This is a genomic window from Mesorhizobium sp. B2-4-17 (genome assembly GCF_006441275.1).
Taxonomy (GTDB): Bacteria; Pseudomonadota; Alphaproteobacteria; order Rhizobiales; family Rhizobiaceae; genus Mesorhizobium.
Window position 1 is genome coordinate 57672 of record NZ_VFUX01000007.1, and the last position, 56451, is coordinate 114122.

General features: G+C 64.0%; 52 protein-coding genes, 1 tRNA gene and 3 pseudogenes (2 of these 56 running past the window's edge). 18 read left to right on the forward strand and 38 right to left on the reverse strand.

Features of this window, described 5'->3' with window-relative positions:
• The 4 genes from FJ548_RS07560 to FJ548_RS07575 form a co-directional block, all read right to left on the reverse strand.
• Positions 1-58 carry the beginning of a 2-dehydro-3-deoxygalactonokinase gene (locus FJ548_RS07560; protein WP_140777547.1) on the reverse strand. Its footprint begins 878 nt before the window's first position, so the window shows 58 of its 936 coding nt (coding positions 1-58); the start codon lies at positions 56-58; its stop codon lies beyond the left edge, outside the window.
• Positions 55-822, reverse strand: coding sequence for an SDR family oxidoreductase (locus tag FJ548_RS07565; protein WP_140777548.1), 768 nt, complete (start codon positions 820-822; stop codon positions 55-57). Before FJ548_RS07565 ends, FJ548_RS07560 begins: the two co-directional genes overlap by 4 nt.
• A 255-nt stretch (positions 823-1077) precedes the next feature.
• Positions 1078-2427 (reverse strand): EAL domain-containing protein, encoded by a 1350-nt coding sequence (locus FJ548_RS07570; RefSeq protein WP_140612604.1) that lies wholly within the window; start codon positions 2425-2427, stop codon positions 1078-1080.
• Between the two features lie 209 nt (positions 2428-2636).
• A complete protein-coding gene (locus FJ548_RS07575; RefSeq protein ID WP_140777549.1) occupies positions 2637-4430 on the reverse strand; it encodes a GtrA family protein in 1794 nt (597 codons plus the stop codon).
• 160 nt (positions 4431-4590) lie between these two features.
• On the opposite strand from FJ548_RS07575, the gene FJ548_RS07580 reads away from it, so the two are divergent.
• Together FJ548_RS07580 and FJ548_RS07585 are read left to right on the forward strand one after the other, a co-directional pair.
• Entirely contained in the window at positions 4591-5592 is a 1002-nt protein-coding gene (locus tag FJ548_RS07580) for a glycosyltransferase (protein ID WP_140612608.1), read from the forward strand.
• A gap of 3 nt (positions 5593-5595) precedes the next feature.
• The gene (locus tag FJ548_RS07585) at positions 5596-5970 is read left to right on the forward strand and encodes a GtrA family protein (protein WP_140691981.1); all 375 of its coding nucleotides are present in this window, start codon (positions 5596-5598) and stop codon (positions 5968-5970) included.
• 217 nt (positions 5971-6187) lie between these two features.
• Here the strand turns inward: FJ548_RS07585 and FJ548_RS07590 are convergent, their stop codons facing one another.
• The 4 genes from FJ548_RS07590 to FJ548_RS07605 form a co-directional block, all read right to left on the reverse strand.
• Positions 6188-6871, reverse strand: a complete 684-nt coding sequence (locus tag FJ548_RS07590) for an alpha/beta hydrolase (protein ID WP_140777550.1) — start codon at positions 6869-6871, stop codon at positions 6188-6190.
• A gap of 119 nt (positions 6872-6990) precedes the next feature.
• Positions 6991-7758 (reverse strand): alpha/beta hydrolase, encoded by a 768-nt coding sequence (locus FJ548_RS07595; RefSeq protein WP_140612614.1) that lies wholly within the window; start codon positions 7756-7758, stop codon positions 6991-6993.
• A gap of 319 nt (positions 7759-8077) precedes the next feature.
• On the reverse strand, positions 8078-8638 hold the full coding sequence (locus FJ548_RS07600; RefSeq protein ID WP_246671599.1) for a TetR/AcrR family transcriptional regulator: 561 nt from the start codon (positions 8636-8638) through the stop codon (positions 8078-8080).
• Between the two features lie 117 nt (positions 8639-8755).
• Positions 8756-9550 (reverse strand): SDR family oxidoreductase, encoded by a 795-nt coding sequence (locus FJ548_RS07605; protein WP_140612618.1) that lies wholly within the window; start codon positions 9548-9550, stop codon positions 8756-8758.
• Positions 9551-9771: 221 nt separating this feature from the next.
• Between FJ548_RS07605 and FJ548_RS07610 the strand changes: the two genes are divergently transcribed.
• From FJ548_RS07610 to FJ548_RS07625, 4 genes and pseudogenes are all read left to right on the forward strand, one after another.
• Positions 9772-10728 carry an AraC family transcriptional regulator gene (locus tag FJ548_RS07610; protein WP_140612620.1) on the forward strand — a complete coding sequence of 319 codons (957 nt, stop codon included), beginning with the start codon at positions 9772-9774 and terminating at the stop codon, positions 10726-10728.
• Positions 10729-10751: 23 nt separating this feature from the next.
• Positions 10752-11831, forward strand: coding sequence for an AraC family transcriptional regulator (locus tag FJ548_RS07615; RefSeq protein WP_140612622.1), 1080 nt, complete (start codon positions 10752-10754; stop codon positions 11829-11831).
• 175 nt (positions 11832-12006) lie between these two features.
• Positions 12007-12951, forward strand: coding sequence for a glutathione synthase (gene gshB, locus FJ548_RS07620; protein WP_140612624.1), 945 nt, complete (start codon positions 12007-12009; stop codon positions 12949-12951).
• A 184-nt stretch (positions 12952-13135) separates the two neighbouring features.
• Positions 13136-13777, forward strand: a pseudogene (locus FJ548_RS07625) (magnesium chelatase domain-containing protein); the annotation flags it as partial.
• Positions 13778-13931: 154 nt separating this feature from the next.
• On the opposite strand, the gene FJ548_RS07630 reads toward FJ548_RS07625, so the two are convergent.
• Positions 13932-15308, reverse strand: coding sequence for an amidase (locus FJ548_RS07630; RefSeq protein ID WP_140777551.1), 1377 nt, complete (start codon positions 15306-15308; stop codon positions 13932-13934).
• Positions 15305-15904: a transcriptional regulator BetI gene (betI, locus tag FJ548_RS07635; RefSeq protein ID WP_140613574.1), complete on the reverse strand. Its 600-nt coding sequence runs from the start codon at positions 15902-15904 to the stop codon at positions 15305-15307. The genes FJ548_RS07630 and betI overlap by 4 nt, the downstream gene beginning before the upstream one ends.
• A gap of 99 nt (positions 15905-16003) precedes the next feature.
• On the opposite strand from betI, the gene choX reads away from it, so the two are divergent.
• From choX to FJ548_RS07650, 3 genes are all read left to right on the forward strand, one after another.
• On the forward strand, positions 16004-16942 hold the full coding sequence (gene choX, locus FJ548_RS07640; protein WP_140777552.1) for a choline ABC transporter substrate-binding protein: 939 nt from the start codon (positions 16004-16006) through the stop codon (positions 16940-16942).
• A gap of 433 nt (positions 16943-17375) precedes the next feature.
• The gene (locus FJ548_RS07645) at positions 17376-17705 is read left to right on the forward strand and encodes a hypothetical protein (protein ID WP_140777553.1); all 330 of its coding nucleotides are present in this window, start codon (positions 17376-17378) and stop codon (positions 17703-17705) included.
• A 226-nt stretch (positions 17706-17931) separates the two neighbouring features.
• Positions 17932-19464 (forward strand): YifB family Mg chelatase-like AAA ATPase, encoded by a 1533-nt coding sequence (locus tag FJ548_RS07650; protein ID WP_140777554.1) that lies wholly within the window; start codon positions 17932-17934, stop codon positions 19462-19464.
• Positions 19465-20605: 1141 nt separating this feature from the next.
• Here the strand turns inward: FJ548_RS07650 and FJ548_RS07655 are convergent.
• The 9 genes from FJ548_RS07655 to cysK (FJ548_RS07700) form a co-directional block, all read right to left on the reverse strand.
• Positions 20606-21211, reverse strand: a complete 606-nt coding sequence (locus tag FJ548_RS07655) for an FkbM family methyltransferase (protein ID WP_246678581.1) — start codon at positions 21209-21211, stop codon at positions 20606-20608.
• A gap of 669 nt (positions 21212-21880) precedes the next feature.
• On the reverse strand, positions 21881-24052 hold the full coding sequence (locus FJ548_RS07660) for a malate synthase G (protein ID WP_140777555.1): 2172 nt from the start codon (positions 24050-24052) through the stop codon (positions 21881-21883).
• A 279-nt stretch (positions 24053-24331) separates the two neighbouring features.
• On the reverse strand, positions 24332-26374 hold the full coding sequence (locus tag FJ548_RS07665) for a hydantoinase/oxoprolinase family protein (RefSeq protein WP_140777556.1): 2043 nt from the start codon (positions 26372-26374) through the stop codon (positions 24332-24334).
• A gap of 161 nt (positions 26375-26535) precedes the next feature.
• Entirely contained in the window at positions 26536-26883 is a 348-nt protein-coding gene (locus FJ548_RS07675; RefSeq protein WP_246678582.1) for an endonuclease domain-containing protein, read from the reverse strand.
• A gap of 143 nt (positions 26884-27026) precedes the next feature.
• The gene (locus tag FJ548_RS07680) at positions 27027-27653 is read right to left on the reverse strand and encodes a CDGSH iron-sulfur domain-containing protein (RefSeq protein ID WP_140777558.1); all 627 of its coding nucleotides are present in this window, start codon (positions 27651-27653) and stop codon (positions 27027-27029) included.
• 112 nt (positions 27654-27765) lie between these two features.
• Positions 27766-28137 carry a hypothetical protein gene (locus FJ548_RS07685; protein ID WP_140765778.1) on the reverse strand — a complete coding sequence of 124 codons (372 nt, stop codon included), beginning with the start codon at positions 28135-28137 and terminating at the stop codon, positions 27766-27768.
• Positions 28138-28265: 128 nt separating this feature from the next.
• Complete coding sequence (locus tag FJ548_RS07690) at positions 28266-28619, reverse strand: hypothetical protein (protein WP_246678588.1); 354 nt, start codon at positions 28617-28619, stop codon at positions 28266-28268.
• 71 nt (positions 28620-28690) lie between these two features.
• The gene (locus FJ548_RS07695; RefSeq protein ID WP_140777560.1) at positions 28691-30178 is read right to left on the reverse strand and encodes an aspartate aminotransferase family protein; all 1488 of its coding nucleotides are present in this window, start codon (positions 30176-30178) and stop codon (positions 28691-28693) included.
• 13 nt (positions 30179-30191) lie between these two features.
• The gene (gene cysK / locus FJ548_RS07700; protein ID WP_140777561.1) at positions 30192-31280 is read right to left on the reverse strand and encodes a cysteine synthase A; all 1089 of its coding nucleotides are present in this window, start codon (positions 31278-31280) and stop codon (positions 30192-30194) included.
• 255 nt (positions 31281-31535) lie between these two features.
• Between cysK (FJ548_RS07700) and FJ548_RS07705 the strand changes: the two genes are divergently transcribed.
• On the forward strand, positions 31536-33524 hold the full coding sequence (locus tag FJ548_RS07705) for a BTAD domain-containing putative transcriptional regulator (protein WP_140777562.1): 1989 nt from the start codon (positions 31536-31538) through the stop codon (positions 33522-33524).
• 95 nt (positions 33525-33619) lie between these two features.
• A complete protein-coding gene (locus FJ548_RS07710; protein ID WP_140610638.1) occupies positions 33620-33799 on the forward strand; it encodes a hypothetical protein in 180 nt (59 codons plus the stop codon).
• Between the two features lie 37 nt (positions 33800-33836).
• On the opposite strand, the gene FJ548_RS07715 is transcribed toward FJ548_RS07710, so the two are convergent.
• The 12 genes from FJ548_RS07715 to FJ548_RS07770 form a co-directional block, all read right to left on the reverse strand.
• A complete protein-coding gene (locus FJ548_RS07715) occupies positions 33837-34145 on the reverse strand; it encodes a UBP-type zinc finger domain-containing protein (protein ID WP_140610637.1) in 309 nt (102 codons plus the stop codon).
• A gap of 64 nt (positions 34146-34209) precedes the next feature.
• Positions 34210-35907 (reverse strand): cyclic nucleotide-binding domain-containing thioredoxin-disulfide reductase, encoded by a 1698-nt coding sequence (locus FJ548_RS07720; RefSeq protein WP_140610636.1) that lies wholly within the window; start codon positions 35905-35907, stop codon positions 34210-34212.
• A gap of 179 nt (positions 35908-36086) precedes the next feature.
• Positions 36087-36629 carry a cytochrome b gene (locus FJ548_RS07725; RefSeq protein ID WP_140610635.1) on the reverse strand — a complete coding sequence of 181 codons (543 nt, stop codon included), beginning with the start codon at positions 36627-36629 and terminating at the stop codon, positions 36087-36089.
• A 288-nt stretch (positions 36630-36917) separates the two neighbouring features.
• Positions 36918-37002: transfer RNA gene (locus tag FJ548_RS07730), tRNA-Leu, on the reverse strand.
• A gap of 288 nt (positions 37003-37290) precedes the next feature.
• Positions 37291-37911: a 2,3-bisphosphoglycerate-dependent phosphoglycerate mutase gene (locus FJ548_RS07735; protein ID WP_140610634.1), complete on the reverse strand. Its 621-nt coding sequence runs from the start codon at positions 37909-37911 to the stop codon at positions 37291-37293.
• Between the two features lie 33 nt (positions 37912-37944).
• Positions 37945-38787: a 4-hydroxy-tetrahydrodipicolinate reductase gene (gene dapB / locus FJ548_RS07740; protein WP_140777563.1), complete on the reverse strand. Its 843-nt coding sequence runs from the start codon at positions 38785-38787 to the stop codon at positions 37945-37947.
• The gene (locus FJ548_RS07745) at positions 38784-40643 is read right to left on the reverse strand and encodes an ABC transporter ATP-binding protein (RefSeq protein ID WP_140777564.1); all 1860 of its coding nucleotides are present in this window, start codon (positions 40641-40643) and stop codon (positions 38784-38786) included. Before FJ548_RS07745 ends, dapB begins: the two co-directional genes overlap by 4 nt.
• 132 nt (positions 40644-40775) lie before the next feature.
• A complete protein-coding gene (locus FJ548_RS07750; RefSeq protein WP_140765761.1) occupies positions 40776-41801 on the reverse strand; it encodes a glucokinase in 1026 nt (341 codons plus the stop codon).
• A gap of 177 nt (positions 41802-41978) precedes the next feature.
• Positions 41979-43064: a penicillin-insensitive murein endopeptidase gene (gene mepA / locus FJ548_RS07755; RefSeq protein WP_140777565.1), complete on the reverse strand. Its 1086-nt coding sequence runs from the start codon at positions 43062-43064 to the stop codon at positions 41979-41981.
• 121 nt (positions 43065-43185) lie between these two features.
• Complete coding sequence (locus tag FJ548_RS07760; RefSeq protein ID WP_246678583.1) at positions 43186-44070, reverse strand: SDR family oxidoreductase; 885 nt, start codon at positions 44068-44070, stop codon at positions 43186-43188.
• 212 nt (positions 44071-44282) lie between these two features.
• Positions 44283-45437, reverse strand: a complete 1155-nt coding sequence (gene queG / locus FJ548_RS07765; RefSeq protein ID WP_140777566.1) for a tRNA epoxyqueuosine(34) reductase QueG — start codon at positions 45435-45437, stop codon at positions 44283-44285.
• Positions 45418-46110: a glutathione S-transferase family protein gene (locus FJ548_RS07770; protein WP_140610628.1), complete on the reverse strand. Its 693-nt coding sequence runs from the start codon at positions 46108-46110 to the stop codon at positions 45418-45420. The genes queG and FJ548_RS07770 overlap by 20 nt, the downstream gene beginning before the upstream one ends.
• A gap of 161 nt (positions 46111-46271) precedes the next feature.
• Here FJ548_RS07770 and FJ548_RS07775 point away from each other — a divergent pair, with 161 nt between their 5' ends.
• Positions 46272-47078 carry an undecaprenyl-diphosphate phosphatase gene (locus FJ548_RS07775; RefSeq protein WP_140610627.1) on the forward strand — a complete coding sequence of 269 codons (807 nt, stop codon included), beginning with the start codon at positions 46272-46274 and terminating at the stop codon, positions 47076-47078.
• A gap of 96 nt (positions 47079-47174) precedes the next feature.
• On the opposite strand, the gene FJ548_RS07780 is transcribed toward FJ548_RS07775, so the two are convergent.
• Positions 47175-47552 carry a YraN family protein gene (locus FJ548_RS07780; protein WP_140777604.1) on the reverse strand — a complete coding sequence of 126 codons (378 nt, stop codon included), beginning with the start codon at positions 47550-47552 and terminating at the stop codon, positions 47175-47177.
• Entirely contained in the window at positions 47545-48450 is a 906-nt protein-coding gene (rsmI, locus tag FJ548_RS07785; RefSeq protein WP_140777567.1) for a 16S rRNA (cytidine(1402)-2'-O)-methyltransferase, read from the reverse strand. The genes FJ548_RS07780 and rsmI overlap by 8 nt, the downstream gene beginning before the upstream one ends.
• A 169-nt stretch (positions 48451-48619) precedes the next feature.
• On the opposite strand from rsmI, the gene FJ548_RS07790 reads away from it, so the two are divergent.
• Positions 48620-48805 (forward strand): hypothetical protein, encoded by a 186-nt coding sequence (locus tag FJ548_RS07790; RefSeq protein ID WP_140691876.1) that lies wholly within the window; start codon positions 48620-48622, stop codon positions 48803-48805.
• A gap of 79 nt (positions 48806-48884) precedes the next feature.
• On the opposite strand, the pseudogene FJ548_RS30335 reads toward FJ548_RS07790, so the two are convergent.
• From FJ548_RS30335 to rph, 5 genes and pseudogenes are all read right to left on the reverse strand, one after another.
• Positions 48885-48998, reverse strand: a pseudogene (locus tag FJ548_RS30335) (transporter); the annotation flags it as partial.
• A gap of 273 nt (positions 48999-49271) precedes the next feature.
• Positions 49272-50435, reverse strand: a complete 1164-nt coding sequence (hemW, locus tag FJ548_RS07800; RefSeq protein WP_140777605.1) for a radical SAM family heme chaperone HemW — start codon at positions 50433-50435, stop codon at positions 49272-49274.
• 11 nt (positions 50436-50446) lie between these two features.
• Positions 50447-51109 (reverse strand): RdgB/HAM1 family non-canonical purine NTP pyrophosphatase, encoded by a 663-nt coding sequence (rdgB, locus tag FJ548_RS07805; RefSeq protein WP_140610622.1) that lies wholly within the window; start codon positions 51107-51109, stop codon positions 50447-50449.
• Complete coding sequence (locus FJ548_RS07810; RefSeq protein ID WP_140777568.1) at positions 51109-51519, reverse strand: VOC family protein; 411 nt, start codon at positions 51517-51519, stop codon at positions 51109-51111. Before FJ548_RS07810 ends, rdgB begins: the two co-directional genes overlap by 1 nt.
• 261 nt (positions 51520-51780) lie before the next feature.
• A complete protein-coding gene (rph, locus tag FJ548_RS07815; protein WP_140777569.1) occupies positions 51781-52497 on the reverse strand; it encodes a ribonuclease PH in 717 nt (238 codons plus the stop codon).
• A 154-nt stretch (positions 52498-52651) separates the two neighbouring features.
• On the opposite strand from rph, the gene hrcA reads away from it, so the two are divergent.
• The 5 genes and pseudogenes from hrcA to cysK (FJ548_RS07840) form a co-directional block, all read left to right on the forward strand.
• Entirely contained in the window at positions 52652-53734 is a 1083-nt protein-coding gene (gene hrcA, locus FJ548_RS07820) for a heat-inducible transcriptional repressor HrcA (RefSeq protein WP_140691866.1), read from the forward strand.
• A gap of 79 nt (positions 53735-53813) precedes the next feature.
• Positions 53814-54011, forward strand: coding sequence for a hypothetical protein (locus FJ548_RS07825; RefSeq protein WP_140610618.1), 198 nt, complete (start codon positions 53814-53816; stop codon positions 54009-54011).
• A gap of 127 nt (positions 54012-54138) precedes the next feature.
• Complete coding sequence (locus FJ548_RS07830; RefSeq protein ID WP_246673204.1) at positions 54139-55488, forward strand: sorbosone dehydrogenase family protein; 1350 nt, start codon at positions 54139-54141, stop codon at positions 55486-55488.
• A gap of 109 nt (positions 55489-55597) precedes the next feature.
• A pseudogene (locus tag FJ548_RS07835) lies at positions 55598-56215 on the forward strand (LysE family translocator).
• Positions 56216-56393: 178 nt separating this feature from the next.
• Positions 56394-56451: the beginning of a cysteine synthase A gene (gene cysK / locus FJ548_RS07840; protein ID WP_140610615.1), read on the forward strand. Its footprint extends 923 nt past the window's final position; 58 of the gene's 981 nt are visible here — the first part of the coding sequence; it begins with the start codon at positions 56394-56396; the stop codon falls past the right edge of the window.

Sequence of the window (56451 nt, forward strand, 5' to 3'; positions counted from 1 at the left end):
ATGCCCGAAGCCTGGTCGTGCCCCAATCGAGCGCCGCTACCGCCGGAATCGCGCTCACAGGAAGCCTCCGTCGACGATCAACATTTGCGCCGTCAGCATGCGCGAAGCGTCCGACGCCAGGAACAGCACCGTGCCGATCATGTCGTCCGGCCGCATGACGTCCTTGATGCACTGCTTGGCGACATGGGCGGCAAGCGCGTCTTCCGTCACCCAGCGTTCCCGCTGCCGTTCGGTGATCACCCAGCCGGGCGCAACGGCGTTGACGCGGATGCGGTCGGGCCCGAGCTTGCCGGCCAGGCCCTTGGTGAGGCCGAGGATACCCGCCTTGGCGGCGGTGTAGGCCGGCATGTCGGGGTGGTTGATGAGGTAGGATGTCGAGGTGAAGTTGATGATCGAACCGCCACCGGCCCGCTTCATCCCCGGCGCCACCGCTTGCGCGGTAAAGAAATGCGGCCGCAGATTGATCGCGAGATTGTTGTCCCAGAACTCGACGGTGACGTCCGCGATATCGTGGCGCTCGTCCCATGCGGCATTGTTGATCAGCACGGTGACATCGCCATGCGCCTCGGCGGCCGTCGCCACGGCAGCGCGCAGCGCTGCGATATCGCGCAGATCGGTCTTGAGATAAAGCGGCCGCCGGCCGAGTTCCTTCTCGATGCGGTCGGCAAGCGCGGTGCTGGGCTTGTCGGCGATGTCGATGAAGGCGACGTTGGCGCCCTGGCGCACAAACCCCTCGGTCAGGGCGGCGCCTATCCCGGACCCGCCGCCGGTGATCAGCACCGAGGCTCCTTCGAGGTCGGGAAAATGCGCCGATGGCATCATATCTTTCTCTCCGCGCGCATGATCCCGAAAATCGGATCGATTTCCGGAAATGGATCATGCGCAAATAAAATTCTACAGCCTTCTTTGCGCGTCCTGAAAGATGCGCGGCACCGTAGCCAGAATGGCGCGCATCCTAGCCACGCAAGTCGCGCGGGCAAGGGCGAAACGTCGGATTTCCGTGCTTATGTCAGACAAAACGACAATGCGCCGCGCCGGACGCAAAGCCGTGACGGTGGACAGCGCCGGGATCGCAGGTCAGATCGCCTTGGCGCGCAGGGCGCCGCGGAAGGAATCGCGGAGATAGCCGAGCGTGGCGTCGGCATCGGCCGGTTTACCGAACAGATAACCCTGCCCGCCAGCGCAGCCGAACTGGACCAGGCGGTCGGCCTGCGCTTCCTCTTCGATGCCTTCGGCAACCACATCCATGCCAAGCCCTTCGCACATGGCCAGAATGGCGCGGATGATGTGTTCGGACGGGCGGTCTTCGAGAATGGAAGAGACGAAGGCGCGGTCGATCTTGAGCTTGTCGAAATGGAATTCGCGCAGGCGCCCGAGCGAGGACTGGCCGGTGCCGAAATCGTCGAGCGAGACGCGAATGCCGACGCGACGCAGATCGTCGACGATCTTCTCGGCCGAGGCCGGGTCGTTCATCAGGCCGGTCTCCGTGATCTCGATCTCCAGCCGGCGCGGATCGAAGCCGGTGCGGTCGAGGATCGCCAATATATGCAGGCCGGTGTTCTGGTCGACGAGCTGCGAGGGCGACAGGTTGAACGACAGGAAGAGGTCGTTCGGCCAGCTTCTCGCCGCCTCGGTCGCCTTGCGCAGCACCAGCTGCGACAGCGGGCCGATGATGCCGCGCTCTTCGGCGATCGGAATGAACACGGTTGGCGGCACCGTGCCGAGATCGCGATCGGTCCAGCGCGCCAGCGTCTCGAAGCCGATGGTGCGGCGCGTGTTGAGATCGACGATCGGCTGGAAGTGCGGTTCCACCTCGCCGGCCGAGACGGCACGGCGCAGCGCCTGTTCGATGCGGGTGACGCGCTTGGCCGCTTCTTCCATCTCGCGCGTATAGACGACGACGCGGCCACGACCGGAACGCTTGGCGTGGTAGAGCGCCGTTTCGGCCTTGTTGATGAGGATCTCCGTGGTCTCGTCGCCGGAATAGAACAGCGAGCAGCCGACCGAGGCCGAGAGCCTGGCGGTGCGTTCGCCGACATCATAGGGCGCCGACAGGATCTCGATCAGCATGCGGGATTTTTCCGCCGCCGCTTCCTCGCTGAACACCAGCGGATAGAGGAAGGCGAATTCGTCGGCGCCGATACGGCAGACCGTCGAATGGCCATCCATCGAGGCGCGCAGCCGCATGGCGACCTGGATCAGGATATCGTCACCGGCCTTGTGGCCGAACAGATCGTTGATCGGCTTGAAGCCGTCGAGGTCGAGGATGCCGACGGTGAAGGGTGCGGGATCGTCGGCACGGTCGCTGATCAGGCGATCGACCTTGTCGAAGAAGCGGCGATGGTTGCCAAGCCCGGTCAACGGATCGGTGAAGGCCAGATCCGTGCTCTCCCTGTTTGCCTGACCGGTGCCAAACGGAGTTTGCATCGGTGTCCCTGTTTTTTGACGTCGGATTTGTTTCCGAGACTGGCAGCAAACCCTTTAGGAAACGTATCCTGAAAACGATTTTTCGTAGCCGGAGCATGATCCCGAAAAATGGGTTCCGGTCTTCGCCGGAGACGATGCCCGAACACGAGGCCGGATGCCTTCGCGAACCGGCGCGGACGCGCGTCAAGCCTTTGTTTGTGCAGAAATTTTCAGCCTTTGGACCTGACGCGGTAGAGTTCGAGCGGGGCGCCACGGGCCTCAGCCACTGGTTCCAGCCATTCCGGCACGCTGCCGCGCATCAGTCCGGCCAGGAAGCTGTCCGGCGCGCTGGCCGTCAACAGCCGGCTTTCCGGGTTGCCGCGGCAGAGCGCGACGAGGCCGACATGGTGGCTTTCGATGATGGCCTTCGCATCGGCGGCGGAGCCCAGCAGGGCGTCGAGCGCGAGCAGATTTCCGGCGACATTGCGATGGTACGGCCCGGCGAAGACGCGATGACCGGTGAAGGCGAGGATCGGCGAGCCAAGATTGGAGATGGCAAGAACCGTGGTGGGGGCCATCCGCCCAAGTACGGCGAACGAACCCCTGCTGTTGCAGGGGGAATCGAAACTGGCGTCCCTGGGAGGCGCGCCGATTGCGAAGGCGCTCGATGCAGCCTCGGCGGCGCCCGACCAGATGGCATTCACCGAGATCAGCCAGGCCGCGGCCATCCTCAGCACCGAGCCGCCGGACGGGCTGGCCTCGGCCCGCTGCCGCCATTTGGCGATCCATGCCGAAAGCGGGATCACCGCGAAGGCGATGGAGAAGGTCGAGCCGCGCACTTCCCAGGCGCTGACCAGGAACGCCACCAGCAGCAGCGCGCCGACGAGGCTGTCCTGCCGCCGCCATCCGCCATGGCTGAAATGAAGCGCCATCACGATGATCGCCACCAGCGGCGTGGCGAAACGCGCCACGACCCTGGCCGGATCATCGAAGACAAGCTGGAAGATCGACTGCGCCTCCTCGATATGGCCGAGCCACATCTGCTGGAGGCGCGGATCGAGCCTGGCATAGGGGGCGGCCAGGCATTGCGGGAACAGGAACACCACGACAAGAGCAAGGACGGCGGCAAGCAGGCCGAGCGAGATCAGGCGCCGGGCGAGCGTGGCGTTGGCGGCCTTCCATGACGCGACGACCGCCAGACCGGCGCCGGCGAGCGCGGCGAGCGCGAACTGCACGATCGAGAACGTATCGCACTGGGCCTGACCCCAGGACGATACGGGGACGGTGATGGCGAAGACCAAAGCCGCGACGGCGGCGACGCCGAGACCGAAATCCCTGGCGATCAGCCTTTCGCCGGCGCCATTGCCGAGGAAAAGCAGAGCGACGACGGCGCCGAGGGTTCCGGCATAGGGAGCGCTTTCCATGCCGATGGCCAGGGTCAGCGTGGCGCAGATGCCCGCGACGAAGGCAGCCGGTCGGTGCGTGGGTGCATCGAGCAGCAAGGCGAGGCTCGCCAGGGTCAGCACAAGCTGGACATTGTGATGGTCGAGCGCGCCCGGAGAAAATATGCCGATATAGTACAGGGCCGCCCCGCCGACGACGACGGCGGGCAGCACCGCATGAGCCCCTGCGAAAGCGCGCGCAGCGCGGATGATGAAGAAGACAGCAAGCCAGAACTGCAGGGCAGGCCAGACGATCTGCACGATTTGTTCGGCCAAAGCGGGGCTGCCCGTCAGGGCCGATACGGCGAGGAAGGCAAGCGCCAGCGGCGCGTCGAGCAGCCGCGACCAGTGCATGACGAAGCCGCCTTCCAGACCCATCCTGTACTGGTGCAGGTCGAACCAGCCTTGGCCGGCCATGAGGTCGCGGACTTCGACCAGTTGCAGCAGGCTGTCATTGTCGCCGGCTGGATCGGCCAGTTGCGGGAACCCGGCATGGGCATTGAGGGCCAGCAGCAGCAGGGCGGCAAGCAGCGCGAACGCGATATCGGACCTCCAGGTGGAAGTTCCCCTTGCTGTGCCCATCCCGATGCCCCTGGCGGGAATGCCGGACCTTTCAAGGCCAATCGACACTCATGAAGTCGGCCTTAAACCTAGCCTTAACGGCTTCAATAAATAGTAAAACCGCCTGGACGAGCCGGTCCGGCGCGCGACCGTGTGGTCGACCAGGCATCCGGAGACGAAAATGCCGCAAGCCATCAGCCACGAACCGGTCATCGCCGTGCTCCTGCCTTGCTACAATGAGGAGCTGACCGTCGCCGAGGTGGTGCAGCGATTCCGCGAGACGCTGCCGGACGCCACCATCTATGTCTACGATAACAATTCACGCGACCTGACGGCGCTCAGGGCCCGTGCGGCCGGTGCCATCGTGGTCCGCGAACCGCGCCAGGGCAAAGGCAATGTGGTGCGGCGCATGTTCGCCGACATCGACGCCGACATCTATCTGATGGCCGACGGCGACGGCACCTATGCGCCCGAGGACGCACCGCAGCTGATCAACACGCTTCTGACCGAGCGTTGCGACATGGTGGTGGGCACCAGGCGCGGCGTGATCGACGACGCCGGCAGGACCGGCCATGCTTTCGGCAACCGTGTCTTCAACAGCCTCTACAAATGGCTCTTCGGCAGTGATTTCACCGACATCTTCTCGGGCTACCGGGTCTTCACCAGGCGCTTCGTCAAGAGCTTTCCGGCCGTCTCCGGCGGCTTCGAGATCGAGACCGAGATGTCGGTGCACGCCTCGCAGCTCAAACTGCCGGTCGCCGAAATCGCTCTCGACTACGGCCGCCGGCCGGTCGGGTCTTCCTCGAAACTATCGACCTTTCGCGATGGCGCCAGGATCCTGTGGATGTTCGCCATGCTGATGAAGGAGACGCAGCCGCTGCGCTTCTTCGGCGCCTTTTCGCTCTTCTTCCTGGCGTCCAGCCTGTTCCTGATGGCGCCGGTACTGGTCGAGTTCGCTGAAACCGGCCTCGTCCCGCGCATGCCGACCTGGGTGCTGTCGGTCGGCTTGCTGCTGCTGTCGATGCTCGCGGCCGTGACAGGGCTGATCCTGGATTCGGTGTCGCGAGGCCGGGCCGAGCAGAAGCGCATCTTCTACCTCTCCATGCCCTCGGGCCGTTCTGAGCGCCGCGCCGGCGCGGTGGCGCAGAAGCCGGAAACGGGCAAGACCCCGCGCGCGGCCTGAGAGATGCAACGTGTCGCAAGGTTTGTCTTCGCCGGCGGCATCGGCTTCGTCGCCGATGCCGCCGCACTGTGGCTGCTGCTGGCCGTCACGCCGCTCGGGCCTTTCGGCGCCCGCATCCTGTCGATCGGCTTCGCGCTGTGCGTCACCTGGCAGATCAACCGCCGCCTGACCTTCGCGCCATCGAGCCGCGGCCTTGCGCGAGAGGGCGCCCGCTATGGCGGGGTCGGCATCGCCACCAGCGTCGCCAACTATCTCGTCTACTGCGCCCTGCTGTTTGCCGTCCCAGCCATGCCGCCGCTGGCGGCGCTCGCCGCGGCCTCGCTGGCGGCCATGGCGCTCTCCTTCGTCGGCTATTCCAGGCTGGTCTTCGACCGTTAGGGCGCTGGCCGGATTGGCAAAGAGCCCGCCCCGGACCGGCCCAAGGCGAGCTTGCCCCCGCAATCCACGGGATCGCGAAGCTCGGGCCTCGGCTCAGACATGCCGTGCGAGGGCGGACTCGCGGTCCCTGGATTCTTTCAAGGTGATGCTTGAAGCTTTTGCATGGATGACGACGCGGCCAGCCGCGTCTTGGGCAGTCAGCCGGCCTGGCTGAAATTCAGACCGCGCGAACGGCCTCGAGGATGAGACGGGTGGCCAGGTCGGGATGGGACAGCATCGCCACATGGCTCGAAGCGACTTCGGTGACCTTGGCCATTATCCGGCTCGACATGATGTGCTGGAGTTTGGGCGCGATGGCATGATCCTCGGTTGCCAGCAGATACCAGCTTGGGCGCGATTGCCACGCGGGTTCCGTGATCTTTCCTGTTAAGGACGCAACGGCGGTAGGCGCCTGGGCGGCGAACAGAACCGTCTTCTCGCTGTCGGAAAGATCCTGGGCGAAGTGATCGCGGATCCCGCTCTCGGTCAGTTTCAGGAATCCCGCTGAGTCGGGCCGAACCTCGGCGGCCATGGGAGGGGGATCCACGCTCTCCCCGAGCGAGGCAGCGGATTCGTCGCTGTCCGGCGCAAAGGCGGCTATGAATACAAGCGCGGCCACCTTCTTGTCATTGCCTCCCTCGGTGATGACCGAACCACCGTATGAATGTCCGACAAGAATGACTGGGCCTTCGACGAGCGCAAGGGCGCGGCGCAGGGTGGCGACATCATCGCCGAAGCTCGTAAGCGGCATCTGGATTGCCGTCACGGACAACCCCTCGGCTGCGAGCTCGAGAATAACCTTGCTCCAACTCGATCCGTCCGCCCATGCCCCGTGTACCAGGATAACAGACTTCGCAGTCATGGAAGAAACTCCACATTCGCGTTGATGGGACTGCAGCAATTGCAGGTCAGGCCGAGCGGCATCTGCGGTTCGCCGCGTACTGAAACCGCGGGCACCTCGGGATGCCGCTCAGCTGAGGATTAGTGGGTGGCCTGCTCGATCACCGCAGCCACCGCGGATGCCTTCGAGAGCATGATCAGGTGACTGCCTTCGACCGTCGTGGTCTTCGCCTTGATCGCCTTGGCCATTTCCGCCTCCAGCGCCGGCTGGATCGCCCGGTCATGGGAAGCCACGATGTACCAGGAGGGCTTGTTGTGCCAGGCGGCGTCGGTGATGCTGCCTCCCAGGGACTTCACGCTGGTTGGCGACTCCGTCACGTAGAGAAGCTGCTTCTCGGCCGGCGTCACATCCTGAGCGAAATCGTCATACACGCCGGTCTTGGTCAGCTTGATGAAGCCCTCCGCGTCGGGCTTGGCTTCCGCGGCCATTGGCGAGGGGGCTACGGTTGCGTTCAAGGACCCCGCGGATTGACCTGCATCGGGCGCGAACGCGGCGACATAGACCAGCGCGGAAACCTTGGGATCGTTTCCGGCCTCGGTGATCACCGCACCTCCATAGGAGTGCCCCGCCAGAACGACCGGCCCGTCCACAAGGCCGATCGCGCGTTTCACCGTCGCTGCATCGTCAGCGAGCGAAGTCAGCGGTAGTTGGACCGCGGTGACGTTCAAACCCTTTGCGGCGAGGATGGGAATGACCTTCGACCAATTCGCTCCATCGCCCCAGGCGCCGTGCACGAGAATGACGTTTTGCGCGGACTGCGCCGAGGCGACCGCCGGTATGATGGAGAGGCTGAAAACGGCGGCCGCAACAATGTGAATTCGCCGGAAGACAACTGATAAAGTGGTCATGTGAGTAGCTCCTTGTAGCCATGTCGAGGCGCCGAGAACTTCGACGACGTCCTGACGATGGACAAAAGCGCCCGCTGCCGCTGGTAGATTCAGGGCGTGTTTTGCACGGGCTTAGCCCAATCCGCCCGAGGATGCCTTTTCGGCCCATATCGTGCTGCCCCCTGCCGAGATTGGAAGCGCATGGCAGGGCGCAAGGGAACCTCGGGGGCAATGAAAGCCGGTGAGATCGGCATCTTTGACCTAAGCACTGTCCGCTGCTCTGCCGCGAGCGCGATTTCCTAGCCCAATTTGCATGGACCCTCTGCTCGCGTCAGGCCCCCTATTCGGCTGCCAGTCGCGCCTGCAAACGCTCGACAGCGAAATCTGCCATGGTGCGCAGTACATTCACGGGCGCGCCAGCGCGGGCCGCGAGTTGCAATCCGTTCATGGTCATCTGAATAAAGAACGCTCCATCCTCGGCGTTCACCCGCGGGTCAATTTCTCCGCTGGCTGTAGCTTCGCCTACCCGTTCGATCAGTCTGGCAGACAACGCGGCACCTGCTTTGCTTTGCTGTTGGGCGAGTTCATGATCACGCGTTCCAAACTCGCTGGCAGATACTACACCCAGGCATCCAAGCTCTCGCTCAAATTGATCCTCGGCGATTACTCCCAGCAGCAGCGCTCGAATGCCCGCCAAGGGCGATGAAGACGAACCGAGGCGATCGAGATGTGTAGAGATGGTGCGTCGCAGATAGGCCGAAAGAGCTTCCAGATAGAGCTGCCGCTTATCTCCGAAGGCGTTGTAGAGACTTTGGCGGCCCAATCCCATGGCCTTTCTCAGATCATCGGTTGACGTACCGGCGTATCCGTTGATCCAGAAGACTTTGATCGCTTCGTTCAATGCGGCGTCATGGTCGAATTGCCGGGGCCTGGCCACGATTTGCTCCTTCCGGGCTCACAATCCAAATATAGGGGCGGCTCGGCCTCGTCCCGGTCGAGACGAGGCAGGCTCGCGGTTTCAGATCAAGCCGAATGCGCGTGCCAACATCGAGCTGATCATCCTATCGGGCAGGAACCCCCTTATCCTCGCTAGAAGGCCCCCGGTTCCAACCACATATCGCAACCGATCGGAACTCGAGCCCGCGATCCGCAAAATCTCCTTTGCAACAGTGTCAGGAGGAGTGGCTAAAGCCAGCCCTTCCTGCAGACGCCGTTCAATCGCGGCGGCCTTCGTTGCATAGGCCTCGTGGTGAAGAATTGGCTGCTTGAACTGCGTCCGACTTCCAGTCAATTCGACTAACTTTACCCGGATGCCGAAAGGTCCAAGCTCATACCGCATGGCCTCGCTCAAGCCTGCCAATGCGAATTTACTTGCACAGTAAGGTGCCAGATATGGAAGGCCGACGGCTCCGGCCAGCGATCCTACATTGATAATCAGGCCGCTCCGCTTCAGCCGCATCGTCGGGAGCAGAGCTTTCGTGACAAGCGCCGCGCCGACCACATTTACGTCGAGCAAGCCGTGGAATTCCTCACGGCTTACCGCTTCCACAGGACCGCCAAGGCCGATCCCGGCATTATTGAGTAGAATGTCGACCGATCCGAAACGGCCGATGGCGTGCTCCACGGCCGCCGAGATCGATGAATCATCCCTCAAATCCAATTTCGCCGTTGCCAGCCTTTGGCTTGGAGATATGCCGATCTGGTCGGGATCTCGAGCAGTCGCGAAAACATTCCAGCCAGCGTCGAGGAACGCTGTCGCACAAGCGCGCCCGACACCTCGTGACGCGCCGGTGATGAAGACAGTGATGGTCATCAGCTTCTTTGCCTCGCTTTTCCATTGATCACACGGAATTGAGCGTAGGTGTTATGGACAAATTTGTCCATAACACCTACGCCAACGAAAATAAAGTATCTCTTGTATTTGCGAGCGGCGGCCGAGCACGGTTCGCTGGCCATGCGGATACCGCCCCTTCGTAAGAGCCTCTGGAAATCGGAGGCCGCAGAGCGCAAGGTCAGCTCAGATGGTGAAGATCGATGAATGATCCGGCCACGCAAATCGACCACCACGACGCCCTGATGCAGCGTCGATTCCGTGCGGCCTCCACCAAAAGCTGTTTCGCCAAGGGCATCTCGAAAGACCCAACGATATTCACGCATGTCGCCGTACCCGAACCTTCGGGCGCATGGACGTTGAAGCCGGAGCCCGAAGCGGCCTTTTCGGTCCATATCGTCCTGACGCACTTGCCGAGACTGGAGGCGCGAATGGACGGGCGCAAGGAAGCCTTGGGGGCGATGAGAGCCGGCGAAATCTGCATCTTTGACCTCGGCACCTCGCCAAGGGTTCTGATCCGAGATCCAATGCAAACCCTGCGGGTGCAGATGTCGCAGCGCAGCTTGGATGATCTCGCTGATGAGTTCGGCCGGCCGCCGATCGGGTCGCTGCGTCCCACCTTCGGCGCGGAGGACTCGGTTCTCTTCGGGCTAGGCACCGCCATGCTGAAGAAGACGCAGATGTTCGGCGATGAGGACGCTCTATTCCTTGACCACGTGGCGCTCGCCTTTCAGCTTCACATTGCCCAGACCTACGGCCAACTCCGCAGCATCAAGCCTCTGCGGGGAGGACTGGCGCCCTGGCAATACCGGCGCGCCACCGAGTTGATGTCCGCAAGGATCGCGGAAGGCGTTACACTCGCGGAACTGGCGGAGGCCTGTGAACTCTCCGTGAATTACTTTGCCAGGGCTTTCAGGCGCACGGCCGAAATGCCCGCTCACAAATGGCTGATGAAGGAGCGCGTCAGACAGGCGAAGAACCTTCTCCTGAACATGGAGATGCCAGCAGCGGAGGTCGCCGTGGCCTGCGGGTTCACCGACCAAAGCCATTTCACGCGCATATTCTCGCAACTTGAAGGAAAGAGCCCTGCGCGGTGGCGGCGGTTGCGCCTCGACGACCCAAGGCAATATCTGCCCCGCTTCCAAGCAGCGATGCCCTGAGACTTGGCTGGAGTAGGCATCCCATGACTTTCGGTTCGCGTTCGTTCAGCCCGGAAGACCTGTCACCGGAGCACGCGCGGCAGCGTCAGACGTTTCTGCGCGGGATGTTCGGCGCCGGCGAAGGCTCTGCATTGCAAAGCGACGCCGAAGCCGGCGGACCATTCAACGCCTCGGACGAAGCCTCAGTGCCGCGCCAGAATATGGACCTGGCGGTTTTCAAATCGTACCTGGCATTTCGGTATAAGGCCCCGGTCCAGACTGCCTTTTTCTCCAATACGATCTCGAAAGACCCGATCGCGATCAGCCGCCTCCAGGCCGGGCCATGCCTCACCCGCGCGGTGGCACCCGAGCCAGGATTCGCGGTGATCGTCTACCTGTCGCCAATAGCCAGGATGGAGGGCTGGATCGACGGTCGTCACGTCAACTATCCCGAGGTCAATGCCGGCGATGTGGTGCTTCTGGACCTGGAGGCGTCTCCGATCGCGCATCTCCATCAATCCGTGGACTTTCTGCGCCTGCAAATATCGAGGCGGACCCTGCACGATCTCGCATACGACTTTGGTGAGCGGCCGCCTGTCGGTCTGCGAACGATCCTGGGCGGCGTGAACGATCCGATCCTGTATGGCCTGAGCCGCGCCCTGGAGGCGAAGGCCGCTCACTACGGATCGAGCGACCAGTTGTTCATCGATCAAGTGGCGCTGGCCTTCCATGCCCATCTCGTTAGGACCTACGCCCCCGGTCACGGGCCTGCCAGAGTCGTTGGCGGCTTGGCGCCATGGCAAATGCAGCGGGCCCGCGAGATGATGCTGGCCAATTTGAGCGGCGACATCGCCATCGCCGACATCGCCCAGGCCTGCGGTCTGTCGGTCAGCTACTTCGCCCGCGCCTTTCGTCAGACCGTTGGCGTTCCGCCCTACAAGTGGCTGATGAACGAGCGCATCCAGAAGGCAAAGACGTTGCTGCGCCAAAGCAGGCTCGGCATTTCCGAAGTGGCCTTGGCCTGTGGATTCGTCGATCAAAGCCACCTGACGCGGGTGTTTCGCAGTAGCGTGGGCCGAACGCCCCGCCTATGGAGACAGGGAGCCGACGCCGTGGCGGACTAGGCGGCGGCCGGCTGGCGCCTTCTTTTGATCCCGCGCCGGAGGCTGCCGTTTGCCAGGCCGGCCATGCCGCCGCTGGCTATTCCAGGCTGGTTTTCAACCGTTAGGGCGCTGGCCGGATTGGCAGAAGGCGCGGCGGCCCTTATATCGCTCTCGTCGACTGCGCTGGGGAGCCACCATGAAGTTGAAAATCGCCGTCCAGATGGACCATGTCTCCAGCGTGTCGATCGCCGGCGACACGTCGTTCGCGCTGTCGCTGGAAGCGCAGCGGCGCGGCCACCAGCTGTTCCACTATACGCCCGACCGGCTGTCGCTGCGCGACGGCAAGGTGTTTGCCCGCATCGAGGAGATGCAGGTGCGGGACGAGAAGGGTAATCATTACTCGCTGGGCGAGAAGGTGCGCACCGACCTGTCCGAGATGGACGTCGTGCTGCTGCGCCAGGACCCGCCCTTCGACATGAACTACATCACCACCACGCATATGCTGGAGCGCATCCATCCGAAGACATTGGTGGTCAATGATCCGGCCTGGGTGCGCAACAGCCCGGAAAAGATCTTCGTCACCGAGTTTTCCGACCTGATGCCGGAGACGCTGATCACCAAGGATCCGCTGGAAGTCGCCGCCTTCCGCAAGGAGTTCGGCGACATCATCATCAAGCCGCTCTACGGCAATGGCGGCGCCGGCATCTTCCATCTGCTTGAAGCCGACCGCAACCTCGCCTCGCTGCTCGAAATGTTCGGCCAGCTGTTCCGCGAGCCCTATATCGTCCAGCGTTACCTGAAAGACGTCCGCAAGGGCGACAAGCGCATCATCCTGATCGACGGCGAGCCGGTCGGCGCCATCAACCGGGTGCCGGCCGAGCACGATTCCCGTTCCAACATGCATGTCGGCGGCCGCGCCGAGAAGACGGAGCTGACGGCGCGCGAACGCGAGATCTGCGCCCGCATCGGGCCATCGCTCAGGGAACGCGGCTTCATCCTGGTCGGCATCGACGTCATCGGCGACTATATGACGGAGATCAACGTCACCTCGCCCACCGGCGTGCGCGAAGTCGCCCGCTTCGGCGGCGCCGACATCGCCAGCCTGTTTTGGGACGCAGTCGAGGACAAAAGGCGGAAGTAGCCGTTTTCATTTCGTATTAACCATGTTCCGTTCATGGCAATCGGCTACAAGTCCGTTGCAACTCCACGGTGGCTTGTTCCTGTAATGTTCTTGATTTGATCAAGAAATTGTGATTGTCTGCCGAAGAGGCCATTTCGGGCCTGATCGCACGGGCTGAGGCCAGCCCGTATCCGGGGGCAACACGATGGTGGCGCGGGTTCGCACGGTCGCTTTCCAGGGCATCGAGGCCGTGCCGGTCGACGTGCAGGTGATGGTCGCGCCGGGCAAGGTCGGCATGCAGATCGTCGGCTTGCCCGACAAGGCGGTTGCCGAAAGCCGCGAGCGGGTGCAGGCGGCACTTCATGCGTCGGGCCTGTCGATGCCGTCGAAGAAGGTGACGATCAATCTCGCGCCCGCCGACCTGCCCAAGGAGGGCAGCCATTACGACCTGCCGATCGCGCTTGGCCTGATGGCGGCGCTCGGCGCCATTCCGGGCGACATGCTGGCCGGCTATGTCGTTCTCGGCGAATTGTCGCTCGACGGCACGATTGCCGCCGTCGCCGGCGCCCTGCCGGCGGCGATCGGCGCCAATGCCGAAGGCAAGGGCCTGATCTGTCCGTTCGCCTGCGGACCGGAGGCCGCCTGGGCCGGCAGCGATTTCGACATATTGGCGCCGCGCAGCCTAATCGCGATCGCCAACCATTTCCGCGGCACGCAGGTGCTGTCGCGGCCCGAAGCCGGCATCCACGCCTCGGCGCGCGACCTGCCCGACCTCGCCGACATCAAGGGCCAGGAGACGGCCAAGCGCGTGCTCGAAGTGGCGGCGGCCGGCGGCCACAATCTCTTGACATTGTGCTACATTAATTAGCGAGCAATGGCGGCGTGTTTGATCGCCTGTTGAATGGGCGAGCATCTGGCAGGGAACGATCCTTGCGGACATTCGACCTGCCATGGCAATTTACGCTCGAAGCGGCAATCCAAGTGCGGCCTGGCGGAAACCTTCATGCCGCGTGACATAGCTCCAGCTGGGCACATAGTTGCAAGACGAGGAGATCATCGCCCGGCTTGCCGCTGATTTGCACACCGACCGAGAGCCCTGAACTATTTTTGAAATACGGACACGACGCGGACGGCTGTCCTGAGATGTTCGATGGGATGGAGTAGGGAGCGAACCTGTAACCCGCCGCGTTCCAGGCCTCGACATCTCCAAATGCCCTGAAGCTCAAGGATCCGACATTCGGAGGGTCGGTCGCCAGCGTCGGCGTCAAACAGACATGGATCGATTCCATCGAACCCAGGTAGCGTGAGGTATAGATCTCGCGGGCGGAGCGTGCCCGCTCATGTGCGCCATTTCCCCCCGCCTTGGCCTTTTCCAGAAGATGCCACGTCAACGGCTCAAGCTCCTCGGCTGCCGGGGCTCTGCCGAGTTCGCGTGAGCGTTCCTCGACTAGGCGCACGAGGTCGAAAATCCACAGGTGATCGAACCAATTGGACGCGTCGAGACCCTCTGGATAGCGATATTCAACAATGCGGTGCCCGAATGATTCCAGAACCTGAGCCGCCCGGTTCACTGCCTCCTGCTGGTCCGGACCACAAGGTCTGCCTGCCGGGTCAGTGCAGCAGACCCCGACTGTTATCTGCCGTACAGGTCTATCGAGGCCTTCGAGATAGGAATGGCGCTGTGGAGAGAAATCGGCGGTGATGTCGAGCGATGCCGCGCTGTCGCGCACGGTGCGCGTGATAACGTGATCGGAGTTCAGCCCACCTGCAATCTCATCAAAGTACGGCCCTGTGGGATTGAAACCCCCGGTCGGCTTGAACCCGAACACGCCGCAGCACGCAGCCGGTATTCTGATCGAGCCACCTAGGTCCGTTGCGTGGGCAATCGGCACCATTCCCGCAGCAACCGCAGCGGCCGCCCCCCCGCTGCTTCCGCCCACCGTCAGATTGAGGTCCCGTGGGTTGCGCGTTGTGCCATACGCCCGAGGCTCCGTGACGAACTCGGCAGCAAATTCCGGCGTGTTTGTCTTGCCCAAGATAGCGAGGCCAGCACGGCGCCACCGATCGACCATGATGCTGTCAGGCTTTGCTGGCGCACCCTTGAAGAACGCCGAACCGAAGGTCGTCGGCATGTCTGACGAATAGAGGTTCACGTCCTTCAGAAGGAGGGGCACACCGCGCAATGCACTGGCAGCACCGGTATCGGACCTCGAACAGCTCGGGTCGAAATTACGCATGACCACTGCATTGAGAGCGGCATCCCTGCTTTCAATGACGCTGATCGCAGCCTCGATCACTTCGCGCCGAGAAACCTCTTTTCGTTCGATCAGACGCGCCAAACCGACGCCGTCTTGAGCGACATAGTCCGACACATTCATTCGGCACCCCCACGCGCCAACTGACTGACCAGCTGGACGACGTAGTTCTGGAAAATGGCCAGGGCATTCTCGGTGGTCACTCGGCTGGTTGGTTGAGCCGCTTTGACCCAGAGCCCGTCGATCATTGCCAGGAGACAGTTGACCGCAAAGTCCACCTGCCCTTCTGGAATGAGCGAGCGAAGGCAGTAGGCGATATTGCTCGCCAGACGCTTTTCGTAGATTGCCTGATAGCGCATCATTTCGTGATTGCCGCGCAGAGCGGCCCAAAGTGCGAACCACGCCGTTGCCACCGCCGGCTGAAACTGCTCGGCATCGAATTGCGCTGAGGCGATGGCCAGAAGGCGCTCCATCGGCGTCGAAGCCGTCCGCAGCCTGGCGATCGTGACGCGTGACAACTCACGGTTCAGGTGACGCAGGACAAGCGTGTAGAGCTCGTCCCGGCTGCCGAAATAGTGGGTGATAAGACTAGGCGAGATTCCCGCCTTCATACCGATCTGGCGGATCGAACTCTGCTCGATGCCAAGCTCGTGAATGGTGTCAATGGCAGCCTCAATGATCTGCTTCTGCCGAATAGGTTGCATTCCCACTTTTGGCATCGGTTCCCTCCTGTTAGCGCCATCTTGCATTTTTTTATTGTACACGCCAACAAAAAAGATATGATTGTTGGAGCGTTCAACAAAAACAGGGGAACTCCGATGAAAGCCTTTGCCCTTTATGCAAGCGCCGCGCTGACCATCTTCATGGCCGCCGCACCTGCGCACGCCGATCCCGAGAGCTGCCGGAAGGTGAAATTCTCCGACCTCAGCTGGACGGACCTTTCGCTGACGAATGCGACGGCGTCCGTCATACTGACTTCCTTGGGCTATGAACCGGAACAGACCATTCTGGGTCTGCCGGTGACCTTCGAAAGCTTGAAAAACAAGGATATCGACGTTTTCCTGGGAAATTGGCTTCCCGTCCAGGAACAGGAATTCAAATCATACATCGACAACGGCGATGTCGATGTCCTCACCACCAACCTGACGGGCGCCAAGTTCACGCTGGCCGTGCCGACCTATGTCGCGAAGGCGGGGGTGACCTCGTACGATGATCTTTCGAAATTCTCTGACAAATTCAACTCAACGATCTACGGCATCGAAGCGGGCTCAAACCAGCCGCTGCTCGATATAATTTCCGCCGGAAGGCACGGTCTCAAGGACTGGAATGTCGTCGAGTCCAGCGAGGCGGCTATGTTGACCCAGGTCGACAAGATGACCAAGGGAAAGGAATGGATCGTTTTCCTGGCTTGGGCGCCACATCCCATGAACCTCAAGTTCGATCTGACTTACCTGAGTGGCGGCGACAAGGAATATGGTCCCAACTTTGGTGGGGCGACGGTTCGGACGCTGACGCGCAAGGGCTACCGCCAGGAATGCCCGAACGTGACCAAGTTCCTGGAAAACCTGCACTTCGACATCGACTATGAGAACAATGGCATGAACGAAATCATGACCAACAGCGTCGAGCCGGTAGACGCAGCGCGCAAATTGATAAAGCAGTACCCCGACAAGCTGACCGCATGGTTGGATGGTGTGAAGACGTTCGACGGCAAGGACGGTTATGCTGCAGTCAAGGCAGCTGTGATCACAAACTGACCATCATCGCCTGATCGGTGATCTGCGGGCATTGACGAGCCTCGGGACGATACCTCCCCCGCCCAAGTGCCGACGGGGGAGCTCTGGGAACCATGCGTGACTGGAATATCAGCAAATGGTGCCGCCGCCCTTCCCTCGACTTGGCCGTCCTTGCATTCCTGACCGAATGTGGGCCTGACGATGCAGCCAAAAGTGAAAAGTTCTCGCTCATCGATGAGGAAATTTACGACGCGCCTATCAAGACCCAGATTTCACAGAACATCGTTGCCTCGGGTGTTCCCACAAAGGAAGAATTGGAAGCGGAAATTTTGAAGCGGTATCGGGCCGCCGAACAACGCACAGCTTTCCGGTATCACAGCTCCCCAACAACATTTACCTCTATGTGTATGGAAGCGAGGAACAGGCCCGCGCCGGGCAGGGTTTGTGGATTGCGATGCTCGCGAAAAACTATGGTGACACAGGAGATCCGAAGGTAGTCATCGAGGAAGGCCGTCTCGCCGCGCTCTCCGCTGCTCCGGAGGACCGCTTTGGCTTATCCGAGGAAATGCGGAGAGCGATCTTTAAGGAAAGCGGCGAGGCGGAAGCCAGGGCGACTCGTGAAGCCATGGAGCGCGTCCCGAACACCGAACCGATGGCGCAGACCAAGCTCGAAGTGGATCTGGCCGAGAAGTTCAAAGCCGATCTAGTTGCCAAGCAAGGAATCAGTGAGCAGCAGCTGCTCGAAATACAGGCTGAAGGTGTGACCAAGGGATGGCCGATGTGATGAAATATGCCTCGCGCATGAGGTTGCGCTACGCAGGGGAGCATGCCGCAACGATGGACTGGCCGTCTAGCATCTAGCCAATCGGCTACAAGTCCGTTGCAACTTCCACGGCGGCTTGTTCCTGTAATGTTCTTGATTTGATCAAGAAATTGTGATTGTCTGCCGAAGAGGCCATTTCGGGCCTGATCGCACGGGCTGAGGCCAGCCCGTATCCGGGGGCAACACGATGGTGGCGCGGGTTCGCACGGTCGCTTTCCAGGGCATCGAGGCCGTGCCGGTCGACGTGCAGGTGATGGTCGCGCCGGGCAAGGTCGGCATGCAGATCGTCGGCTTGCCCGACAAGGCGGTAGCCGAAAGCCGCGAGCGGGTGCAGGCGGCACTTCATGCGTCGGGCCTGTCGATGCCGTCGAAGAAGGTGACGGTCAATCTCGCGCCCGCCGACCTGCCGAAGGAGGGCAGCCACTACGACCTGCCGATCGCGCTTGGCCTGATGGCTGCTCTCGGCGCCATTCCGGGCGACATGCTGGCCGGCTACGTCGTTCTCGGCGAATTGTCGCTCGACGGCACGGTTGCCGCCGTTGCCGGCGCCTTGCCGGCGGCGATCGGCGCCAATGCCGAAGGCAAGGGCCTGATCTGCCCGTTCGCCTGTGGACCGGAAGCCGCCTGGGCCGGCAGCGATTTCGACATATTGGCGCCGCGCAGCCTGATCGCGATCGCCAACCATTTCCGCGGCACGCAGGTGCTGTCGCGGCCCGAAGCCGGCATCCACGCCTCGGCGCGCGACCTGCCCGACCTCGCCGACATCAAGGGCCAGGAGACGGCCAAGCGCGCGCTCGAAGTGGCGGCAGCCGGCGGCCACAATCTCTTGATGGTCGGCCCGCCGGGCTCGGGCAAATCGATGCTGGCGCAGCGGCTGCCGTCGATTCTGCCGCCGCTGGCACCGAAGGAACTTTTGGAAGTCTCGATGATCGCCTCGGTGGCGGGCGAACTCGGCGAAGGCAAGCTGACCGACCGGCGGCCGTTCCGCGCCCCGCATCATTCAGCCTCGATGGCGGCGATGGTCGGCGGCGGGTTGCGGGCGCGGCCCGGCGAAGTGTCGCTCGCGCATCACGGCGTGCTGTTCCTCGACGAATTTCCCGAATTCACGCCGCAGACGCTCGACGCGCTGCGCCAGCCGCTGGAGACCGGCGACTGCATGATCGCGCGCGCCAACCATCGCGTCACCTATCCGGCGCGCATCCAGCTGGTGGCGGCGATGAACCCGTGCCGCTGCGGCATGGCCGGCGAACCCGGCTATCGCTGCCTGCGCGGCGAACGCTGCCGCACCGACTACCAGGCGCGCATTTCCGGTCCGCTGCTCGACCGCATCGATCTCAGGATCGAAGTGCCGGCCGTTTCGGCCAGCGACCTGATCCGGCCGGACCGCGCGGAGAAGAGTGCCGATGTGGCGCTGCGCGTGGCGCGTGCCCGCACCCTTCAGCGCGAACGCTTCGAGCGGCTCGGCGCCGCCCGCGCCACCACCAACGCCCATTGCGCGCCGGCGGTCATCGAGGAGATCGCCATGCCGGATACCGCGGGCCTGTCGCTGCTCAAGGATGCCAGCGAAAAACTCGCCTTTTCCGCGCGGGCCTATCACCGCGTGCTGAAAGTGGCGCGGACATTGGCCGATCTCGACGCCAGCGAAACCGTCGGCCGCATCCATCTGGCCGAGGCGATTTCCTATCGCATGAGTTCGGAGCGGATGGCGCAGGCGGCGTAGCAAGCGGCCGTTGCAACACAGATCCGTCCACATTGAAGGAATTGAAGGGCGGATTTGCCTTCCGGGCTTCAACCGTTGAGAAGTCCCGCTGGCGACGTGGGAGAAGCCGTTTCAGAAGATACCAGGGGTAGTTGCGAACGCCGGCCCATATAGCGGCCCCCACCAGCGCTGTGAGGACGGCGTATCCTGCCAGAGTCCGAATAGAAGGCCGGCTCAACGTTACGAACAAAATCCAAGAAGCAGAGGGGCGGGAAGGAGGTCGGCGGCGAAGTCGGTCACGATCTTGACAGATTGAGCCAGCAACCGTCCCGATTCTGTATCTTGTTTCTGCAATTCGTGACGATCTGCCCACTCTATGAAGCCGTTGAATTGTGCCGCTCTCGAGCGCCTTTGAGACCCTATACGCGATATCGTCGGCGATTATAGGATCGTCGGAAAAATGATTCGATATATTCCGTTTGGAACCTATGTCCATCCACGCGCGCGTGTCGGAAGACAACGCTTCCCTGGCATTGGCAGCCTATTGTGTGGTCCCCCGCGCCAAAGTGTCTGTGCGGTCTCGGACCCCTGTTCACTCCCATCTGTCGCGAAACGGTTTCTGTCGCTCGGATGGGTACGATTTCCTTTGGGCCGTGGTGGTGTCGATCTCGACGATGACCCGAGCGGTAATCTTGACTGTCACCTTACCTGTCTCATCATCAACGCGCGTCACGTACCCCGTTATCGCCACCTTTTCGCCGGGCTTCGCTTTCCTCGGAGGCTCAATGGCAATTGGGAGGGTGGAGCTTGGAATGCTCACACATGCTCGGCCACTCCGACGCACCATCAAGATAGTCGCCGTCAGCGTCACCTCATCGCCGATGTCTATGCTCCGCCCCATACCTGGATTCCGGCACCGATGATGGGCTCATCAAGACATTGCTAATATAGCGGTGGCGCAGTGACGCAAAGATGACAGTTGTCGCCCACCTCGCAAGGCAGAAGTTGCGGGCTCGAATCCAGTCGGGTGGTCATTCCAGGTCAACCACTGAACCCTGTTCCGCGTCAGGCGAGCGGGCGTCGAGAAACTCCGGACTGGAATTGATCCTCATGTTGAGGCCGGGGCGGATCCGCGGAACAAGTCCATTCCGATAGCGGACGCTTATATCCATCTGCTTATATGCGTACCCGCCTCCAGGAACTCACGGACAATTTCGCGTTCCATGGCAGCAGTCCTTCGTCCTTCCGAGTTCCTCATGTAGGTGGAATGGAACTCGACATAAGCGGCATGGAGATCACGATGCAGCCCCGAACGGATCATGTCGTCCAGAATCTCATACTCCGCCCCTTCGACATCGAGTTTGAGAACGATCACTTCGTAAAGGCTGCGCTTGGCTTGGATCATCCGTGACAGCGAAAACGTTTCGACGAGCTCCGGCGCAAATCGCTGCGACTGGTACAAGCCTCCGTTGTGGCCGGGAATTATAGAGCAGCCTTCGTAGGTAGGGTCCGAGTGCTCTGGCGGGGGACCGAGCAGTTCGGCATAGCCATCTTTCACGCTCGCAGCCTTGGCCACGATCTCCATGGCGCCGTTTTCCGAGCGCAAACCCTGAAGATACTCCAGGCAATTCTTGTTTGGCTCGACAAGAACGTAATCAAAGTGGTCGGGCGTGTAGTACCGGGAAAAGAACCTATACCCCTGGCCAATGTTAGATCCGCAATCGATAAATAATCCGCGACTTCGCGTTGCCGCCTTGAGCTTGGACAATGCCTGCCTTGCATCGCTCGCGACGCGATGCCGGAGCCTTTGCGACCGAATCGGCTCACTTAGCGCTAGCGCCGACAACTGGAGGAACCGACCGAGCCTCCTGGTTCTCAGCACATCTGCTATCTGGTTGATCTTGCTGATCGCCTTACCGGAGCCGTATGCCGTGCGCTCCAATGGCGGACAGGGCAGCCCGAGGCGCATGCGTTGGGTGTGTGCGAAGGCAATCGCATCGCGCTCGCGCCTGAATTCATGGAACGCCCTCGCATACGCGGGCAAACCAGCCCTCAAAGCCCTCCGACAGTTCCACGGAGGTTTTGGAGCAACCGGCATCATATTCGGGGGAAACAGGCATGGCGCTTCCTGCATAGCGGTCGAAACCCGACATTCCATTAGGGTACGCTGATACAATGAATGTGCTGTGACAGGCGCAACGGCCCGTCAACTTCACGACTGACGGTGAAATCCATGCGATCGGCGAGTGCGCCCTTCTCGGCGCCGAGCGCGTGGCCGGCAAACCGGGCCCGAGGGCAAATCCGAGGCGCAAAAACACCTGATCCTGCGCCGCTTTCCAGGGCGCGTGGTTGGAATGGGAGTCGGCGCACTTCACGCCTGACCCCACCCCCGGGCCTCCCCTCAAGGGGAGCCGGAGCTCCCGACCGCCCGATCCTTTCAGGCCCGCTCTTTCGCCTTCAGTTCCAGCCGGCGCGCGTGCAGAACCGGTTCGGTGTAGCCGTTGGGCTGGCTGGTGCCCTTGAACACGAGATCACAGGCTGCCTGGAAGGCGATGGAATCGTCGAAATCCGGCGCCATCGGCTGGTAGAATGGATCGCCGACATTCTGGCGGTCGACGATGGCCGCCATGCGCTGCAGGGAATCCATCACCTGGATTTGCGAGCACACTTTGTGGCGCAGCCAGTTGGCGATGTGCTGGGAAGAGATGCGCAGCGTGGCACGGTCCTCCATCAGGCCGACATCGTTGATGTCGGGCACCTTGGAGCAGCCGACGCCCTGGTCGATCCAGCGCACGACATAGCCCAGAATGCCTTGCGCGTTGTTGTCGAGCTCGCGCTGGATCTCCTCGGGCGTCCAGTTGGGCCGCACCGCCACCGGCACCGACAGGATGTCGTCGAGCTTGGCCTTCGGCCGGTTTTTCAGCGCCGCCTGCACGGCGTGCACATCGATCTTGTGGTAGTGCGTGGCATGCAGCGTGGCCGCCGTCGGCGACGGCACCCAGGCGGTGTTGGCGCCGGCCTTGGGATGCGCGATCTTCTCGACCAGCATCGCCGCCATCAGATCCGGCATCGCCCACATGCCCTTGCCGATCTGGGCGTGGCCGGCGAGCCCGCATTCCAAGCCCGTATCGACATTCCAGGCTTCGTAGGCGGAGATCCAGGCGGCCTGCTTCATGTCGCCCTTGCGGATCATCGGGCCGGCTTCCATCGAGGTGTGGATCTCGTCGCCGGTGCGGTCAAGGAAACCGGTGTTGATGAAGACGACACAGTCTTTTGCCGCCCGGATCGCCTCCTTGAGGTTGACGGTGGTGCGCCGCTCCTCGTCCATGATGCCCATCTTGATGGTGTTTTTGGCCATGCCGAGCAGGGCCTCAACCCGATCAAAAATCTCGACGGCGAAGGCGACTTCCTCCGGCCCGTGCATCTTCGGCTTCACCACATACATCGAGCCGGCGCGGGAATTGGCGCGGCGGCCCTTCGGCCCGACATCGTGCAGAGCGATCAGCGCCGTGACGGCCGCGTCCATGATGCCTTCCGGCATCTCATTGCCGTCGCGGTCGAGGATCGCCGGATTGGTCATCAGGTGGCCGACATTCCTGACCAGCATCAGCGAGCGGCCCGGCACGGTCAGCGTGCCGCCGGCAGGCGCGGTGTAGGCGCGGTCGGGATTGAGCTTGCGGGTAAAGGTCTTGCCGCCCTTGGTGATCTCTTCGGCCAGGTCGCCCTTCATCAGGCCAAGCCAGTTACGGTAGGCGACGACCTTGTCCTCGGCATCCACCGCCGCGACCGAATCCTCGCAGTCCTGGATGGTGGTCAGCGCCGATTCCAGGATGACGTCGGCGATGCCGGCCGGATCGGTGCGGCCAATCTGGTTGTCGCGGTCGATCACGATCTCGATATGCAGTCCATTTTTCACCAGCAGCAAGGCTTGCGGATTGGCGGCGTCGCCGCGATAGCCAACGAATTGTTTCGGGTCGGCGAGCGTGGTGGAGCCGGCGCCTTCGCCGAGCTTCAGCGCGCCGTTCGCCACCGACAATCCGTTGACGCCGACCCATTTGCCTGAGGTCAGCGGCACGGACTGGTCGAGGAAATCCTTGGCCCAGGCAATGACCCTGGCGCCCCGCGCCGGGTTGAAGCCTTTGCCCTTCTGCGCGCCATCCGTTTCGGGGATGGCGTCGGTGCCATAGAGCGCGTCATAGAGCGAGCCCCAGCGCGCATTGGCGGCGTTCAGCGCATAGCGCGCGTTCATCACCGGCACGACGAGCTGCGGCCCGGCGATATCAGCGATCTCAGGGTCGACATTCTCGGTCGACACGCTGAAGGCCGGCCCTTCGGGAACGAGATAGCCGATCTCCTTCAGGAAAGCCTTGTAGGCCTCCATGTCGATGGGCGCGCCATTGTCGCGATACCAGCCGTCAAGCTTCTCCTGCATGGCGTCGCGTTTTGCCAGCAGCGCGCGGTTCTTCGGCGCGAGGTCATGGACGATGGCCGAGAAGCCGTTCCAGAATGTGTCCGCATCGATGCCGGTTCCCGGCACTGCTTCGTTGGCGACAAAGTCGTGAAGCTCGCGGGCAATCCGCAATCCGGCGATTTCGACGCGATCAGTCATCAGGGCTTTCTCCAGGCGAAAGGCTTGGGCGGGCCTTTGGCATGTCAGGGCGCAAGGGTCAATTCGGCTAAGGGTGAAGGTGCCGCATTTTGCCGCCGCGGAACTGCGTATCTCCCCCCTTGAGGGCGAGATGGCCGGCAGGCCACAGGGGGTCGCCGCGCCTGGGGCGCCAACCTTCATCTGCCGCAGGACGTCGGCGTCCGGTCGAACCGACCCCCTCTCGCCGCTTCGCGGCCATCTCCCCCCTCAAGGGGGGAGATTACCCTCTCGACCGTCGCACTATACCGCGATCCTTGGCCTGCCCGAGGCCACCGCCACCACATGCGCCTCGATGAACATGCGCTGGGCTTCGACGGTCGAGACGCGGAACTCGGTCGCGACGTCGATCTCGGCGCTGTCGGTGCCGGCTTCCCGGGCCCGCTGGGCGACTATCGCCCGCACATCGGCTTCGGCCGCCGCGATCGCCGCAGCCTCGTCGAGGAAGTCGCGCACGGTTTCTCCGGAGGCAAGGCGGAACAGTCCTTCCTTGGGCTGGCTGACCCGCGCCTCCGCCGAAACCCTGACCTGGCCGACAACGGCGCCGAGCGCGTTGGCGACATCGGTGTCCTCAGGCACCACGCAGTCATTACCGACCAGGGGCGCCAGGCCGGCATAGTGCAGCGGCGCGGAAGCGCCCAGCCCGATGACCGGGCGGTCGAGCGCGACGGTGAGGCGGGCGATGCCGGGGTGCGCGTCGACGGCGCGCTGGACCAGCGCATGCGCCACGGTCGCGGCGCCGTCGAGCCCGTCCTCGGCAAAGGCGGTTTCGAGGATGTATTCGGCCGACCAGCGCGTCAGCGTCACCAGCACCCGCTCCGAGATGGCTTCCGGCGAGGCTGCGATAGGCTGGCCACGGCCGTCGCGCCTGCGGGCGAACAGCTCGGCGCCGAGGCGGCCGGTGGCGGCATCCCAGTTCGCCTGCTTGCCAAGCACATGTGCCGCGTCCGACGGGGTGAAGCCGCAAATGTGCACCAGCCCGCGCGAGACCAGCCGGTTCAAGGTGGCGTTCTGGGCATTCGACGTCAGCAGCCGGTCGAGGGCAAGCGGGGTCGCGCCGATCGCCTCGTAGAGCCGTGCTTCCGGGGCGGTCAGGCCCGCGGCAAGCCTGTCCGGCACGCCGGTGCGGACAGCGAAGCGGCCATCCATGCGACCGGTGTTGGGCGCGCGCAGCTGGCGTTCGAGCTCCGATTTGACCGCTTCACCATGCGCCATGCCGGCAAGCGCCAGCGGCACAAGGCGTCGCGGCCCGAGCAGGACCCTCGGGTTGAGCGCGCCGTCCTCCAGCGTCACTTCGGAATCGCCGCCGAGCCCGAAGGTGCGCATGGCGACGGCTTCGACCATGGTGCGGAAGCCGCCAACCGTGGCGCCTTCCGGATCAAGCCTGGGCCGGCCTTCGTCGAGTACGGCCACGTCGGTGGTGGTGCCGCCAATGTCGGATACCATGGCATTGTCGAGCCCGGTCATGTGGCGGGCGCCGACCAGGCTGGCCGCGGGGCCGGAGAGTATGGTCTCGATCGGCCGCTGGCGGGCAAACGCCGCCGAGACCAGCGCGCCATCGCCGCGCACCACCATCAAAGGAGCGGCGATGCCGCGTTGATCGAGAAAGCCCTCGGTCGCCGCCACCAGCCGGTCGATCATCGAGATCAGCCTGGCGTTGAGCAGCGTCGTCAGCGCCCGGCGCGGGCCGCCGAGCTTGGCCGACAGTTCGTGGCTTGATGTGACCGGCAGACCGGTCTTCTCGCGGATCAGCTCGCGGGCGGCGACCTCGTGCGCTGGATTGCGGGTGGCGAAATAGGCGCAGACGGCAAAGCCGGACACGGAGGCGCCCAGTTCCGGCAAGGCGGCCTCAAGCCCGGACAGGTCGAGCCTAGCGGCATTGCCATGCACATCGTGGCCGCCTGGACAAAACACCACCGGATCGGTGCCGAGCGCCGCCTTCAGCCCATCGCGGGCGAGGTCGGCCTCGGAAAAGCCGATCATGACCAGCGCGACGCGGCCGCCCTGGCCCTCGACCAGCGCATTGGTGGCGAGCGTCGTCGACATCGAGACCAGCTTGATGGCGGTCGGATCGGTGCCGGCCTTCTGCAGCACCGCGTCGACGGCGCCGGAAATACCGACGGCCAGATCATGCCGCGTGGTCAGCGCCTTGGCCTTGGCCAGCACCTTGCCCTTGTTGGGTCCATGTTGCGGGCCTTCGGTTTCAGACCACAGCACGGCATCGGTATAGGTGCCGCCGGTGTCGATCCCGAGGAAGAGAGGTTTGGGTTTGGATTTTGCGGTCATGGTTGGATCCGGGCAATTCTGTTGCCACGCCCCTTAGCCGATACGGCCCTGACGATAAAGACGAGAGAGATAGGCCAAGGGCAGGAGAGCCAATCTCCCCCCTCGTGGGGGAGATGGCCGGCAGGCCAGAGGGGGGCGCTGTCCCGCCAGCCTCACCGCGACTACAGCACCTCCAGCCGATTTGTTGAAGACGGGCCATCAAGCCCGGCCGCAATCACAATATGCTGGCAGACATTGTCGATGTCGCGAATGATATTCTCGTTCCAGAAGCGCAGGACGGTCCAGCCGTCTTGCTCCAGGCGCGACGTCCTTGCTTCGTCGCTGGCGACCACATCGGCTTCCGCATGCTGGGAGCCATCGACTTCGATGACAAGTTTCTTCTCCGGACAAGCGAAGTCGACAATGTAACCGGCGATTGGAAATTGTCGGCGGAAGCCAAGCCCCATCAACCGGTGTGCGCGAAGCTCGTTCCAGAGCTTCAACTCGGCTAATGTCATGACCTTGCGCATCGATCTGGCGTTTGCGCGATGTCTTGGAGGCAATGGCGTATGAGGCATTGTCACTGTTCGCTGGGTGTTGAAGTTAGCGCTCTACGGTGCCCCCCTCTGTCCTGCCGGACATCTCCCCCACGAGGGGGGAGATGGCTACTCACCTACCCCGCAAATCCCACCTTCTTGTGACTGCCATCGCAAAACGGCTTGTTGGCGGAATGGCCGCAGCGGCACAGGAACGCGACCGTGGTGCGGTCGATTGTATGGCCGGTGCCGGTGATGATTTCGAGATTGCCCGCGATCTTGAGCGGACCGTTTGTCGTCGGCGTCACATTGAGCGGGCCATTCCGCGCTTCGAGGGCCGGCGTGTCCTTCAGCGCCGGTTCGCCGGTGGCCGTGAACCCTGCCTTGGTGTGACTGCCGTCGCAGAACGGCTTGTTTTCCGACGCGCCGCAGCGGCAGAGCGTGGCGCGGAAGAACGTCTCGCCGTCGAGCACGATCTGGGCGTGAACGGCAAGCGGGCCGTTTTCCCGGACGCGCACCGTGTTGACCACGGGCGGCTGCTCCTGCGGTCCGCCATCCTTCCTGATGTAAGTGATGGCGCCCGAGGGGCAGCTCTCGGCGATGGCGACGATCTTCTCGACGCTGGCGGCCTCGGGATGGATCCATTGCCCCGGCGCGTTGGGCACGAAGACATGCGGATCGCCGAGCACGCAATTGCGCGAATGGATGCAGCGCTTGCCGGAAAACCCGACATCGATCTCGTCGCTTTCGACCATGTCGGCCATCGCTGGGCTCCCTTGCCTGGAGCGCGCCGCGTCCGAACGACAGACGCGGCGCGCATTGGGTGTTTGGGCAAGCTATGGCTCGAACGGGAAAACCGTCAAGCTGGCAAACCGGTCAGGGGACCAGGTTGATCTCCTCGGTTTCGCCGCCGCTGCAGGTGTAGCAGCAATCCTCGCATTTCTCCTTGTTGCCGGGGCCGACGCCCCAATAGGTGCCTTCGTCGCCATCGACCCAGGCGCCGTAACAGATCGATTCACCCTCGTTGCAGGAGATCGGCAGCGACTTGGTCTCGCCGTCGTCGAGATAGAAATCCTTGCCGTTGCCCGGCCAGACATAGTCGCGGTCCTGGCTGTAGAGCTCGACGCGCATGGCGTTGGGATGGCTGTTCTTGATGGCGAAGGTGACATCGCCGGCATGGGCCGACGGCGCGATCAGCATGGCAAGTGAAAGCGCGGCCAAGGTGCGGCGCGCGTAGGCGTAGAACATGGTAACCCCCTGGATAAGCGGCCCACCCGGCCGCGACGCGACCATGGCACGCTGTGTTGAGTCGCGAAAGTGGGGCTGGTGCCTCGACCCCCGACTTAATTTGGGTCCGACAGGTCCTTGCCTGCTCCCTATGGTACCAGGTCGATGGTTTCGGTCGAATGTTCGACGCAGATGAAACAGCAGGTATCGCAGGGCTGGTCGTTATCGGGTCCGACGCCAGCGGAGATGCTGTCGTCGCCGTCGACCCAGGCACCATAGCAGATGCGCTCGCCCTGATTGCACGAGATCGGCACCGATTTCCGGGAGCCCGGATCGATCAGGAACACCTGGTCGTTACCCGGCCAGACCGTCTCGCGGTCACGGCTGAACAATTCGACGGCAACCGCTTGCTCGCGCAGGTTCTTGACGAAGAAGGCCATTTCGGCGGCTTCGGCCGAGGTGGCACAGACCAAGGCCGCGAGCACGGCCATACGAAAGAGCATCACGGTCGGATCTCCCGAATCACGGCCACAGAATCGCATGGCCGCCCATGCCTGTCGCTCGCGTTTTGGAGCTAATCCCCGGATGACCCTTCCGCCGCGATCCCGCGTCCCAACCGCACCGTTTCGCGCACCAGAAGATCGAGATCGTCACGCCGGGTGCGGTGGTTGGCGATGGCGACGCGCAGCCAGTGCTCGCCATGCACGGTGGTGTCGGAGAGTGCCGCAATGCCCTGTTCCTGCAGCCGCAGCATGATCTCGATGTTGAGCGCCTTCAGCGGCTCGCCGGCAATCCCGGGCTGATAGCGGAAGCAGACGATGTTGATGGTTGGCGGCATGGCCAGTTCCAGCAATGGCTCGGCCTCGATCCGCCCGGCGAGATAGAGGGCCTGCGCGATGTTCTGGTCGATCAGGCGGCCGAACTTGTCGACCCCATGTTCTCTCAACGCCATCCACACTTTCAGCGCACGAAAGCCGCGCGTCGTCTGCAGGCCGTAATCGTGCAGCCATTCGCCGGAGGCTAGGCCGCGCGGCGTCGATTCCAGATATTCGGGCGTCACCGCGAATGTCTTGCGATGCGCGGCGGCATCCCTGACCAGCGCGCAGCCGACCTCGAACGGCGCATGCAGCCATTTGTGCGGATCGAGCGCGACAGAATCCGCCCATTCGATGCCCGCGACCAGATGCGCGTTTTGCGGCGCAATGGCAATCAGCGCGCCGATACAGCCGTCGACATGGAACCAGAGGCCTTCCTCATGCGCCAGCTTGGCAAGCGTGCGCAGGTCGTCGATCGCCCCGGTGTTCACCGTGCCGGCATTGCCGATGACGCAGGCCGGTTCGAAACCCGCCGCGCGGTCCTCGGCGATCGCCGCGCGCAAGGCATCGATGTCGATGCGCAAGCTCGCGTCAGTCGGAACTCGGCGCAATGCCCGATTGCCGAGGCCGAGTGCTTCCATCGCCTTGCGGTGGCAGGAATGGATCTGGTCCGAGCCATAGAAGCGCAGCGGCTTCTCGATTGCCGCGACGCCCTGCTCGCGCACATCGATGCCGGCCTTGGTGTTGCGCGCCACGGTCAGCCCAATGATGTTGGCCATCGAGCCGCCGCTGACCAGCGTGCCGGAAGCGGACGCGGGAAAGCCCAGCATTTCCTTGCACCAGTTGACCACCTGGCTGTCCATCAGCGCGGCGGCATGGTTGCCGCCGCCAAGGTTGGAGCCCTGGATTGCCGCGAGGAAGTCGCCGAGCGCGCCGGTGAAGTTGCTCGACCCCATATACCAGGACCAGAAGCGCGGGTGGATGTTGCCCATCGGGTAGGACATCACGGTGCGGGAGACCTCGTCATAGACAGCGGCCAGCGGCGCCGGCGATCGCGGCAGGCTTGCCGCGAAGACCTCTCGCACATCCGCCGGCATCTCCCGCCAGATCGGGCGATCGCGCACGCCGCGCAGATAATCGACAGCATCGTCGATGATCCGGTGCGACAGAGCCTGCGCCTCGGTCCAGTCGGAGGGATCGAGCGTTTCCTCGTCCAGTATTTCGAGCGATTGCCGCGCGACATCCATGACCGGCCTCCTGTCACGCCGCCGGGAACTGGCAGCCGGGCGTCGAGCGCGACAGCGCCGTCTCCTCGGCGTCCATTTCCGCCTCGATGCCGTCGAAGAGCGGCGTCGACATGTAGCGTTCGCCGGTATCGGGCAACATGCACAGGATCACCGATCCGGCCGGCGCCTTCTCCGCAACCTGCCGCGCCACGGCGAAGGTGGCGCCGCCGGAAATGCCAGTGAAGATGCCTTCCTTCCGCGCCAATGCCTTGGCCCATTTGATGCCTTCGGGTCCGGCAACCGGCATCACCTCGTCATAGAGGCTGGCGTCGATCGCTTCCTGCAGGACGTTGGGGATGAAATCCGGCGTCCAGCCCTGGATCGGATGCGGCTCGAAAGCCGGATGACTGGCGGCGGGGGCGCCATCGGCGCCGCGCTGCTGCGCCTTGCCGCTGCCGATCAGCTGCGCATTGGCCGGTTCGGCAAGTACGATGCGGATGTCGGGCCGCTCGCGGCGCAGCACGCGCGCCACACCGACGACGGTGCCGCCGGTGCCATAGCCAGTGACGAAGCAGTCGAGCCGCGAGCCGGCGAAATCATTGATGATCTCGCGCGCCGTCGTCGCTTCGTGGATGGCGGCATTGGCGGCGGTTTCAAACTGGCGGGCGAGGAACCAGCCATTGGCCTCGGCCAACTCGACCGCTTTCTTGTACATGCCGAAACCCTTTTCGGCGCGTGGCGTCAGCACCACCTTGGCACCCAGCATGCGCATCAGCTTGCGGCGTTCGACCGAAAAGCTGTCGGCCATGGTGACGACCAGCGGATAACCCTTCTGTGCGCACACCATGGCAAGCCCGATGCCGGTGTTGCCGCTGGTTGCCTCGACGACCGTCTGGCCCGGCTTCAGCGCGCCGCTGCGTTCGGCCTCCTCGATGATGTTGAGCGCCAGCCGGTCCTTCACCGAGGCGCCCGGGTTGAAGAACTCGGCCTTCACGTAGATCGTCGCGTGCGCCGGTGCGAGGTTGTTGATGCGCACCACCGGCGTGTCGCCGACCGTGTCCAGGATGCTGTCGAACAGCCTGCCGCGCCCAGCGGTGGTCCTGATCTTTTGTTTATTCAACATCTTTGATCTCCTCGATCCTGATCGTCTTCAATTTCACGGGCCGGTTACAGACCGGCGGTTTGGGCGGCGAGTTTTCGAGACCTTGCCACGCTAGGACTGACGTGCCGGCGATGCGGCAATGGCCGCAGCCAGCGGGGAAACCCGCCTTCGGATGCGCGTTGTCGGTTTCAGTGATACACAAGAGGCCGACAGGCCAGCGTGGGAGCAGGCGTGGAAACGCACGTGGAATCCGCCCGGTCGAGGCAGGACGGCGAGATGCCGGACCTGTCCGTGCGCCTGCTCGGATCGCTGACGATCTCCCGCAACGGCGTGCCGGTGGCACTGCCGGCATCGCGCAAACTACGGGCGCTGCTGGCCTATCTGGCGCTGGCGCCGCATCCGGTCGGGCGCAGCCGCCTGTGCGAGCTGTTCTGGGATGTGCCCAACGATCCTCGCGGCGAGCTGCGCTGGTGCCTGAGCAAGCTGCGCGGTGTGCTCGACGCGCCGGAGCGGCGCCGGGTGTCTACGCAGGGCGACATGGTCGCGCTCGATCTGGACGGTTGCCTGGTCGACGCGCTGGAGATCAGCCGCGCCACGGCGCAAGGAATTGGCACGCTTGATGTGGAGCGGCTGCGGGCGCTGGCCGGGCTCTTCGCCGGCGATTTGCTCGACGAGCTGGAGCTGGAGCGCAGTCCGCTTTTCAACAGCTGGCTGATCGCCCAACGCCGCCGCTTCAACTCGTGCCACGTGGCGGTGCTGGAACAGCTCGTTGAAACCCTGCCGCCGGATTGCGACGAGACGATCGGCCATCTCGACCGGTGGGTGGAACTGGCGCCGTTCGACGGGCGCGCGCATTTGGCTCTGCTGGCCAGCATGGTCCGACGTGGCGAGATCGGCGCGGCCGAGCAGCATCTGGCGGCAACAGAACAGCTGTTTCAATCGGAGGACCTGGATTTCGCACCGCTTCGCGCGGCCTGGCGGGCGATCCGTGACCAACGGGCAAGCGCCGCGCAGCAAGCGCAGCCGGCCTGCCTGTCCTCGGCATCGCAGCTTGTCGCCACTCCAGGTGATGATGGCCCGGTCGAGCCGAGGCATGCGTCATTGGCAGTCATGCCGTTTGCCGAGGAAAGCGGCGCGCGCGGCGGACTGGCCGATGGCCTCACACACGACATCATCACCCGTCTCGCCAAGCTCAGGGATTTCTTCGTCATCGCGCGCGGATCGGTGTTCGCACTGGCCGAGAAGGCCATCGCGCCCGAGGAGGCTGGCAGAAAACTGAACGTCGACTATGTCGCCACCGGCACGGTGCGCAGCCTGACCGGCCGGGTGATCGTCGGCGTCGAGCTCGTCGAGGTGCGCACGGCCAGGATCGTCTGGGCCGAGACATTCGAGCACCGGCTCGACGACATCTTCGCGGTGCTGGACGACATCGGCGACAGCATCGTCTCGTCGATATCGGCCGAGATCGAAACGGTCGAGCGCAACCGCGCCATGCTGAAGGCGCCCAATTCGCTCAACGCGTGGGAAGCCTATCATCGCGGCCTCTGGCACATGTACCGCTTCACCCAGGCGGAAAACGAGCAGGCGCGGCATTTCTTCGCCCGGGCGCTGCAACTGGACCCGACCTTTGCCCGCGCCTATGCCGGCCTGTCCTTCACCCACTGGCAGAACGCGTTCCAGCGCTGGGGCGACCGCGACCGGGAGAGCGCGCTGGCCTTCGAGAGCGCCGGCCACAGCCTGCTGGTCGACGACCACAATCCGGCCGCGCACTGGGCCATGGGGCGAGCGCTATGGCTGCGCGGCGCGCAGGACGGATCGCTCGTCGAACTGCAACGGGCGGTGGATCTCAGCCCCAATTTCGCGCTTGGTCATTATGCGCTGTCCTTCGTCCACTCGCAGTCGGGCGATCCGCGGGCGGCGATCGGCTCCTCCGACCATTCGCGCCATCTGAGCCCCTTCGACCCGCTGCTGTTCGGCATGCTGGGCGCAAGAGCCATGGCGCATGTCCGGCTCGGCCAGTTCGAGGAAGCGGCCGAATGGGCGCTGAAGGCGGCGGCCCGGCCCAATGCGCACGCCATCATCCTGGCGATCGCCGCGCACTGCCTGGCGCTGGCCGGCCGGCTCGAGGAGGCGCGCGGCTTTGCCGCCGCCATCCGAAGGGCATTGCCGCACTATTCGAGCGAGGATTTTATCGGGACGTTCCGTTTCGAGCCCGACGCGGAAGCACTGTTCCGGCAGGGCGCGAGGCGGATCGGGCTGGGCTGAGACCGGGCTTGAGTCCCAACCAGTTAACAAAGCCGGAAGGAGTTGCTTAACCGTTCACGGTTATGTGACGCCTTGGGGGGCATGACAAAGTGAGTATGATGAGCAACAGCCCCGAAAAGCGCAACGAATGGCGTGCCATTCTTCATGTCCAGGCCCGAATCGCCGTCCTGTTCGTCCCGGTCGTGGCCAGCCTGCTGCTCATCGCGGCCCTTGCCGGGAACGACCGCAAATCCGTTCCCGACGTCGACCGCACGGTCACCGGCTCGGTGCGATAAATCGGGCCGAACCGCTTTTTCCTGGCTCTTCGAAACTTCAGTAAAACCGCGGGATCGGTCCGTTCTGCGGAGTCGTGCGGTCGCCGAGGTCGAGAAAGATCTCGTCGACAAAACACCATCCCCAGCCCTCGGGCGGATCATAGCCCTCGATGACGGGATGACTGGTGGCATGAAAATGCTTGGTGGCGTGGCGGTTGGGCGAATCGTCGCAGCAGCCGACATGGCCGCAGGTGCGGCAGAGCCGCAGATGGACCCACCACGATCCGCTCTTCAGGCACTCCTCGCAACCGAGTGCGCTCGGCGTCACGTCCTTGATCCCAGCCGCATGTTTGCATTCGTCCGCCATCACACTCTCCTGGCCAGTTGAGGCTCAATCATTTCTTTTGCGCAAATCCCCAGGGAAAGCGGCGCTACGCGCTTTCCCTGGAATTGCTCTCAGTGGCATGACTGCCGTCTCGCGCCAGATAAGCATGCAAGGCCGCGACCACCTGGGCACCCTCGCCGACAGCCGCCGCGACGCGCTTGACCGAGCCGCACCGGACGTCACCGATGGCAAACACCCCGCTGCGGCTGGTCTCCATCAGGCCGTGCCCATCTCCCAACTCCGACCCGGTGCGGATGAAACCCTTGGCATCCAGCGCCACGTTGCATTGCGCGAGCCAGTCGGTGTTCGGGTCGGCGCCGATGAACAGGAAGAGATGGCGGATTGGGCGCGTCGTTCCCTCGCCGCTGACGCGGTTGCGCCAACGCACGCTGGCAAGGTTGCCCTCCTCGCCCTCCAGCGCCTCGATTTCGGTCTCGGTCAGCACCTCGATGTTCGGCTGCGCCTTGATGCGCTCGACCAGGTAGCGCGACATGCTGGCATCGAGGCTGCCGCCGCGCGCCAGCAGCGCCACCTTGCGCGCATGGCTGGCTAGGTAGACGGCCGCTTGTCCGGCCGAATTGCCGGCGCCAACCAGCGCCACCTCCTGGCCGGCGCAAAGCCGCGCCTCGATCGGCGAGGCCCAATAATGCACCGACGTTCCCTCGAACCGCGACAGGTTGGCGACATCGAGGCGGCGGTAGCGCGCGCCGCTGGCGATCACCACGCTGCGCGTCCGCACGGTCTCGCCGTCGCCGACATCGAGCAGGTAGCGGGCGCCCGACATGTCGGGCGCGGCGCTCAGCAGCTTGGCCTCGTCGGGGATCACCATTTCGACGCCGAACTTCTGCGCCTGATTGTAGGCACGCGCCATCAGCGCCATGCCCGTAATGCCGGTCGGGAAGCCGAGATAGTTCTCGATGCGCGAGGACGCGCCGGCCTGTCCGCCGAAGGCACGGCAATCGAGCACGATTGTCGACAGCCCTTCGGACGCCGCGTAGACCGCGGCAGCGAGCCCGGCCGGCCCGGCGCCGACAATGGCCACGTCATACACCGTGTCGGCATCGATCGGCCTGACCAGGCCGATGCAGCGGGCGAGGTCCTTCTCGCCGGGGTTGAGCAGCAGCCTGCCGTTCGGACACAGTATGACCGGCAGATGATGCGGATCGACGTTGAAGCGCTCGACCAGGGTTTTCGCGCAGGGGTCGCTGCCGGAATCGAGCACCCGGTGTGGCAGGCCGCTGCGGCGCAGAAAACCTTGCAGCCGCAACACGTCGGCATTGTCGAGCGGTCCGATGATGATAGGCCCGCTGGTGGCGCTTTCGAGCAGTCCGACACGGCGCAGGATCAGCGCCCGCATGATGCGCTCGCCGAGATTGGCCTCCTGTACCATCAGGTCGCGCAGCCTCCGCGAGGGGATGACGAACGCCTCGACCGGCTCGGCGGCCTCGGCATTGACCAGCGAGGGGCGGGCCGAAAGCTGCGCCAACTCGCCGACGAAGCTGCCTGGACCGTGGGTGATGAGCGTTTCACGCCGGCCGAGCCCGCCATCCTGGGTGATGTCAACACTGCCCGACAGGACGACGATCAGGCCGGGCGCCACGTCGCCGGCCTTGACGATGTGCTCGCCGGCGGCATAGGCGCTGGCCTCGCCGAACCGGCGCATGCGTTCGATGTCGGCCTCGGCCAGCGTCGGAAACGCCTGATCGCGACGGGTCGAGAAGATCGGGTTGGTGGCTTGCGACATGGCCGCGAGCGTAGCGCCTCGCCAGGACGGTTTGAAGCGGTTTGTTCAGCGCCTAGCCGGGAGGGGAGGTTGGTTGCTGGCCGCCAAGCCATCGCGCCGCGATGACGAGATCGGGGAGACTTGAAACCAACGTCGCGATTCGCAGCCGAAGAACAATCGCCCGGGATTTGACGCCGCATTCAGGAGCCCGCCGTCTCCGGCAGCATGCGCTTGAGCACATCGTCCCTGCGGATGAAATGATGCCATAGCGCCGCCGCCGCATGCAGTCCGGCAAGAATGAGGATGAGATTGGCGCACAGGCTGTGCAACTCTCTTATGAACCGGCCCGTGTCGCGATCGGGCGCAACCGGAGCCGGAACGGTGAAAAGGCCGAAAAAGCTCAGCGCGTCACCCCTGTACCAGGTGAGCAGGATGCCGAGGACCGGAATGGCCACCAGCAGCGCGTAAAGCAGCAGGTGCGCGACCTTGGCCGCCCATCGTTCCAGTTCTGACATTTCCCCCGGCAACCCGGGCGTTCCCAGTGCCAGGCGCAGGCCGAGGCGGATCACCACCAGCGCGAACAGCAACATTCCGAACGAGATATGGAGCCACCAGACGAGCGCACGGCCGGGATCGCCGCGTGGAAAGAGGTCCGCCACATAGGTCAGGCCATAAAGCCCGATGACCAGCAGAAACACCGCCCAATGCATGGCCTTCTGCGCGTTTGTGTAGGTGGGATTCATCTGAGCCTTCCGATTTCTGCATCGTTTCCAAACTAGCCGCGATCATGTCAAAGCTTTGTCGTGCCGAGCCCTTTGGCCGTACTTGAACGACGAGCGGCGATCCTGCCTGCGAGTGTTGCAGGATCGGAAACGTGATCGCGGTCGGACGAACATTGGAACAGGGGACCTGTCAGTTCGCTGACAGTCGGTGGCGGTCCGGCAACGACGCTTCAGACAAAGAAAAAGCCCGGCGAACCGGGCGTTTTCTCTTTGGGTCTCTGAACCGTCGAACGATTCGAAACGGGAATTTGGTGCCCAGAAGAGGACTCGAACCTCCACTCCTTGCGGAACACGGACCTGAACCGTGCGCGTCTACCAATTCCGCCATCTGGGCTGGTGCGGGCTCAATAAGCGGGCAAGCGATTGCTGTCAACGCGCTTTTTTCAAGGGTAGCCGGCTCCTATGCTGTTAACGTCGGCGCTGCCCCTCACCTGCCTGCCGGCATCCTCTCCCCGTAAACAGGGCGAGGGGCGCTCTCACCGGCGATTTCGCTAATCGCCAGCGTCGCAGAAATGGCGCCAGCGTCGCGGCCAGCTTCTTTCTCCCCATTCACGGGGAGAAATGCCCGGCAGGGCGATGAGGGGCAGCGCCACGTCCATAATTGGCGGATGCGACTGACCTGTCAGCCCTCCAGCACTTCCTTCGAAGCCACGGTCGAATCGGCGTTCAGCGTGTAGATGACCGGCACGCCGGTGCCGAGCTCCAGCTTGACGATCTCCTCGCCGGACTTGCCGTCAAGCGCCATGATCAGCGCGCGCAGCGAATTGCCGTGGGCGGCGACCAGCACGGTCCCGCCGCGCAGCACATGCGGCTGCAGGTCGTGCAGGTAATAGGGCCAGACGCGGGCGCCGGTGTCCTTCAGGCTCTCGCCACCAGGCGGCGGCACGTCATAGGAGCGCCGCCAGACATGCACCTGCTCCTCGCCCCATTTTTTGCGGGCATCGTCCTTGTTGAGGCCGGAGAGGTCGCCATAGTCGCGCTCGTTCAGCGCCTGGTCGCGGATCGTCTTCAAGTCGCTCTGGCCAACGGCGTCGAGAATGTGCTGGCAGGTTTTTTGCGCCCGGGTCAGCGCCGAGGTGAAGGCGATGTCGAACTTCAAACCGCGCGACTTGAGCTTCTCACCGGCGGCCTTGGCTTCGGCGTGGCCCTGCTCGGTCAGATCAACGTCGCGCCAGCCGGTGAACAGGTTCTTCAGGTTCCATTCGCTCTGGCCGTGGCGGACGAGCACGAGAGTTCGCGACATGTTTGCTCCCTTTGGTTTTGGGGTTGGACGGTCTCAGGCGAGCCCAAGCACGTCCCGCATCGAATACAGTCCGGGCTTCTTGCCACGCGCCCACAACGCCGCCTTGATGGCGCCCCGGGCGAAGATGGCTCGGTCCTCGGCATGGTGGGCGAGGGTGATACGCTCGCCGGTGCCGGCCAGGATCACGCTGTGGTCGCCGACCACCGAGCCGCCGCGCAGCGTGGCGAAGCCGATCGAGCCGGTCTTGCGCACGCCTGTGTGGCCGTCGCGTGAACGCACGTCATTGCCGGCCAGCGCCACACCGCGCCCGGCGGCGGCGGCCTCACCCAGCAGCAGCGCGGTGCCCGAGGGCGCGTCGACCTTGTGCCTGTGGTGCATTTCGAGGATCTCGATGTCGAAATCGTCGGCGTCGAGCGCGCGTGCCGCCTGTTCGACCAGCACCGCCAGGAGATTGACGCCGAGGCTCATATTGCCCGACTTGACGATCGTCGCGTGGCGCGCCGCCGCGGCGATCTTCGCGTCGTCGTCGGCCGAGCAGCCGGTCGTGCCTATGACATGGACGATGCGTGCCTGCGCCGCGTAGCCGGCGAATTCGACGGTCGAGGCCGGCATGGTGAAATCGAGCACGCCATCGGCCTTGGCGAAGACCGGCAGCGGATCATTGCCGATCGCCACGTCGATGCGACCGACGCCGGCGAGTTCGCCGGCATCCTTGCCCAGATGAGGCGAATCCGCACGCTCGACCGCACCGATGACCCGGGCGCCCGGAATGCTGTGGATGGCGCGGATCAGCGTCTGGCCCATGCGGCCGGCAGCACCCACCACCACAAGGCCCATATCGATTGCCGGATTGTCGTTTGCTGACGTCTCGCTCATGCCGTGCTCCCGGCGATTCTTTGGGTTTCGATGTCGTGAACCGAAGTCTGGATCGGCGCGCTGTCGTCGACAAGCCCCAGGCCCTTGACGCCCTGTATCCGGTGGAAACGGGCATAGACGCTGTGCGGATCGGCCATCAGCGAGGCGTGCGTGCCCTCTTCGACCAAGTGGCCCTGTTCGAGCACGATGATGTGGTCGGCATTGACCACCGTCGACAGCCGGTGCGCGATGACGATGGTGGTGCGCCCTTCCATGACCTTGGTCAGCGCCTGCTGGACACGGGCTTCGGCCTCGTTGTCGAGCGCCGAGGTCGCCTCGTCGAGCAACAGGATCGGCGCCTGCCGCACGATGGCGCGGGCGATCGACACGCGCTGGCGCTGGCCGCCCGAGAGCGTCGCGCCGTTCTCGCCGACCGGCGTGTCATAGCCTTGCGGCTGCTGGCGGATGAAACCGTCGGCCGCTGCCTGCTTCGCCGCCTCTTCGATCTCGGCATCAGTTGCGGAGGGGCGGCCGTAGCGGATGTTGTCGCGGATGGTGCCTTCGAACAGATAGGGCGCCTGCGACACATAGGCGATGGAGCCGCGCAGCGACTGCTTGGTGACCTTGGAAATGTCCTGGCCGTCGATCTCGATCGTGCCGGACTCGACATCGTAGAAGCGCTGCAGCAACGCCACCAGTGTCGTCTTGCCGGCCCCGGAAGCGCCGACGATGGCGGTCATCTTGCCGGCGGCGGCGACGAAGCTCAGGTCCTGAAGTACCGGCATGTCCTCGACATAGCGGAAGGACACGTTGTTGAACCGCACTTCGCCCGTGGTGAAATGCGCCTCGGTTGCATCGGGCGCGTCGCCCTGCTGCGGCTCGAGGTCGAGCAGCTCGTAGATCATGCGCGCATTGACCAGCGCGCGCTCCATGCCGACCTGCATGCGCGCCAGGCGTCGCGCCGGGTCATAGGCCAGGATCAGCGCGGTGATGAACGAGAAGACCGCGCCCGGCGGCTGACCAAGGACGAGTGCCCGATAACCGGAATAGGCGATGACGGAGGTTACGGCGAGGCCGGCCAGCATGTCGGAAATCGGCGCCAGCCGTTCAGACACGCGGGCGATCTTGTTGTTGCGCTGCTCGGCCGTGTCGGCCATGGCGCCGATGTGGCGCGCAAGCGCGTCCTCCATGGTGAAAGCCTTGACGATGGCGATGCCTTGGGTGGCTTCCTGCACGGCCCCGATCAGCCGGGAATTGATCAGCACGGATTCCCGGGTGATGCGCCGCACGCGACGGGTGAGATAGACAACGGCCCAGATCAGCGGCGGTCCGATCAGCAGCGAACTGAGCGACAGGACCGGATCCTGATAGACCATGACGCCGACAAGGCCGACCAGCGTGACCGCGTCACGGCTGATGGATGTCAGCGTCAACGACAACAGGTCGCGGATGCCGCCGACGTTTTCATTGACCTGTGCCGCCAGCCGGCCTGAACGCGTGTCGTTGAAGAAGCCGACACCGAGCTTCATCAGATGCTCGAAGATGCGCTTCTGGTAGCGCGCCACCAGATTGTTACCGATCTTGGCCAGCGCGACCGCCTGGCCATAGCCGGCGAAGCCGCGCAGCAGGAAAGCCGCCATGAAGCCGGCGCAGATCCATACGATCGCGTCGCCACGCCGTTCGTAGAAGATCTGGTTGACCATCGGGGCCATGATCCAGGCGGTGAAGGCAGTCGTACCCGAAACGATCAGCGAGCACGCGATGACCATGGCATAGGTCCAGCGGTAATCACGGCTGTTTTCCGCGAGAATGCGGCGGAGCACCGCTGTGACCTGACCGGGCGTGGCCTTCTGCTTGTTTGGAGCTTGAAAAGTCAAATCGGGAGCTTCGTGGTTTCCGCCTGGGGCCGGGCTGCAATTCGGCACTCCTCTTAGCGCCATGCGGCCGGCTTGCCTATGCCCGCGGCTGATTAACTTCGTCGCGGGCAGCGCGTCCTCGAGGCGATGCCACTAGGCCTGCCAGCGCCGGCCCTCCGTCTGGACGCCGAACAGCGACGGGGTCCTGGCATAGGCGGCAAGGCCGAGAAGAGCCGCCAGCGGGTGGGTGATGACATAGACAGGCATGGAGCGCATCAATTCGCTGTGCGGCGCCTTGTCCTCGAAGGCGGCGCGGAAATTGCCAGCCTTCAGCGCCGGCACGATTTTCTGCGCGATGCCGCCGGTGAGGAAGACGCCGCCGCGACTCATGAACACCATTGCGAGATCGCCGGCCGTGCGGCCGAGGCAGGTGACGAACATCGACAGCGCTTCCTCGGCGACCGGATCGGTCTTGGCCAGCGCCGCCGCCGTGATCTCCGCCGGCGTGGTGAAGGGAGCCGGTTTGCCGTCCGCCCTTGCCACCGCCCGGTAGGCATTGACGAGGCCACGCCCACTCAGGATCTGCTCGCCCGAAATGCGGCCCTCGAGCTTCTCGATATGCGGAAAGACCTCGAAATCGCGGGGTGAGCGCGGGCCGATGTCCATGTGGCCGCCCTCGCCGGGCACCGGGATCCAATGGTGCAGCGCGTAGACCAGGCCGGCAACGCCGAGCCCGGTTCCCGGGCCAAGCACGACGCGGCCGGCATTGGGCTCCGGCGTGCCGCCGCCGATCTTTTCCATATGCTCTTCGCCCAGCGCCACGACGGCCAGCGCCTGCGCCTCGAAATCGTTGAGCACGACGATGTCGCTCAGGCCGAGGCTCGAAAACATCTGCCTCGGCTTGACGATCCACGGGCAGTTGGTGAGCTCGATCTCGTCGCCGTCGACCGGGCCGGCCACCGCCAGAACCGCCGAATTCGGACGAATGGATGAGCGGTCCAGCACCGCCGCCTGGATCGCCTCGTCGATGGTGTTGTAATTGGCGGTCTGCACGATCGTCGGCTCGCCGGCCTCGGAATTGGCGTCGAGCACAATCGAGAAGCGCGCATTGGTGCCGCCAATGTCGCCGATCAGGATCGGAAACCGCAACGACGTGTCAATATCGCTTACGCTTGGCATGCTCTCGTCCGTCTCCGGCGCCCCTGACGGCGTATCGCCGTTCTTCCGTTGACTAGCGCATGAGTTTGAAAAGGGAAACGGTTTTCGAACCCGGCAATGCGCTGAGACAGTTTCTGCGGCCAAACAGCCACTCTTTCGCGGAAAATGGCACCCTAAACCGATTGAGCGACGCGACGATCAGTTCGCGGGCGGGCGTGGGCGCGGCACCGGCACGCCGACCTCGGGCGTCGTGAAAGCGTTCACCGCGCCTGGCAAGCCGGCCGTGCCGCTGGCCGTGGTGGCGGGCGGTGAAGGCGCTTCCGGTTCGGGCGCAGCGACCGCGACGGCGTCGCCACGGTAGGTCGCCGCCTCGGCCGATTCCGGCCCAGGCGCGTCGAGCACGAACTGGCATTGCTTGGGCAGGTTCGCCATCGTCATCAGGTCGCGGGCTTTGGGCGCATCCGGATTCTTGTTGGGCCGCCATGGCTCCTGCGTGAACCACCAGGCCAATGGCTTGCCGCAGCCGTCATCGGTCGGGGTCGCTTCCTGCCCCTTGCAAGCGGGCGAGCCCGGTTGGCAGCCGATGCGGATGTGGAAGTGGTAGTCATGGCCCCAGAACGGCCTGATCTTGCGCAGCCAGGAGCGGTCGCCGGTGACGGTGTCGCAGAGCTTTTTCTTGATGCCCGGATTGACCAGGATGCGCTCGACTTCCGGGTAGCTCGCGGCGCGCTTCAAAAGTCGCGTATGCATCGGCTTCCACAGCGCGTCGTTCACCAGATGGGTCTTTTCATCGACCATCAGGGTGGCGCTGATGTTTTCGCGTTCGCTGGGGGTGAGCTTGCGGTCCGGCATCGGCGTCAACCAGATGTCGGCGTCAAGGCCGATCTGGTGCGAGGCATGACCGCTCAGCATCGGGCCGCCGCGCGGCTGCGAAATGTCGCCGATCAACAGGCCCGGCCAGCCGTCGGACGCCGCGTCGCGCGACAATTTCTGGATCAGCGCGATCATCGCCGGGTGGCCCCAGCGGCGGTTGCGCGAGGGCCGCATCACCTCCCAGTTCATGCCGTCCATGGGCAGCGCGACGCCGCCGGCAAAGCAGCCCTTGGAATAGAAGCCGAAGGATTGCGGGGCGGTCACTGTGGGCAGTTTCGCGGCGCCGAACAGGTCTTTCGCGCGCTCCTCGGCGGAGCCCGGTTTGGTTGTAAGGCCTGTGAGCAGAAGCAGGCCAAGCGCAGCCGCCAGCAGTGATTTTTTGCCCAGGGACGACCGCGTCGCTGTCTTCATGAACCGGATCCCACCACAATCCAAGCCCGAATCATAGCACGCCGCGCCCGGGGTTTCGATCGCTCTACCTCTTGGCGCAATTCCGGACGGAAAGCCGTTTCACACTTTTCCTGGAATTGCCCTAGCCCTTCATCGGGCTGCGCGGCTCGCCGTCGCGCCAGTCGCCGCTTGCCCACATATGGTCGAAGGCGGCGCGGTAGTCGGGAAAACGAAAGCTGTAGCCGGCGGCCTTGATCGCCGCATTGGTGACGCGCTTGTTCTCGCCATAGAAGGACCGCGCCATGGGCGAAAGCTGGGCGGTCTCGAAGGGAATTTCGGGCGGCGCCTCGACGCCCATCAGCGAAGCCGCATAAGCGACGACATCCTGCGGCGGCGCCGGCAGGTCGTCGGTGACGTTGAAGATGCCGCCTTTATTGCCCTTGATGAGCTGCCACAACGCGCCTGATATGTCGTCGCAATGGATGCGGTTGAACACCTGGTTCGGCTTGACCAGCCGCCTGGCGGTGCCGTTTTCCAGATTGACCAGCGCATTGCGGCCCGGGCCGTAAATGCCGGACAGCCGCAGGATTGCCACCGGCCGGCCGATATCCCCGCCGAGTTTCAACCAGTCCTGCTCGGCGGCCACCCGCATGACCGAGCGTTTCGAGACCGGGCGGCACGCGGCCGTTTCGTCGACCCAGGCGCCGCCATGATCGCCATAAACGCCGACCGTGGAAAGATAGCCGATCCATTGCAGCGCCGGCATTCGGGCGATTGCCACGCGGGCGGCTTTCAATACGGGATCGCCGTCAGCTTCCGGCGCGATCGAGATCACCAGATGCGTGGTTTTCTCCAGCGCTTCGCCGATTTCATGCGTCAGCGCGCCATCGAACAGCAGCGGGGCGATGCCGGCCTGGCGCAGCGCTTCGAATTTGTTGGCCGAGCGCGTCGTGCCGAAAATCGTGGCTGTCCCGGTGTCGGCGCTTGGGTCATCGGAAACAAGATTCTTACGAAGTGGGACCCCCACCCTAACCCTCCCCACAAGGGGGAGGGAATGCTGCCGCGCGACATTTTCCATAAGGTCAGGCGAGTCTGAGGTCGGCACCGACAGAAATCCCCCTCCCCCGTGTGGGGACGGTTTAAGGGTAGGGGTATTCGCAGCGAGCAACCCTTGCGGGCCGGCGCGGGCAAAAGCCTTGCCCGAATAGCCGGCGCCGAAGATGAATATCCGCTGTTCACTCATGCCTGCGTCCTGTCCGGCCGCGCCAGACGCCATTCGTCGCGCACGGCGCCATCGCTTTCCGTCTTCAGGCCGGTCGCGGCCCGCTCGGAATATTCGGCCTCGGACACAAGCCGCGCCAGCGCCCAAATTGCCGCGCCCCGCACCAGGGGCGAGGCATCGCCGAGCAGCGCGCGCACGGCGCCGGCAAGCGCGGCATCGCCGGAATTGCCGGCGGCGATCAGCACGTTGCGGACAAAACGGTCGCGGCCGATGCGCTTTATCGGCGAGCCCAAGAAGAAGGCGCGGAAGGCGGCGTCGTCCAGTTCGAGCAGTTCGGCGAGCGGCGGCTCGCGCAGATCGTCGCGGGCTGCGAGCTTGGCCTCCGAAGCCGCGCGGGCGAACTTGTTCCACGGGCAAGCGGCGAGGCAGTCGTCGCAGCCATAGATGCGGTTGCCGATTTTCTCCCGAAATTCATGCGGGATCGGCCCCTTGTTCTCGATGGTGAGGTAGGAGATGCAGCGCCGCGCATCGAGCCGGTAGGGCGCGGGGAAGGCGTTGGTCGGGCAGGCGTCGAGGCAGGCGCGGCAGGAGCCGCAGTGGTCGATCTCGACCCGGTCCGGTGCGAGTTCGGCCGTGGTGAAGATGGTGCCAAGGAACAGCCAGGAGCCGTGTTGGCGGCTGACCAGATTGGTGTGCTTGCCTTGCCAGCCGAGCCCGGCGGCCTCCGCCAGCGGCTTTTCCATGACCGGCGCAGTGTCGACGAAGACCTTCACGTCGCCGCCGGCGCGCGCCACGATCTTGCCGGCGATCTCCTTCAGCCGTCCCTTCATCACCTCGTGATAGTCGCGGTTCCTGGCATAGACGGAGATCGCGCCCCGATCGCGCTTGGCCAGCACGTCGCGCGGATCACGATCCGGGCCGTAATTCATCGCCAGCACGACGATCGAGCGCACTTCGGGCCAAAGCGTCGAAGGCTCGCTGCGCCGTTGCAAAGTCTCGGCGATCCAGCCCATCGAGCCGTGAAAACCGTTCGTGACGAATTCGGCCAGCCGCGCCGGTGCCAGCGGGATGGCATTTGGGGTGGTGACCGCGACGGCATCGAAGCCGGCGCGATGCGCCTCGCGGTCGATCAGCGCGCGCAGGGGTTCTTTCCTAGAAATCGAGGTCCGCATAATGCGACACCGGCGACAGGCCGCGCACACGGTCGGTCAACAGCGGCCGGAAGGAGGGCCGCGACTTCACCCGCGTATACCATTCGCGCGCCGCGGCGTGTTCGCGCCAGTCGATCTCGCCGAGATAGTCGAGCACCGAAAGCGTCGCGGCCGCCGCGAGATCGGCATAGGTGACCCGGCCACCGGCCAGCCAATGGCGGGTGCCGGCCAGCCAGTTGGTGTATTTCATGTGCTGGCGGATGTTGGCGCGCGCCGCACGGATCGCGCCCGAATCCGGCGACCCGCCGCCCGCCGTTTCCGGCATGATCGGCTTCAGCACGCGTTCGCGCACCAGATGCCGTGTGATCTCGCTTTCGGCCTTGTTCAAGTACCAGTCGATCAGCCGGCGGATTTCGGCGCGCTGCATCGGGTCCTCGGCGAACAGCCGCTTGTCGCGCTTGAGCACGCCGCGCGTCTCATCGAGATATTCCGAGATCACCGTCGCGCCGACGATCGGCACGTCGCCCTCGGCCAGCAGGATCGGCAAGGTGCCGGCCGGGTTGAGCGCCAAAAACTCCTTGCGCCGCGTCCACGGCTTTTCCTCGATCAGCGCCAGCTCCTCGCCATACTCGCCGAAGGCGAGGCGGACGAAGCGGCAGGTTGCGAACATGGGATGGTGGAAAAGCGTCAGCATGGTTCCGCGATGATAGGGCGCACTGGCGAATCGCCGACTGCGCCGATAAGTCTTGGCGGCCCACAATTCGGGCCGTCACGGTGCTGCGACCTATAGGGGGACTTCGGCGCCATGACAAGCAAGCCCTGTTCTCTCGCCGTCTTCCTAATGCCGAGGTGGAAATGGAAAGCCAGACCGTCGTCGAAGCCCTGCTGCTCGGCCTGCTGGAGGGGCTGACCGAATTCATTCCGGTGTCCTCGACCGGCCATATCCTGCTCGCCGGGCATTTCCTCGGCTTCCAGTCGACCGGCAAGGCTTTCGAGATCCTGATCCAGCTCGGCGCCATCCTGGCTATCCTCAGCGTCTATTTCCGGCGGCTGTGGCAAATGCTGCTCGACCTGCCGCATGACCGGCTGACGCGGCATTTCGTCATCGGCATCCTCATCGCCTTTCTGCCGGCGGCGATCATCGGCGCGCTGGCGCATGACTTCATCAAGACGGTGCTGTTCGAATCGCCAAGACTGATCTGCATCATGCTGATCATCGGCGGCGTCATCCTTTTGGCCGTCGATCGCATGAACCTCAAACCGGTCTATCGCGATGTCGAACGCTTCCCTACCCGGCTTTACCTGCAGATCGGCCTGTTCCAGTGCCTGTCGCTGATCCCCGGCACGTCGCGCTCGGGTTCGACCATCGTCGGCGCGCTGCTCCTGGGCGTCGACAAGCGCGCGGCGGCGGAGTTTTCTTTCTTTCTCGCCATCCCGACCATGGTCGGCGCCTTCGCCTTCGACCTGTTCAAGAACCGCAACTTGCTGTCGTCAGCCGATCTGCCGATCATCGCCATCGGCTTCGTCGCCGCCTTCGTCACGGCGCTGTTCGTGGTTCGCTTCCTGCTCGATTACGTCTCGCGCAACGGCTATTCGCTGTTCGGCTGGTGGCGGCTGCTGGTGGGCATTGTCGGGCTGGTGGCGTTGATGATCTGGGGGTGAGGAGCGATCCGCACCCTCCGCCTTCGTCATCCACGGGTCTCCGCGACGTCGCTCCGCTCCTGCTCCGCCCGTGGATGACGAACCTGGAATGGCCCCTCAGTTCCGCCCATAAAACGCGTTCTCGACATGCACCGGCCAGCGCCAAGGCAGCACCGCGACCATGTCGAAGCGCATCGACAGCCTGCCGTAGTCGGACTGGCGCGACAGCCAGATGTCGGCCGCCGCCTCGATGCGGCGCTCGGATTCGTGGCCGATCGCCTCCATGGCTTCCATCAGCGTGCGGCGCGCCTTGACCTCGACGAACAGCACCAGGTCGCCACGCCGCGCGATCAGGTCGATCTCGCCGAAGCGGGTACGGTGGCGGCGCGCCAGGATCCTGTAGCCCTTCATGATCAAGGCAATCGCGGCCAGCCATTCGCCGCGATGGCCGCGCCGATAGGCTTTCTGGCGGCTGGCGCTCGGGCGCTCAGCCATCAGCGCGGGCATCCCTAAGCTCCAGCAGCCGCCGGTAGAGCACCTGTTTCTGCCCGCCGGTCATCTTCGCGGCTTCCGCCGCGGCCTTTGAGGCTGGCATTTCGGCGGCGAGCGAGAGCAGCAGGCGGTCGATGTCCTCGGGCTCGTCGGCCTTGGCCTCGGCGGCGCCGACGCAGACGACGATCTCGCCTTTCGGCGTGTCGGCCGCCGCGTAGTGATCGGCCAACACCCTGAGCGTGCCGATGCGCATTTCCTCGAAAGTCTTGGTCAATTCACGGCCGATCGCGGCTTTACGCTCGCCGCCGAGGGCTTCGGCCATGGCGCCGAGCGACTCGGCCAGCCGGCGCGGCGACTCGAAGAAGATCAACGTCGCCGGCACGGCTCGCAGCGCTTCCAGCCGCGCCAGCCGCTGCCCCGATTTCACCGGCAGGAATCCGGCGAACAGGAAGGCGTCCGAGGGCAGGCCGGATGCCGTGAGTGCTGCAAGCGGCGCCGACGGGCCGGGGATCGGCACGACGCGGATGCCATGGTCGAGCGCTTCGCCAACCAGCCGATAGCCGGGATCGGAGACGAGCGGCGTGCCGGCGTCGGAAATCAGCGCAACGCTCCGGCCGTTCTCAAGGGCCGCGATCAGCTTCGGCCCGGCCTCGCCGGCATTGTGCTCGTGATAGGCCGTGGTGCGCCGGCGAATGCCGTAACGGTCGAGCAGCACGCGCGACACCCGCGTGTCCTCGCAGGCGACGATGTCGGCGGCGGCCAGCGTCTCCAGCGCGCGCAGCGTGATGTCGGCGAGGTTGCCGATCGGCGTCGCCACCAGGTAGAGCGCCGGCTCGAGCGGACGGGCCGCGATCTCGGTCTGCCCGACCACATAGCTGCGCTTGCCCGTCTCGCCAATCAATGATGCCGTCTCCGTTCAGCCCTGTTTGGCCTGCCAAAATCATATTTGGCATGGCTGGCGCGGGCTTGCAAAACTCACGTCGATGTAAGGTAGCCGCCATTCCTTCGCCACAGTAGGGAACGAAACCGGATTTGGCGGATTTAGCCCCTGATTCCCTAGGGAGGACAGGATGGAAAGCCTGACGATACAGGACGCTTTCGCGCCCTACTATGCCGGTCGCAACAGCGCCCCCCTGCCCAGGGACAAGCGCCTGCCTGCCGAAGACGAAGCCAGCCTGAGCAAGCGGGCCGCCAGGGCCTTGCCCACAAACGCCAGGCTTTCCAACAACAAACCAGACAGCACGACGGAGCACTGACCGAACGATGCCCAATCGCTTCGATATTTTCATCACCCGTCTTGAAACGAAAAGCGCCCGAGAAGGCGTGCCCCCACATCCGATCGGCGACCAGCACCGCGCCCGCCGCGACAAGGCGGACGCCAAGCCGGTTCGCGCTGGTGAATCGCACGCCGAGAAAGATCGCGCCAAACACCGCCACAAGCACGACGCTTGAATAACCTTCGCCACCTTCGCGGTGAGCGCGAAGACCGCCCTCACTTCGTCATCCTAGGGCGAAGCAAGGAGCGCAGCGACGCGGCGCAGACCCTAGGATCCATGCCATGACATCAAGCCGTTGCAACGGTGCAGAAATCTGGTCCGTCGCATCCCTCGACAAAGGCCGCGGCATGGATCCTCGGGTCAAGCCCGAGGATGACGAAAGCGTGGTTGCTCGGCCGCGTTTCTCATCCACTTTTTGCGTTCGGTGACTTTCGGGGATCATGCTCTACCGCGCCAGATCCGCCACCACGGCATCCAGCACGATCATGCCGGCCGGCGTGGCGCGCAGGCGGGCATTGCCGATCGGCGCCACCAGCCCTTCGCCCTGCAGCACCGACAGCCGCGCGCTCGACAGGCCGCGTCCGGAAAACGCCTCGTAGCGCGACAGGTCGATGCCCTCGGCGAGCCTCAGCCCCATCAGCAGGAATTCGTCGGCCTCTTCCGAGCGCGTCAGGATCTCGCCGCCGGTGACGCCATGGCCCTTGGCCTCGACCAGATTGGCCCAGGTCTCCGGCATCCTTTCGGCGATGGTCACCACCCGGTGGCCATTCTCGACGAAGCGGCCATGCGCGCCGGGGCCGACGCCGACATATTCGCCGTAGCGCCAGTAGGTCAGATTGTGCCGGCTTTCGGCGCCCGGCCGGGCGTGGTTGGAAATCTCGTAGGCCGGCAAACCATGCGCCGTGGTGATCTCCTGCGTCAATGCGTAGAGATCGGCGGCATGGTCGTTGTCGGGAATGATGAACTTCTTCGCCGCGTGCAGCGCGTGGAACGGCGTGCCTTCCTCGATGGTCAATTGATAAAGCGACAGATGGTCGGCGGCATGGCCGATCGCCTGTTCGAGCTCGGATGCCCAAGCCTCAGGTGTCTGACCGGGCCGGGCATAGATCAGGTCGAAGGACAGGCGCGGAAAGATCTCGCGCGCCAGGCCGATCGCATGCAGCGCTTCCTCGACATTGTGCAGGCGGCCGAGGAAACGCAAATCCTTGTCGTTCAGCGCCTGCACGCCGAGCGAGACGCGATTGACGCCGGCCGCGCGATAGCCGCGGAACCGCTCGGCCTCGACCGAGGACGGATTGGCTTCCAGCGTCACCTCGATGCCATCCGGCACCGTCCAGTTCTTCGCCACCGCGTCCAGAACCCTGGCCACCGTTTCGGGTTTCATCAGCGACGGCGTGCCACCGCCGAGGAAGATGCTGGTCACCTCGCGCGAGCCGGTGCGCTGGCGCATCGTTGCCAGTTCCGCCTCGAAGGCGTCGGCAAAGCGCTCCTGGTCCACCGGCTGGTGGCGGACATGGCTGTTGAAGTCGCAATACGGGCATTTGGCCGCGCAGAACGGCCAGTGGACATAAACGCCGAAACCGGGCGTCCGGTCGAGCGCCATGCTCATGCCGGTCCCAATCATTGCGCGCCCAGCCTGGCGCGGGCGAATTTCTGGAAAGCGCGGGCGCGGTGTGACAAAGCGGTCGCCTGGCCGGGCTTCCAGCCGTGTTTTTCCTCGGCGCTCATCTCGCCAAAGGTCTTTTCGAAGCCATCGGGCAGGAACACCGGATCATAGCCGAAGCCGAGCTCGCCGCGCGGCGGCCAGACCAGCGTGCCTTCCACCTCGCCGCGATAATATTCCGCCTCGCCATCAGGAAAGGCCAGACAAATGACGGCGACGAAGCGGCCCGTTCGCCGCGACGGCTCGGCCGCGCCGACTTCCTGCAATGCCACTTCCGTGCGCTGCATGGCCATGGCGAAATCGCGCGTTCCCTCAGGGGTTTCGGCCCAGTTGGCGGTGTAGACGCCGGGCGCGCCGTCGAGCGCGTCGACGCACAGGCCGGAATCGTCCGACAGCGCTGGCAGGCCGGTCGCCTTTGCGGCGGCCAGCGCCTTGATGTAGGCGTTCTCCTCGAAGGTGGTGCCGGTTTCGTCAGGTTCCGGCAAGCCATAATCCTTGGCCGATTTCGCTTCGAAGCCGAACGGCCCCATCAGGTCGGCGAATTCGCGCAGCTTGCCGGCATTGTGGCTGGCGACGACGATCTTCTTCCCATCAAGCGTATGAACGGTCGGCGAATGCATCAAAGGCCCCAGATTCTTGGCTCGGCGAACTCGATCGAATTGCCCGAGGGGTCGCGTATATAGATCGAACGGCCACCTTGCGGCCATTCGAATTCGCTTTCTATGGCGATGTTTTTCGCCTCGAGATGCGCTCTCCAGCGGGTGATCTCGTCGGTGGTTGCCGCGAAGCAGAGATGACCTTCGCCGATCGTGCCGTGCGGCGGCACTTTCAGCTTGGCATCGGGTGCGGGCGGGATTCTGGTCGCCTCGGCGTTGAAGATCAGCAGCACGCCGGGTCCGCAGCGGAAGAAGAGATGGCGGCCGTCGACCTTGCCGAGCAGGTCAAGGCCGAGAATATCGGTGTAGAAGGTTTCGGCGGCAGTGAGATCGGCGACGTAGAGGGCCGATTCCAGGATCGCGGAGGGTGTCACGAGGCACCCCCCTCTGGCCTGCCGGACCCGGCCCTACGCTGTCGCTCCGGGCGTTCGTTGTTCGGAAAGCCAAGCAATTGGCTTCCCGTCCGCTGCGCGGACCACTCCTCACCCTCCGCAAGGGGGGAGATCAGCAGTTTCAGCGTCACCGCACCCCTTGCGCCATTGATAGTTGGCGAAGGCAAACCAGACATCCGATCTCCCCCCTTGAGGGGGAGATGCCCGGCAGGGCAGAGGGGGGTGAAGCTCGGCATTTGAAAACTACGCCACCGCCATCTGCTGCAAACTCACCAGCCGCGAGATACCTTTCTTGGCCAGGCCCATCAGGGCGGCGAACTGGTCTTCGGAGAAGGGCTCGCCCTCGGCGGTGCCCTGGATCTCGACGATGCCGCCCTTGCCGGTCATGACGAAATTGGCGTCGGTGCCGGCCGAGGAGTCCTCGAGATAATCGAGGTCGATCACCGGCCGGCCGTCATGGATGCCGCAGGAAATCGCCGCGACATGGTCCTTCAGCACCTTGGAAACACTGGCCATCTGCCGCGCTTCCATCCAGCGCAGGCAGTCGTACAGCGCCACCCAGCCGCCGGTGATCGAGGCAGTGCGGGTGCCGCCATCGGCCTGGATGACATCGCAGTCGACGGTGATCTGCTGTTCGCCCAGCGCCTGCAAATCGACCACGGCGCGCAATGAACGGCCGATCAGGCGCTGGATCTCCAGCGTGCGGCCGCCTTGTTTGCCGGCGGAGGCTTCGCGGCGCATGCGCTCGCCGGTGGAGCGCGGCAGCATGCCGTATTCGGCCGTCACCCAGCCCTTGCCGGAATTGCGCATCCAGCCGGGAACCTTCTCCTCGAGGCTTGCCGTGCACAGGACATGGGTGTCGCCGAACTTCACCAGGCACGAGCCTTCGGCGTGCTTGGAGACGCCGCGCTCGAAGGAGATGGCGCGCATTTCGTCGAATTGGCGTTTGGAGGGGCGCATTCGGCCTGCTTTCTATCAGTTTTGAAATCGTGGCCGGCTTTTAGACGCATGGGGGGCAGCGCGCAAAGGAAAACGGTCCGGGTGATCCGACGCAGACACTGGTTGCGCGCGCCGCGCCGAAGTCTATATCCTCAGCAAGGAGGTTTTCGGCCGAATGACCAAGGCAATCGATCCCGGTTCGCAGCCGCTTGCGCTTCAATCGCTCGACATGCGCTCACGCGACATCTTCCGGCGCATCGTCGATTCCTATCTCAGGGACGGCGAGCCGGTGGGCTCGCGCAGCCTGTCGCGCATCCTGCCCTCCTCGCTGTCGCCGGCGACCATCCGTAATGTGATGAGCGACCTCGAACATCTCGGGCTGATCTACGCGCCGCACATCTCGGCCGGCCGGCTGCCGACCCAGGCCGGCCTGCGCTTCTTCGTCGACGCCTTCATGGAGCTTGGCGACCTCTCCGACGAGGAGCGCCGCACCATCGAGGCGCAGGTGCGGGCATCGGGCTCGGGCGCGACGCTGGAGCATATGTTGACCGAGGCCAGCCAGATGCTGTCGGGCATGTCGCGCGGCGCCGGCCTGGTGCTGGCCGCCAAGAACGAGGTGGCGCTGAAGCATATCGAGTTCATCCAGCTGGAGCCGACCAAGGCGCTTGCCGTGCTGGTGTCGCAGAATGGCGACGTCGAGAACCGTGTCGTCGACCTGCCGGCGGGCATCACCGTCTCGCAACTGCACGAAGCCTCGAATTTCCTCAACGCGCATATTCGCGGCCGCACGCTGGCCGAGGCGCGCAGCGAGATCGCACGCATCAAGGAAGAGACGAGAGCCGCACTCGACACGCTGTCGCAGGACCTCGTCGAGAAAGGGCTGGCGGTATGGGCGGGCGCGGAAAGCGGCCTGCCGGCGCGGCTCATCGTACGCGGGCGCGCCAATCTGCTCGAAAACGTCACCGCGCAGGCCGACATCGAACTGCTGCGGCATCTGTTCGAGGACATGGAGACGCAGGACGGATTGATTCAGCTGCTCGACCTTGCCGAGCAGGGATCGGGCGTACGCATCTTCATCGGCTCGGAGAACAAGCTGTTTTCGCTGTCGGGCTCATCGCTGGTGGTCGCACCCTACCGGGACAAGGATGCCCGCGTGGTCGGCGCGCTCGGCGTCATCGGCCCGACCCGGCTCAACTATGCCCGTATCGTGCCGATGGTCGACTATACGGCGCAGCTGATATCCCGCATGCTGCGGTAAGATATTTCGGCACGGCCTACGGGATGTCGACGCACCTTCGAGTGCGGCACCGAACGAACAGGCCGCAAGGAGAAAAACAATGGCGCTCGAATCGTTCAAGGCCCAGATCAGCTTGCTGCTGGAGGAGATGGTCAACCAGCCGGAAGACGCGCATGAAGTGCAGGAGCAGCTGCGCGAAAAACTGCGCGAGATGCGCGCCATGGGCCTGCCGCTACCGGCCGATCTCGTCGAACTGGAAAGGCGCCTCGACAGCGACCTCGACGCCACAGAGGCCTGACCGCCGCTCCGGCGCCGCTTCAACTCGACGTGTGGCGTGGAACAATCGCGATGGTCAGCCGTTGCCGCTGGCCGTGGCAACCGATTGCCGACACGTTGCGGAGGATCCCATGATCCGATTTGCTTCAATGGCCGCCATCCCGGTTGGCCTTGTGATTGCCAGTTCGGTCTTGGCCGCCGACCAACCGGTCCTAAGAGGCGCGGCCGCCTTCGGCGACTGGCGCGCCGACGAACCCGGGGTGCGCCGGCTGATCAAGCCGGAAGACCTGCCGAAACCCTATGCCACCAAATCGGCCTCGAACAGCGCCGGCCTTGCCGACATGCCGGCCGATACAAAGCCACGGCTGCCGCCCGGATTCTCGGCCGAGCTGATTGCGTCCGGCATCGACAATCCGCGCGTCGTGCGCATCGCGCCGAATGGCGACCTGTTCGTCGCCGACAGCGAAGCCAACCAGCTTCGTGTCTACCGCCTGGCTCCAGGCAGCGCGAAACCCGCCGAGAAAAGCATCTTTGCCGGCAAACTTAACCAGCCTTATGGGGTTGCTTTCTATCCGCCGGGCAACGACCCGCAATGGGTCTATGTCGCCAACAGCGACAGCATCGTGCGCTTCGCCTACCGCAAGGGCGCGCTGAAGGCCTCCGGCAAGCCGGAGACGATCGTCGACAACATCCCCTCGAACCACCACTGGACCCGCGACATCGCCTTTTCTCCTGACGGCAAGACGCTTTATCTCTCGGTCGGCTCCGGCTCGAACATCGCCGAGGATATGAGCAGGAAGCCGGATGGCGGCCTCGATGCGTGGGTGAAGTCGGAGCCGCTCGGCGCCACCTGGGGTGCCGAGGAAGGCCGCGCCGACGTGCAGGCCTTCGATCCGGACGGCAAGAACGGCCGCATCGTCGCCACGGGCCTCCGCAACTGTTCCGGCATGACGGTGCAGCCGGCGACCGGCGTGCTGTGGTGCGTTGTCAATGAGCGCGACGCGCTCGGCGACAATGTGCCGTTCGAATATGCAACCGCTGTCAGGCAGGGCGCCTTCTATGGCTGGCCTTGGTACTATATCGGCAACAACGAGGATCCGCGCCACAAAGGCGCGCGCCCCGATCTTGCCGGCAAGGCCGATATTCCCGACGTGCTGATGCAGGCGCATTCGGCGCCCCTCAACATCGCCTTCTACGACGGCAAGGATCTGCCCGCCGACACCGGATTTCCCAAGGAATACAGGGGCGATGCCTTCGTGGCCCTGCACGGTTCGTGGAACCGCGGCAACAGGACCGGCTACAAGGTCGTCCGGCTCAAGTTCAAGGACGGCAAGCCGACCGGCGAGTACGAGGATTTCATGACCGGTTTCGTCATCTCCAACGGCGAGGTCTGGGGCCGGCCGGTGGGCGTGGCGGTGGCGAGCGACGGCGCGCTGATCGTGACCGAGGACGGCAACGGCACGATCTGGCGCGTGACCTACGGGGGCGGTCGTTCCTGACCGCGCCTCGGCGTGGTGCAATGGAATCCGGCTTCAGGGAATTCACGCGAGCCCGGCTTCGTGCGACAAGGCGCCGTCCCAACAGCGTTTCCGGACGCAAGGCCGCATCATGACCCTCACCGGCTTCCTCGCCTATAGCGCCGCTCTCGGCGTCGCCGCCGCCATTCCAGGCCCCGGGATCACGGCGCTTGTCGCGCGTGCGCTGGGCTCCGGCTTCCGCTCGTCGCTGGCCATGTCCTTCGGCCTGATGGTTGGCGATCTCACTTATCTGACCGCCGTGGTGCTGGGCCTCGCCCTCGTCGCGCAGACCTTCGGCATGGTGTTTTTTGCGATCAAGTGGGCCGGCATCGCCTATTTGGCTTTTCTCGGCTGACGCTTCTGGACCGCCGGCATCACACCCGAGACCGTCGAAGCGAAAAAGGGCAAGGCCGGATTGCTGTCGAGCTTCGCCGCCGGCCTTACCGTGACGCTCGGCAATCCGAAGACGATGATCTTCTATCTCGCCATCACGCCGACCATCGTCGACCTGAAGACGATCACGCCTGCCGACTATGGTCTCCTCGCGGCGCTGACGGTCGTCGTCCTGTTCGTCGTGCTGGTGCCTTACCTGGCGCTCGCCGCCAAGGCGCGCTGGTTCCTGAAATCGCCGCGCGCGCTGAAGGCCCTGAACCGCACGGCGGCCGGTTTCATGATCGGCGCAGCGGCAGCGATCGCCGCCCGCCAATAGGGGGCTTTCTGCGAATCCGTTCCAGAAACGGGCGTCGCCCCGAAACGCTTTTCCAAGGCGGAAGCGTTTTAGACACAAGCCCTACTCGGATATTTTCGGCCGACGGTCTATCTTGCGCGATCGAAGGCTCTATCTTGCCGGCTGATGCCAATCGCCTGAAATCCTGGGAGCGAAACCAATGAACAAGCCCGTCACCTCCGCCCGCGTCCCCGGCCGCGGCCGCATCTACGGCTCCA

Excerpts from the sequence above, each read along its gene's own strand:
- FJ548_RS07690 (WP_246678588.1), bottom strand. The coding sequence starts at position 28,619 with ATGCTCTTTCGTATGGCCGTGCTCGCGGCCTTGGTCTGTGCCACCTCG.
- FJ548_RS07650 (WP_140777554.1), top strand. The coding sequence starts at position 17,932 with ATGGTGGCGCGGGTTCGCACGGTCGCTTTCCAGGGCATCGAGGCCGTG.
- rph (WP_140777569.1), bottom strand. The coding sequence starts at position 52,497 with ATGCGCCCCTCCAAACGCCAATTCGACGAAATGCGCGCCATCTCCTTC.
- FJ548_RS07580 (WP_140612608.1), top strand. The coding sequence starts at position 4,591 with ATGCCGCAAGCCATCAGCCACGAACCGGTCATCGCCGTGCTCCTGCCT.
- choX (WP_140777552.1), top strand. The coding sequence starts at position 16,004 with ATGAAAGCCTTTGCCCTTTATGCAAGCGCCGCGCTGACCATCTTCATG.
- FJ548_RS07590 (WP_140777550.1), bottom strand. The coding sequence starts at position 6,871 with ATGACTGCGAAGTCTGTTATCCTGGTACACGGGGCATGGGCGGACGGA.
- FJ548_RS07720 (WP_140610636.1), bottom strand. The coding sequence starts at position 35,907 with ATGTCGCAAGCCACCAACCCGATCTTCTCGACCCGTCGCGATCAGGCG.
- FJ548_RS07825 (WP_140610618.1), top strand. The coding sequence starts at position 53,814 with ATGGCGCTCGAATCGTTCAAGGCCCAGATCAGCTTGCTGCTGGAGGAG.
- FJ548_RS07770 (WP_140610628.1), bottom strand. The coding sequence starts at position 46,110 with ATGCTGACGCTTTTCCACCATCCCATGTTCGCAACCTGCCGCTTCGTC.
- FJ548_RS07615 (WP_140612622.1), top strand. The coding sequence starts at position 10,752 with ATGACTTTCGGTTCGCGTTCGTTCAGCCCGGAAGACCTGTCACCGGAG.
- FJ548_RS07570 (WP_140612604.1), bottom strand. The coding sequence starts at position 2,427 with ATGCAAACTCCGTTTGGCACCGGTCAGGCAAACAGGGAGAGCACGGAT.
- FJ548_RS07735 (WP_140610634.1), bottom strand. The coding sequence starts at position 37,911 with ATGTCGCGAACTCTCGTGCTCGTCCGCCACGGCCAGAGCGAATGGAAC.
- FJ548_RS07685 (WP_140765778.1), bottom strand. The coding sequence starts at position 28,137 with ATGTTCTACGCCTACGCGCGCCGCACCTTGGCCGCGCTTTCACTTGCC.
- hemW (WP_140777605.1), bottom strand. The coding sequence starts at position 50,435 with ATGAGCATGGCGCTCGACCGGACGCCCGGTTTCGGCGTTTATGTCCAC.
- rdgB (WP_140610622.1), bottom strand. The coding sequence starts at position 51,109 with ATGCATTCGCCGACCGTTCATACGCTTGATGGGAAGAAGATCGTCGTC.
- FJ548_RS07750 (WP_140765761.1), bottom strand. The coding sequence starts at position 41,801 with ATGCCAAGCGTAAGCGATATTGACACGTCGTTGCGGTTTCCGATCCTG.
- FJ548_RS07830 (WP_246673204.1), top strand. The coding sequence starts at position 54,139 with ATGGCCGCCATCCCGGTTGGCCTTGTGATTGCCAGTTCGGTCTTGGCC.
- betI (WP_140613574.1), bottom strand. The coding sequence starts at position 15,904 with ATGCCAAAAGTGGGAATGCAACCTATTCGGCAGAAGCAGATCATTGAG.
- dapB (WP_140777563.1), bottom strand. The coding sequence starts at position 38,787 with ATGAGCGAGACGTCAGCAAACGACAATCCGGCAATCGATATGGGCCTT.
- FJ548_RS07660 (WP_140777555.1), bottom strand. The coding sequence starts at position 24,052 with ATGACTGATCGCGTCGAAATCGCCGGATTGCGGATTGCCCGCGAGCTT.
- FJ548_RS07645 (WP_140777553.1), top strand. The coding sequence starts at position 17,376 with ATGCTCGCGAAAAACTATGGTGACACAGGAGATCCGAAGGTAGTCATC.
- FJ548_RS07585 (WP_140691981.1), top strand. The coding sequence starts at position 5,596 with ATGCAACGTGTCGCAAGGTTTGTCTTCGCCGGCGGCATCGGCTTCGTC.
- FJ548_RS07605 (WP_140612618.1), bottom strand. The coding sequence starts at position 9,550 with ATGACCATCACTGTCTTCATCACCGGCGCGTCACGAGGTGTCGGGCGC.
- FJ548_RS07665 (WP_140777556.1), bottom strand. The coding sequence starts at position 26,374 with ATGACCGCAAAATCCAAACCCAAACCTCTCTTCCTCGGGATCGACACC.
- FJ548_RS07775 (WP_140610627.1), top strand. The coding sequence starts at position 46,272 with ATGGAAAGCCAGACCGTCGTCGAAGCCCTGCTGCTCGGCCTGCTGGAG.
- FJ548_RS07715 (WP_140610637.1), bottom strand. The coding sequence starts at position 34,145 with ATGGCGGACGAATGCAAACATGCGGCTGGGATCAAGGACGTGACGCCG.
- FJ548_RS07610 (WP_140612620.1), top strand. The coding sequence starts at position 9,772 with ATGAATGATCCGGCCACGCAAATCGACCACCACGACGCCCTGATGCAG.
- FJ548_RS07680 (WP_140777558.1), bottom strand. The coding sequence starts at position 27,653 with ATGGCCGACATGGTCGAAAGCGACGAGATCGATGTCGGGTTTTCCGGC.
- FJ548_RS07630 (WP_140777551.1), bottom strand. The coding sequence starts at position 15,308 with ATGAATGTGTCGGACTATGTCGCTCAAGACGGCGTCGGTTTGGCGCGT.
- FJ548_RS07595 (WP_140612614.1), bottom strand. The coding sequence starts at position 7,758 with ATGACCACTTTATCAGTTGTCTTCCGGCGAATTCACATTGTTGCGGCC.
- FJ548_RS07575 (WP_140777549.1), bottom strand. The coding sequence starts at position 4,430 with ATGGGCACAGCAAGGGGAACTTCCACCTGGAGGTCCGATATCGCGTTC.
- hrcA (WP_140691866.1), top strand. The coding sequence starts at position 52,652 with ATGACCAAGGCAATCGATCCCGGTTCGCAGCCGCTTGCGCTTCAATCG.
- FJ548_RS07675 (WP_246678582.1), bottom strand. The coding sequence starts at position 26,883 with ATGCGCAAGGTCATGACATTAGCCGAGTTGAAGCTCTGGAACGAGCTT.
- queG (WP_140777566.1), bottom strand. The coding sequence starts at position 45,437 with ATGCGGACCTCGATTTCTAGGAAAGAACCCCTGCGCGCGCTGATCGAC.
- FJ548_RS07695 (WP_140777560.1), bottom strand. The coding sequence starts at position 30,178 with ATGGATGTCGCGCGGCAATCGCTCGAAATACTGGACGAGGAAACGCTC.
- FJ548_RS07790 (WP_140691876.1), top strand. The coding sequence starts at position 48,620 with ATGGAAAGCCTGACGATACAGGACGCTTTCGCGCCCTACTATGCCGGT.
- FJ548_RS07780 (WP_140777604.1), bottom strand. The coding sequence starts at position 47,552 with ATGGCTGAGCGCCCGAGCGCCAGCCGCCAGAAAGCCTATCGGCGCGGC.
- FJ548_RS07710 (WP_140610638.1), top strand. The coding sequence starts at position 33,620 with ATGATGAGCAACAGCCCCGAAAAGCGCAACGAATGGCGTGCCATTCTT.
- FJ548_RS07565 (WP_140777548.1), bottom strand. The coding sequence starts at position 822 with ATGATGCCATCGGCGCATTTTCCCGACCTCGAAGGAGCCTCGGTGCTG.
- FJ548_RS07725 (WP_140610635.1), bottom strand. The coding sequence starts at position 36,629 with ATGAATCCCACCTACACAAACGCGCAGAAGGCCATGCATTGGGCGGTG.
- mepA (WP_140777565.1), bottom strand. The coding sequence starts at position 43,064 with ATGAAGACAGCGACGCGGTCGTCCCTGGGCAAAAAATCACTGCTGGCG.
- cysK (WP_140777561.1), bottom strand. The coding sequence starts at position 31,280 with ATGTTGAATAAACAAAAGATCAGGACCACCGCTGGGCGCGGCAGGCTG.
- gshB (WP_140612624.1), top strand. The coding sequence starts at position 12,007 with ATGAAGTTGAAAATCGCCGTCCAGATGGACCATGTCTCCAGCGTGTCG.
- FJ548_RS07705 (WP_140777562.1), top strand. The coding sequence starts at position 31,536 with ATGCCGGACCTGTCCGTGCGCCTGCTCGGATCGCTGACGATCTCCCGC.